The 57,671-nt window shown below is 56.1% G+C and carries 43 protein-coding genes; 18 read left to right on the top strand and 25 right to left on the bottom strand.

Features of this window, described 5'->3' with window-relative positions; all coding sequences use genetic code 11:
* Positions 1 to 531: 531 nt before the first annotated feature.
* Entirely contained in the window at positions 532 to 960 is a 429-nt protein-coding gene (locus tag JOE09_RS21975; protein WP_338049380.1) for a fimbrial protein, read from the top strand.
* A 345-nt stretch (positions 961 to 1,305) separates the two neighbouring features.
* Here JOE09_RS21975 and JOE09_RS21980 read toward each other — a convergent pair whose 3' ends face one another.
* The 3 genes from JOE09_RS21980 to JOE09_RS21990 all read right to left on the bottom strand — a co-directional run bounded on the left by JOE09_RS21980 (position 1,306) and on the right by JOE09_RS21990 (position 3,727).
* Positions 1,306 to 2,349 (bottom strand): fimbrial protein, encoded by a 1,044-nt coding sequence (locus JOE09_RS21980; protein WP_205067327.1) that lies wholly within the window; start codon positions 2,347 to 2,349, stop codon positions 1,306 to 1,308.
* 53 nt (positions 2,350 to 2,402) lie between these two features.
* Positions 2,403 to 3,146 (bottom strand): fimbria/pilus periplasmic chaperone, encoded by a 744-nt coding sequence (locus JOE09_RS21985; RefSeq protein ID WP_205067328.1) that lies wholly within the window; start codon positions 3,144 to 3,146, stop codon positions 2,403 to 2,405.
* An 89-nt stretch (positions 3,147 to 3,235) separates the two neighbouring features.
* Entirely contained in the window at positions 3,236 to 3,727 is a 492-nt protein-coding gene (locus tag JOE09_RS21990; RefSeq protein ID WP_205067329.1) for a fimbrial protein, read from the bottom strand.
* A 658-nt stretch (positions 3,728 to 4,385) separates the two neighbouring features.
* Here JOE09_RS21990 and JOE09_RS21995 point away from each other — a divergent pair.
* Positions 4,386 to 5,222, top strand: coding sequence for a MurR/RpiR family transcriptional regulator (locus tag JOE09_RS21995; RefSeq protein ID WP_105594105.1), 837 nt, complete (start codon positions 4,386 to 4,388; stop codon positions 5,220 to 5,222).
* A 43-nt stretch (positions 5,223 to 5,265) separates the two neighbouring features.
* On the opposite strand, the gene JOE09_RS22000 is transcribed toward JOE09_RS21995, so the two are convergent.
* A complete protein-coding gene (locus tag JOE09_RS22000; RefSeq protein WP_205067330.1) occupies positions 5,266 to 6,480 on the bottom strand; it encodes an MFS transporter in 1,215 nt (404 codons plus the stop codon).
* Between the two features lie 181 nt (positions 6,481 to 6,661).
* Here JOE09_RS22000 and JOE09_RS22005 point away from each other — a divergent pair, with 181 nt between their 5' ends.
* Positions 6,662 to 7,567: a helix-turn-helix transcriptional regulator gene (locus JOE09_RS22005; RefSeq protein ID WP_205067331.1), complete on the top strand. Its 906-nt coding sequence runs from the start codon at positions 6,662 to 6,664 to the stop codon at positions 7,565 to 7,567.
* A gap of 130 nt (positions 7,568 to 7,697) precedes the next feature.
* On the opposite strand, the gene iolB is transcribed toward JOE09_RS22005, so the two are convergent.
* Complete coding sequence (gene iolB, locus JOE09_RS22010; RefSeq protein ID WP_200560945.1) at positions 7,698 to 8,516, bottom strand: 5-deoxy-glucuronate isomerase; 819 nt, start codon at positions 8,514 to 8,516, stop codon at positions 7,698 to 7,700.
* A 65-nt stretch (positions 8,517 to 8,581) separates the two neighbouring features.
* Positions 8,582 to 10,087 (bottom strand): CoA-acylating methylmalonate-semialdehyde dehydrogenase, encoded by a 1,506-nt coding sequence (locus JOE09_RS22015; protein ID WP_200547161.1) that lies wholly within the window; start codon positions 10,085 to 10,087, stop codon positions 8,582 to 8,584.
* Positions 10,088 to 10,585: 498 nt separating this feature from the next.
* Here JOE09_RS22015 and JOE09_RS22020 point away from each other — a divergent pair, with 498 nt between their 5' ends.
* A complete protein-coding gene (locus JOE09_RS22020) occupies positions 10,586 to 11,401 on the top strand; it encodes a TIM barrel protein (protein WP_205067332.1) in 816 nt (271 codons plus the stop codon).
* Between the two features lie 105 nt (positions 11,402 to 11,506).
* Here JOE09_RS22020 and JOE09_RS22025 read toward each other — a convergent pair whose 3' ends face one another.
* Positions 11,507 to 12,700: an MFS transporter gene (locus JOE09_RS22025; protein ID WP_205067333.1), complete on the bottom strand. Its 1,194-nt coding sequence runs from the start codon at positions 12,698 to 12,700 to the stop codon at positions 11,507 to 11,509.
* 260 nt (positions 12,701 to 12,960) lie between these two features.
* Between JOE09_RS22025 and JOE09_RS22030 the strand changes: the two genes are divergently transcribed.
* The 4 genes from JOE09_RS22030 (at position 12,961) to JOE09_RS22045 (ending at position 17,457) form a co-directional block, all read left to right on the top strand.
* The gene (locus JOE09_RS22030; RefSeq protein ID WP_205067334.1) at positions 12,961 to 13,665 is read left to right on the top strand and encodes an ABC transporter ATP-binding protein; all 705 of its coding nucleotides are present in this window, start codon (positions 12,961 to 12,963) and stop codon (positions 13,663 to 13,665) included.
* Positions 13,662 to 14,636 (top strand): ABC transporter substrate-binding protein, encoded by a 975-nt coding sequence (locus JOE09_RS22035; RefSeq protein ID WP_200547165.1) that lies wholly within the window; start codon positions 13,662 to 13,664, stop codon positions 14,634 to 14,636. The genes JOE09_RS22030 and JOE09_RS22035 overlap by 4 nt, the downstream gene beginning before the upstream one ends.
* Before the next feature lie 47 nt (positions 14,637 to 14,683).
* A complete protein-coding gene (locus JOE09_RS22040; RefSeq protein WP_205067335.1) occupies positions 14,684 to 16,339 on the top strand; it encodes an ABC transporter permease in 1,656 nt (551 codons plus the stop codon).
* An 80-nt stretch (positions 16,340 to 16,419) separates the two neighbouring features.
* A complete protein-coding gene (locus JOE09_RS22045) occupies positions 16,420 to 17,457 on the top strand; it encodes an AI-2E family transporter (protein ID WP_105594114.1) in 1,038 nt (345 codons plus the stop codon).
* Here the strand turns inward: JOE09_RS22045 and JOE09_RS22050 are convergent, their stop codons facing one another.
* Positions 17,458 to 17,787, bottom strand: a complete 330-nt coding sequence (locus JOE09_RS22050) for a DHCW motif cupin fold protein (protein ID WP_200547168.1) — start codon at positions 17,785 to 17,787, stop codon at positions 17,458 to 17,460.
* Between the two features lie 319 nt (positions 17,788 to 18,106).
* Between JOE09_RS22050 and JOE09_RS22055 the strand changes: the two genes are divergently transcribed.
* The 5 genes from JOE09_RS22055 to JOE09_RS22075 all read left to right on the top strand — a co-directional run bounded on the left by JOE09_RS22055 (position 18,107) and on the right by JOE09_RS22075 (position 26,567).
* The gene (locus JOE09_RS22055; RefSeq protein ID WP_205067336.1) at positions 18,107 to 19,690 is read left to right on the top strand and encodes an EAL domain-containing protein; all 1,584 of its coding nucleotides are present in this window, start codon (positions 18,107 to 18,109) and stop codon (positions 19,688 to 19,690) included.
* Between the two features lie 318 nt (positions 19,691 to 20,008).
* Positions 20,009 to 21,514 (top strand): glycine betaine/L-proline transporter ProP, encoded by a 1,506-nt coding sequence (gene proP, locus JOE09_RS22060; RefSeq protein WP_200547170.1) that lies wholly within the window; start codon positions 20,009 to 20,011, stop codon positions 21,512 to 21,514.
* 277 nt (positions 21,515 to 21,791) lie between these two features.
* On the top strand, positions 21,792 to 22,808 hold the full coding sequence (ahr, locus tag JOE09_RS22065; RefSeq protein ID WP_205067337.1) for an NADPH-dependent aldehyde reductase Ahr: 1,017 nt from the start codon (positions 21,792 to 21,794) through the stop codon (positions 22,806 to 22,808).
* A 397-nt stretch (positions 22,809 to 23,205) separates the two neighbouring features.
* Positions 23,206 to 25,353, top strand: coding sequence for a ferric-rhodotorulic acid/ferric-coprogen receptor FhuE (gene fhuE / locus JOE09_RS22070; RefSeq protein WP_420830700.1), 2,148 nt, complete (start codon positions 23,206 to 23,208; stop codon positions 25,351 to 25,353).
* Between the two features lie 134 nt (positions 25,354 to 25,487).
* Positions 25,488 to 26,567 carry a sensor domain-containing diguanylate cyclase gene (locus tag JOE09_RS22075; RefSeq protein WP_205067339.1) on the top strand — a complete coding sequence of 360 codons (1,080 nt, stop codon included), beginning with the start codon at positions 25,488 to 25,490 and terminating at the stop codon, positions 26,565 to 26,567.
* 84 nt (positions 26,568 to 26,651) lie between these two features.
* Here the strand turns inward: JOE09_RS22075 and JOE09_RS22080 are convergent, their stop codons facing one another.
* On the bottom strand, positions 26,652 to 27,515 hold the full coding sequence (locus tag JOE09_RS22080; RefSeq protein ID WP_205067340.1) for a helix-turn-helix transcriptional regulator: 864 nt from the start codon (positions 27,513 to 27,515) through the stop codon (positions 26,652 to 26,654).
* 272 nt (positions 27,516 to 27,787) lie between these two features.
* The gene (pdxR, locus tag JOE09_RS22085; RefSeq protein WP_205067341.1) at positions 27,788 to 29,269 is read right to left on the bottom strand and encodes a MocR-like pyridoxine biosynthesis transcription factor PdxR; all 1,482 of its coding nucleotides are present in this window, start codon (positions 29,267 to 29,269) and stop codon (positions 27,788 to 27,790) included.
* Between the two features lie 133 nt (positions 29,270 to 29,402).
* Here pdxR and JOE09_RS22090 point away from each other — a divergent pair, with 133 nt between their 5' ends.
* Positions 29,403 to 30,035: an FMN-binding negative transcriptional regulator gene (locus tag JOE09_RS22090; protein WP_205067342.1), complete on the top strand. Its 633-nt coding sequence runs from the start codon at positions 29,403 to 29,405 to the stop codon at positions 30,033 to 30,035.
* Positions 30,036 to 30,075: 40 nt separating this feature from the next.
* On the opposite strand, the gene JOE09_RS22095 is transcribed toward JOE09_RS22090, so the two are convergent.
* The 8 genes from JOE09_RS22095 to JOE09_RS22130 form a co-directional block, all read right to left on the bottom strand.
* Complete coding sequence (locus JOE09_RS22095) at positions 30,076 to 30,663, bottom strand: TetR/AcrR family transcriptional regulator (protein ID WP_105594123.1); 588 nt, start codon at positions 30,661 to 30,663, stop codon at positions 30,076 to 30,078.
* 25 nt (positions 30,664 to 30,688) lie between these two features.
* Complete coding sequence (locus JOE09_RS22100) at positions 30,689 to 32,176, bottom strand: MFS transporter (protein ID WP_205067343.1); 1,488 nt, start codon at positions 32,174 to 32,176, stop codon at positions 30,689 to 30,691.
* Between the two features lie 142 nt (positions 32,177 to 32,318).
* Positions 32,319 to 33,320 (bottom strand): ABC transporter substrate-binding protein, encoded by a 1,002-nt coding sequence (locus JOE09_RS22105; RefSeq protein ID WP_420830701.1) that lies wholly within the window; start codon positions 33,318 to 33,320, stop codon positions 32,319 to 32,321.
* Positions 33,321 to 33,357: 37 nt separating this feature from the next.
* Positions 33,358 to 35,550: a TonB-dependent siderophore receptor gene (locus JOE09_RS22110; protein ID WP_200560978.1), complete on the bottom strand. Its 2,193-nt coding sequence runs from the start codon at positions 35,548 to 35,550 to the stop codon at positions 33,358 to 33,360.
* A gap of 160 nt (positions 35,551 to 35,710) precedes the next feature.
* Positions 35,711 to 38,104, bottom strand: a complete 2,394-nt coding sequence (locus tag JOE09_RS22115; RefSeq protein WP_205067345.1) for a membrane-bound PQQ-dependent dehydrogenase, glucose/quinate/shikimate family — start codon at positions 38,102 to 38,104, stop codon at positions 35,711 to 35,713.
* A gap of 1,667 nt (positions 38,105 to 39,771) precedes the next feature.
* Entirely contained in the window at positions 39,772 to 41,064 is a 1,293-nt protein-coding gene (locus JOE09_RS22120) for an NAD(P)/FAD-dependent oxidoreductase (protein ID WP_205067346.1), read from the bottom strand.
* Between the two features lie 27 nt (positions 41,065 to 41,091).
* Complete coding sequence (locus JOE09_RS22125) at positions 41,092 to 41,514, bottom strand: RidA family protein (RefSeq protein WP_205067347.1); 423 nt, start codon at positions 41,512 to 41,514, stop codon at positions 41,092 to 41,094.
* Positions 41,515 to 41,566: 52 nt separating this feature from the next.
* Complete coding sequence (locus JOE09_RS22130) at positions 41,567 to 42,706, bottom strand: ornithine cyclodeaminase family protein (protein WP_105594138.1); 1,140 nt, start codon at positions 42,704 to 42,706, stop codon at positions 41,567 to 41,569.
* A 169-nt stretch (positions 42,707 to 42,875) separates the two neighbouring features.
* Between JOE09_RS22130 and JOE09_RS22135 the strand changes: the two genes are divergently transcribed.
* Positions 42,876 to 43,709, top strand: coding sequence for an AraC family transcriptional regulator (locus tag JOE09_RS22135; RefSeq protein WP_205067348.1), 834 nt, complete (start codon positions 42,876 to 42,878; stop codon positions 43,707 to 43,709).
* Between the two features lie 192 nt (positions 43,710 to 43,901).
* Positions 43,902 to 45,293 carry an APC family permease gene (locus JOE09_RS22140; protein WP_205067349.1) on the top strand — a complete coding sequence of 464 codons (1,392 nt, stop codon included), beginning with the start codon at positions 43,902 to 43,904 and terminating at the stop codon, positions 45,291 to 45,293.
* Positions 45,294 to 46,037: 744 nt separating this feature from the next.
* On the opposite strand, the gene JOE09_RS22145 is transcribed toward JOE09_RS22140, so the two are convergent.
* From JOE09_RS22145 to JOE09_RS22160, 4 genes are all read right to left on the bottom strand, one after another.
* Positions 46,038 to 47,756: an ABC transporter ATP-binding protein gene (locus JOE09_RS22145; protein ID WP_205067350.1), complete on the bottom strand. Its 1,719-nt coding sequence runs from the start codon at positions 47,754 to 47,756 to the stop codon at positions 46,038 to 46,040.
* Between the two features lie 293 nt (positions 47,757 to 48,049).
* On the bottom strand, positions 48,050 to 48,829 hold the full coding sequence (locus JOE09_RS22150) for a TIM barrel protein (protein ID WP_205067351.1): 780 nt from the start codon (positions 48,827 to 48,829) through the stop codon (positions 48,050 to 48,052).
* 7 nt (positions 48,830 to 48,836) lie between these two features.
* Complete coding sequence (locus JOE09_RS22155; protein WP_205067352.1) at positions 48,837 to 49,853, bottom strand: Gfo/Idh/MocA family oxidoreductase; 1,017 nt, start codon at positions 49,851 to 49,853, stop codon at positions 48,837 to 48,839.
* 26 nt (positions 49,854 to 49,879) lie between these two features.
* Positions 49,880 to 51,343 carry a sugar porter family MFS transporter gene (locus JOE09_RS22160; protein WP_205067353.1) on the bottom strand — a complete coding sequence of 488 codons (1,464 nt, stop codon included), beginning with the start codon at positions 51,341 to 51,343 and terminating at the stop codon, positions 49,880 to 49,882.
* Between the two features lie 224 nt (positions 51,344 to 51,567).
* On the opposite strand from JOE09_RS22160, the gene JOE09_RS22165 reads away from it, so the two are divergent.
* Entirely contained in the window at positions 51,568 to 53,547 is a 1,980-nt protein-coding gene (locus tag JOE09_RS22165; RefSeq protein WP_205067354.1) for a sigma-54-dependent Fis family transcriptional regulator, read from the top strand.
* 18 nt (positions 53,548 to 53,565) lie between these two features.
* Here JOE09_RS22165 and JOE09_RS22170 read toward each other — a convergent pair whose 3' ends face one another.
* Both JOE09_RS22170 and JOE09_RS22175 read right to left on the bottom strand, forming a co-directional pair.
* Positions 53,566 to 54,201 carry a hypothetical protein gene (locus JOE09_RS22170; RefSeq protein WP_205067355.1) on the bottom strand — a complete coding sequence of 212 codons (636 nt, stop codon included), beginning with the start codon at positions 54,199 to 54,201 and terminating at the stop codon, positions 53,566 to 53,568.
* Between the two features lie 61 nt (positions 54,202 to 54,262).
* Entirely contained in the window at positions 54,263 to 55,447 is a 1,185-nt protein-coding gene (locus JOE09_RS22175; RefSeq protein WP_205067356.1) for an aminoacetone oxidase family FAD-binding enzyme, read from the bottom strand.
* 242 nt (positions 55,448 to 55,689) lie between these two features.
* Here JOE09_RS22175 and pitA point away from each other — a divergent pair, with 242 nt between their 5' ends.
* Positions 55,690 to 57,189 (top strand): inorganic phosphate transporter PitA, encoded by a 1,500-nt coding sequence (gene pitA / locus JOE09_RS22180; protein ID WP_205067357.1) that lies wholly within the window; start codon positions 55,690 to 55,692, stop codon positions 57,187 to 57,189.
* 82 nt (positions 57,190 to 57,271) lie between these two features.
* Here pitA and uspB read toward each other — a convergent pair whose 3' ends face one another.
* The gene (gene uspB / locus JOE09_RS22185; protein WP_200547192.1) at positions 57,272 to 57,607 is read right to left on the bottom strand and encodes a universal stress protein UspB; all 336 of its coding nucleotides are present in this window, start codon (positions 57,605 to 57,607) and stop codon (positions 57,272 to 57,274) included.
* Positions 57,608 to 57,671: the final 64 nt, after the last annotated feature.

The following is a 57,671-nucleotide window of genomic DNA, read 5'->3' on the forward strand; positions in this document are numbered from 1 at the left end:
GCACCCAGCACCCAGCACCCAGCACCCAGCACCCAGCACCCAGCACCCAGCACCCAGCACCCAGCACCCAGCACCCAGCACCCAGCACCCAGCACCCAGCACGTTTTTTATTCTATTCTTATTATTTAGCAAACCATTTCATCAATATTTAATATCGAAATTGATTTTTTAAGGAAAAGTATCTTTCTCGCTTAAACGATCACATTTATAATACCTGACAATATTTAATAAAAACCACAGTAATTTACCGCACATCAAAATATAAATTCTTTCATATTTGACTCTGCGCATAACTATACAATCAATGAACAGAGGTCGGATGAAAAAACACGACCCTTAATTTTCCATTGGGAAATTCATAATTTCAAATACTTCTTTTTATTAAATTACACTATCAGCAGACTTCGATTGATTAACGTTGAACGCTGGTTATTGATATAAAAAGTAGAGGGTCAAATGATGCAGATCATAAGTCATAAATTTTCAAGATCATTACGGCTTTTCACTTCTTTTTTAATCATGACAATCCCCGTGAGTATTGCTCAGGCTAGTCAGGTTAACGTTAGTGTGAAAATAGTAAAACCACCTTGTAAAATTAACAATAACCAGGTCATCTATGTAAATTTTGGCAATAGCGTAATCACTACAAAAATTGATGGTCGCTATAACAGAATACCAATTCAATACACCATAGATTGCAAATCCGCGACATCACCGAATTTGAAAATGACAATAAGCGGCAATGGTGCAGACTTTGACAAAAAGGTATTGGAAACCGACAACTATAATTTAGGTGTTGCACTATATAATGGCACTTCACAATTCATACTAAACAGCACGGTTAGTTTCAACCTTGCAAACAGTTTAAAATTAGAAGCGGTGCTGGTTAAGAGAAAGGATAGTGTGCTTAGAGGTGGGAAATTTAACGCATCAGCAACAATGGCTATTGAATACCAGTAATTTTCTAATCAAGAAGAAAAATGAAAAAATGTTATTACATTAATAGGAGTTCCAGGTTCCATAAAATGTGATAACTATAGCAATGTAAAAATGATTCTAAGTAACGGCAAAGACAATGAATCAGATGGACTGGATATGTACGATACAAAAATAAAATTCTATTTAGCAAATGGTAAAGCATCCAATAACTATCCTGTTCCAGGCGGCACTACAAAAAACTTTACCATTACTCTTGACCTCTATGAGACTGGCAACCAACCAATTTTCAGAAGTGCATATTTACTGATCCGTTCGGAATATAACTAAACACAGCATCAGGTGAATGTTACCATTCACCCTTTATTCTCACAATTGCCCAATAATGAGCACTGCAGAACCATTAAAATCTCCAGGAGCGGGTTTTTTACCACTTCCAACCACGGCGAAGCTGACATTATCGCTCCCCATCCCATTGACTAACATAGTCTGGAAGCCGTTATTTGGTGTTACGGGCTGATTATTATAGAGCATGACAATACCAATATCCGGATTTGAGGTTTTAATCGCATTACCAAAAGGTGCACTATCGGCGACAAGATTAACCTGAATGTTCTGAGTCAGCGTAGTATTACACTTGTACTGGAGCTGACGGTCATCCTGATAGCGTGATGACAGTGCCGACGTTGTTAACATGGAGCTTTCAATCAGTCCAAAATCAATATCTATCGTTTTCCCTTCGTTAATACTACATTCCACAGGAACAGGAATGATGGTTTGTTGCGTGATAAGCCTATATACCGGTATTGTAGATCGGCTACCATAATAGACATAGCGATATAAGTTGGCCAGTTCCATCCCCCCGGGAACAAAGAAGGCACCACCAATTAATGTCCGACGAAGTTTGAAATCAATCTTTCCACGGTTACCCTTTGTAGCTCTTTGCAACATGGTAACACCATCCCCCGTAGGCCCAATCAGTGCGGTTATACCCTTATCCACAAAAGGAGATGAGATTTCCACTCCCGAAAAATCGATAGTAATACGGAAATCAACATCATCGGTTAATTTATTATATCCCGGAAACTTGCCTGGAGTATTTATCCCAATATCCGATGCAAAATAAGTTGCACTGGTTGCTCCAGATTCACTGTAGCACCACCCCGGATATTCTTCTGGTTGTGTGGTGTATGAAATGGTCGCAGTTTCCCCTTCCTGATTAGTACTGAATGACGAAGCACTTAGTGCGATCATCAAATTGTTCATTGGATCGGCCCAGCATCCACCATCCGGCATTCCTGCAGGTCGCGAAGGAACGGCGTATGCCGTCGAGCTGGCCAGCATCACAAACGCCAATACCTTTATCGGAAGCCTGTTAGCGGAAATATCTTTTATTATCTTCATGATTACCATAGCGAATTTATTAAAATTAATATGAACGTTATTACGGAAAAAGTTCGCAGGTATTAACTACGTGGAACCCGATTGGAGATGACATTGCAGCGTTCTTTGCCACATTTAAAAGTAACTTCGGGGCGGCCGCCATAGTCGTTCAGGTAGGTAAATACCGGTGCATGGCCATAATGACTGATATTACCCGGCAACATTTCACTGCTACCCGGCGCCAGCATTAATGGCGTGAAATCAGCGATTTGTGATCCCTTTTGATGAATCTGTGCGTCCACCAACGTGATGTAATACGGGCTTGGATTGGCAATCTGCCAGCGATTATCTCGCCGGGTTAATATCAGCTGTGAGTGCCACGGGCTGGCAAGTTCCCGATTTTTCAATCCCACAGGGCGATAGAAGACCTTGATACGATTTTGCAACGCAACCTGGAGAGTATTGCCCCCCTTAACTCGGGGAGGAATTTCCCGCAGGTTTAAATAAAACAACGTTTCCCGGTCCTGGCGTAACAACCTCGCCGCAGTCAGCGCCTGAATTTTAATCTGCGAGTTTTCCCCAGGTTCTATACGCTGAATAGGAGGAAGTATCAGCAACGGTCCCTGTACACGTTTGCCAATTTCATCCTCTATCCACCCGTGCACCAGATAAGGAGCATGAGGGTTTTGATTAATCACCAACAGGCTTTGCGATAATTTATCGCCATCGAAAATGACCCGTGACTGTTGTATGGCAATCGCTGCATAAGACATTGATGGACATATACATGCCAGTAAAAAAACAATGCGAATTACTGATAAAAACATAACATATCCATCTTTTTTAATCTTAACCTAAATATTAATCTAAGATACTCAGTTAAATCTCAGTCACCTTAGATTGTTTTAGACAATACTTATTGAATGCTAACCAGTAAGGTTGCTGTCGCATTAAAATCACCGCTGGCTGTACTGTTTTTATCAAGAATCACAGGAGAGGCTGTCAATATCAGACTTTCTGCCGGGTCAGGTAAATTGAACCACGTATTTAACTCAATCAAATCATCATTGTTATAAAAAACAATCCCCATATCCTTCATGCTGGTGTCAAGAATATATTCAGAGAAATTTGATGAACCCGTGATTTGCATTTTTAATTTATCATTTGTATTCAAATCGGTACATTTCACACTAACATTCAGATTCTTCTTAATCTTTTCTCCATCGGCATTTTCCTTTAAAACATTTCCAAAGGGTACGATGATCTGATTATCATTGTTAATAGTACACGGGTTTTTATCAACAACGCGGCCTCTGAAATTAACAGCCGTCCCCCCCGTATCAGCAGCATAACAGGGTAGGCAAAGACCAAAAATAAACGCAATTGCAGTCATCTTCCATGCAAACATATATCTTCCATTTTTTATTATTTCAATCATGGAAAAATCAACCAGATGAAATTATTTCGTTAATAAGAACGATACTCTACTGATGAAACTTACTGGCAATAATATTTATTATCACTTGATATAAATAGTGAATTAATCCAATTGCACATTAAGTGTAACAAAACATTCTTTTTCGTTGAAATGCAAAATTCCCTGATTGCGAATTTCGATAATTTCCTTTCCTGATAAAATCAGAAAATAATACTTACAGCATAAAAAAACATAAATATAAAATTAGTGGTTGATAATATTGAAACTGTACATTAATGCTCAGGAGATCAAAGAGATAAAGGCCGTAAACGCGGTATCCGAACCCCCCCCTGGCCACAGCAGGAGTATCTTCAGGGAGATAACCGGATATTAACAGTGGCTTTGTCATCACCAATAAAGAACCTTTAAACAGGCACTAATACAGCATAAAATGCTGAAGCAGAGATTTTGTTACCTAGTTCTCGCGGTATCCTGCCTCTGAGTTTTGCCAGTTCGTTGCAATTTTGTGAACCAATTCCCAACCCTGATGAAATAAAAGGCGCTGCTTTCTTCATCAAGTGAAATTTTTTGTTCATCTGGTAGAATGGCGTTCAGAAGAACATCAATTTTGAGATTAGCGAGCCGCTTAATGACCAACAATCCAACACAGCTTTCACTGCTACAGGACGATATCCGTCGCCGTTATGACACCTTAAGCAAACGCCTGAAGCAGGTGGCTCGCTATATTCTGGATAACAGTAACAGTATCGCCTTCGACACCGTCGCTTCCATTGCACAGCAGGCAGACGTACCGCCCTCCACCTTAATTCGCTTCTCGAATGCCTTTGGCTTCAGCGGCTTCAATGAAATGAAGCAGGTGTTTCGCCAGCACCTGATGGAAGAAACGGTCAACTACACTGAACGTGCACGTCTGTTCCGCCAGACCGCGACAGATGAAACGCCAACCGCACCTGAAAATCCGGCTGAGATCCTGAATGTGTTCACCATGGTGAACTCTCAGGCGCTTCAGCAGCTGGCAATGCAGATTAACCCCGAGCAGCTGGAAAAAGCAGTCAAAATGCTCGATGAGGCCGATAACATCTATGTAATTGGCCTGCGCCGCTCGTTTAGCGTTGCCTCTTACCTGACCTATGCTCTGCGCCACCTTGAGCGCCGTGCATTTTTAATCGACGGTCTGGGTGGCATGTTTGCCGAACAGCTGAGCATGGTAAACCCAAAAGATGTGGTGATTGCCATCAGCTACTCACCTTACGCGCGTGAAGCGGTCGAACTGGTTGAGCTGGGAGCCAAACGCGGTGCCCATCAGATCGCCATTACCGACAGCCAGGTGAGTCCGCTGGCCGCCTTTAGCGACGTCTGCTTCGTGGTGCGCGAAGCGCAGGTTGACGGATTCCGCTCGCAGGTGGCTTCCCTGTGCCTGGCACAAACCCTGGCGGTATCACTGGCGCTGAATAACGCAAACTAACCGCGACTAACCGGCGCTCGCTCCCTGCAGCGCCGGTTAGCTGTCAAATTCGCTGATTCTTCCCGGCGGGCAGGCAAACCAGCAGTTCAAGCACCAGCAGCCCGGCCACCAGCAGCAGCGGCAGATCCCAGCTACCGACAAACTTCCACAGATAGCCCACCAGCAGCGGCCCCAATCCGGCGATCAAATAGCCGACGCTCTGTGCCATCGCGGAGAGCCGGGCGGCACTTTCACCACTGGCGCTGCGGACAACAAACAGATAAGTTCCCAGCCCCGGCCCGGCTCCCTGACCAAATCCCAGCAACAGTACCCACACCATCGCGCTATTCCCAGGGGCATACAGAATTCCGAGCGTGCCCACCAGGCAGCACAAAATGGTGAGGACCATAAATCCGCGCTGATCGCGTGCGCGCGCCGCCAGGAACGGCACCAGGAAGCCGCCAATCATCAGACTAAACTGCGAAGCGGAAAACAGCAGCGCAGCACTTTCAGGCGATGAGCCCCGACTGGTGAAAATGGTCGGCATCCACGCAAGGAAGACATACAGATTCAGCACCTGCAAGCCAAAAAATAGCGTCACCGACCACGCCACGCGTTGGCGATACAGATCGTTCCCCGCACCGTTGCGCCCCCCGGAAACCTGTCCCGCTGCAACGGAGTGACGCAGCTGCGGTAGCCAGATCAGCAGCGCCAACAGCGCCGGGATCGCCCACAGCCCCAGGGATTGATAAGCGGCCATCTCATCCGCCCCCAGCGATAGGAACAGTGGGAAAGCGCCACCGGCACCGATTACCGCCCCGACACCCAGCATCAGCGCATAAATTCCCATTACCGACCCCATCTGCTGCGGCAGAAAACGCTTACGCGCCAGCGCGGGCATAATGACGTTCATCACCGCAATACCCACACTGCCAATCGCCGTGCCCAGCAGGAGCATGGCCTCTCCTCCTCCGCGCATAGCACAACCGAGGCACAGCAAAACCAGCGCCACAAACAGCGCCCGCTCTTCCCCCATTCGCTGGCGCAGCTTCACACCGGTAATAGAGAAAACACTCAGCAGCACCAGTGGCAGCGTGGTCACCAGCAGCGTTGAGGTAAAACTCAGGTGCAGCGCCGACAGCAGCGGCCCCACCGTTGCAAAGATCAGCCGCATATTCAGCGACACCATGATGAAGCCCAGCCAAAGCAGCCAGAGCTGTCCTGGCCGCGCCATCGCGCCCCCGGCGAGGCGGCGATTGCCGTCCGATAATTCGTTCATTTCTCACTCCGAATTGGTGATTTCTATCCTCGCCCCGTTTGTGGCGCGATGCTGAGTCAGGCCGTGAATAGCCCGCGGGTCACTATAAGTTCTTAATGAGATTGTGTATCATTCGCTTCTTAGGCATAACGGAGCTTTGTTTAGGCAAGGCGGAGCCAACCCGCGGCAAGAAGAGGGCAAGATGAATTCAGCACCACGTTTCTGCTGGCAAAGACAGCCGAGCGCGCACGTTTCCTGCCGAGGGTTTGTCGATCGTTTACAGCTGGATGAAGGGCTGTCCATGGCCTACTGCCACTACCAACCCCGCAGGGAACTCCGCGAGCCGGGTATCGCAGAGCGGGATATACGTAGCCTGACTATTGCCATTGCGCTGGAAGGCAGCACCGTCACCCATGCCCGCGACGGCAGTCAGTATCATTTTCGTGCCGGTCACAGCACCGTTGCCCTGTTTTCCCGTAGCCACGGCGATCGCTTTTTCCCGGCGGGTCAGCAGGTGCGCCAGCTACGGCTGATTATCGATGAGCCGCTAATGGAACAGTATGCGCTGACCGGTCTGCTCAGCGGTCGGCAGAGAGATAATCAGGTCCACTCTTTATTCTCCGGCCAGCACGGCAGCAGTATTCAGCAGCTGGCCGAGCGGATTGTGGCACTCCATGGCAGCGCGTCCAGCGGTCTTGAAATACAGATTGCGGCGCTGACGCTGCTGGCGGAACAGGCCCGATTGCTCTCCCCTCCGCCAGTCAATTCCCGGGAACTAAACGGTGTGGCCCAGGACAGGCTGGTACGCGCACGCGAATTGCTGCAACAGCATTACGACCGTCCACTCACCGTTGCCTGGCTCTGTACTCAGGTCGGCACCAACGAATTCGCGCTAAAACAGGGGTTCCGGGCGCTGTTCAATACCACCCCGCACCGTATGCTGACGGAAATCCGCATGGCTCACGCCTGGGAGTTACTGGAAAGCGGACTGCACGTCTCCACCGTGGCGTGGAAGGTTGGCTACCAGCATCTTTCCAGCTTCAGCGCCGCCTTCCTGCGCTTTTATGGCCGCACGCCCACCTCGGTCAGCGGCAAACGGCAGCCATAAAAAAACGGGCAGCCCGTAGGTGGCCGCCCGTTTATTAGCTTGTTTTCAACATCAACCTTTTCCTTCGGGCTTCAGACTGCATCGCTACAGCCGGAATCCCTCCGGGGTACATCACTACAACTAAACCAACTTACTTCTTGCGCGGATACTCATCGCTGTTCACCCAGGCGTGATCTTTCTCCCAGGTAAATTTCCATAAACGTACCGGCCCAGCCATTACGTTCAAATAGTAGTTGTCGTAACCGGCGATGGTCGCTACCGGATGGTAGCCACGCGGCACGGTAACAACGTCGCGGTTATACACCGCCATGCACTCATCCAGCGAGCGATCGTCGGTATAGACGCGCTGCAGGGCGAAGCCACGCTCCGGATCGAAACGGTGATAATACGTCTCTTCCAGATAGGTTTCGTCTTCTGAATCTTCCTGGTCGTGCTTGTGGCTCGGGTAGGAGCTGGTATCACCTTCGTTGGTGTACACTTCCACCACCAGCAGGCTGTCGGCAGGCTTGTTGTCCGGCAGAATGTTATGCACCAGACGCTTGTTGTGGCCTTTACCGCGCTGCTCCACGCCCACATCTTCAGGCGCGATCAGACGTGCCGGCAGATTGCCCTGGCTTGGTGAATTACACACCGCCAGTTCCAGATCGGACTCGGCCACCACTTCAATTTGTTCGTTGTGCGGCACGTAGACGGAATACGGCGGCGTGCGCTCAAACGGCGACATACGCTTACCGATATTCGGGAACTCTGCCTGACGGGTTTTCACCGAAGCCAGACCCGCAACCAGCACCAGACACAGCTCTTTATCACCGCTTTCAAGCGTGAGGGTCTGCCCTTTCTTCAGCAGATAGGCATCGAAGCCAACATAACGCCAGCCGGCACTTTCCGGGGTGACGTTCTGAATACGGCCCTGTGCATCGGGCTGTTTTGCTTTATTTAATAATGACATGCTGCTTTGTCCTTTGCCCGCGCCGCCGCAAACTGCCCGGCGGCGCGGATTGTTGGTGAAAAGGATTAGCCCAATGTAGGCATGCTGAACTCAGACACGGTTTTCTGACCGCTCGGCCAGCGAACGGTTGCAGTCTTCATGCGGGTGTAGAAACGCACGCCGTCCGGACCATGCACGTTCAGTGCGCCAAAGACAGAACGTTTCCAGCCGCCGAAGCTGTGGAAGGCCATCGGTACCGGAACCGGTACGTTAACGCCAACCATGCCCGCCTGCACTTCACGTACGAAGTCGCGGCCGGTGTGGCCATTGCTGGTGAAGATGGCGCTGCCGTTACCGAATTCATGGCTGTTAACCAGGTCCAGTGCGGTTTTGTAGTCAGGTGCGCGCACGATGCTCAGAACCGGCCCGAAGATCTCTTCACGCCAGATCACCATGTCGGTGGTGACGTTATCGAACAGAGTACCGCCAACGTAGTAACCGTCCGGGTTGCCTTCAACCTGAATTCCACGGCCGTCAACAACCAGCTTCGCGCCTTCCGCTTCGCCTTTGTCGATGTAGCCCAGCACTTTCTTCTGGTGCGCAGCAGAAACCACCGGCCCCATTTCGTTTTCGTCTTTACCTTTGTGAATGCCAGGACCCACGCGCAGGGCTTTCACCAGCGGAGTCAGTGCGGCAATCAGTTTGTCAGCGGTGTCGTCGCCCACGGCAACGACTACCGGCAGCGCCATGCAGCGCTCGCCTGCAGAACCAAACGCGCCGCCCATGATGGCGTTCACGGTGGCATCCAGATCGGCATCCGGCATCACGATAGCGTGGTTTTTCGCCGCGCCGAACGCCTGCACGCGCTTACCGTGTGCGCTGGCGGTGGTGTAGATGTGTTCGGCAACGCCGGAAGAACCCACGAAGCTCACTGCCTGAACGCGCGGATCTTTGTACAGCTGCTCGGCGTTTTCGTTAGAGCTGTGGATCACGTTGAACACGCCATCCGGCAGGCCCGCTTCGGTCAGCAGTTCAGCCATACGGACAGACGCTGACGGGTCCAGAGCCGGTGGCTTCAGAACGAAGGTGTTACCGCAGGCCAGCGCGATTGGGAACATCCACAGTGGCACCATCGCCGGGAAGTTGAACGGGGTGATACCCGCCACCACGCCCAGCGGCTGCATCAGTGAGTAGCTGTCAACGCCAGTACCGACGTCCGCTGAGTTCTCACCTTTGATCAGGTGTGGGATACCACAGGCGAACTCAACGACTTCCAGACCACGGGTCAGTTCACCCAGTGCATCTGACCAGACTTTACCGTGCTCGCTCACGATCAGCGCGGCCAGTTCGTCACGATGCTGTTCCATCAGGGTTTTAAAGTTGAACAGGATACGGGCGCGGCGCAGTGGAGAAGTGCGTGACCAGCTATCGAAAGCGTTGTGGGCTACTTCAATGGCGTGTGCCACTTCGTCGCTGGTGCTCTGCGTCAGTTCACGGATGACTTTGCCGGTCGCCGGATCGTAAACCGGGATGGTTTCGTTGCTGGCGCTCAGGGAAGTTTTACCGCCAATAAAGTTTCCTACGATAGTCATGTTCTGGCCTCTTTGATGTGATAGTTCCCATGCAGGCAGTCTGAATCACAACGCTACCTGGCCGGGCAAAACTCTAATGCGTGGGATGACAGTATAATATTGGAATAAATTTTTCAAATATTTCACTTTAGAAAATTCGGTTTTAGCGGCATGGATCGCATTTTTCACGGTCAGGCTCTGCCGGGTAAATGGTCCTGCCTGCTGGCATCGCTAAAAAGCCCCCAGCTCAGGCCACATGCGGAACAGTGGTTTTACCACGTAACGATAACGCCCCCGGAATTGTTCGCGCTTTTCGTGACGATTTCTCCGTGTTTTTGCTGGTGTTTTTTTATGCACGGTGAAATTTTGAGAGGCGGATCTAAAAATTTAAATTTCATTATTCACTAATTATGAAATAAATGTTTTCTTATGCGTACTTTTACTGCACCATGCGGATCGGGTAAGACTGGCCCTGTGGTGGAGTTTTTTTTATTACCCTACTGAAACAGGAGCCATCACATGGCTATCGATCCAACCCGCATTTGCATTAACCGTAAAATTGCCCCTGCCCTGAGCATTGAAGCCTTTTTCCAGCTGGTACAAAAGCTGGGTCTGAACAAGGTTGAGCTGCGTAATGATATGAAGGGTGGCAGCGTGACTGACGATCTCAGTCACCAGCAGGTGAAAGACCTGGCTGAAAAGTACGGCATGGAAATCGTTACGATTAACGCCGTCTACCCGTTTAACCAGATCAGTGACGATCTGCTGGCGCGTGCTGAAGGGCTGCTGAAGGATGCGCAGGGGATTGGAGCGAAAGCGCTGGTGATGTGCCCGCTGAACGACGGTACGCCGGTTTCAGCCGAAGATACCGTTAACGCACTGCGTACGCTGGCACCGCTGTTTGAACGCTACGGCGTTAAAGGACTGGTTGAGCCGCTGGGCTTCCCGATCAGTTCACTGCGTTCCGCAGGCCAGGCGTTAGCGCTGATCGACCAGGCAGACGTGCCGTTTACCCTGGTGCTGGATACCTTCCACCACCATCTGTATGAAGGCGCGGAGCAGGACTTCGCCGCCGGTCTGGATGTCAATCGCATCGGGCTGGTGCATCTGTCAGGCGTGGAAGACGATCGTGAAATCAGCAAGCTGACCGACGAAGAGCGCATCATGCTGAGCGAAGGCGACCTGCTGAAGAGCGTGTCGCAGGTTCAGCGCCTGGAGAAGCTGGGTTACAAAGGCATCTACGCCTTCGAACCGTTCGCTTCCAGCATGGACAACTGGACCGCTGCGGACATCGAGCGCGAAATTCGCCAGAGCATCGCGCTGCTGCAGGGCTAAACATCCCGTGGCCGGGTTTATCCGGCTGTAACGGAAAATCCGGCAAATCTGCCGGATTTAACTTCTTATCTGTGTCACTTAGCGGCCTTCCAGGGCCGCATTTTTTTATGCGCTCGTCACCCGTTTTAACCGGAGCGTCGCCAGTATCGCCAGGCACACCAGCACGCTGCTGAGCAGATAAATCACCGGCACGCCGGCATAGCTCATAATCAATCCCGCCAGCGGGCCGGTTATCCCCAGCGCCAGATCCATAAAGGCGGTATAGGTCGCCAGCGCGCTACCCTGATTCTGCGGCGGCACCACTTTCACCGCCACCACGCCAATCGCCGGAAACACCAGCGAGAAGCCGGCACCGGTCAGCAGCGCACCCACTTTCGCCATCCACGGCTCCCACGAGCCCCAGACCATCAGCAGCCCAAACGCCTCAACCGCGAAACAGACCAGCGCCACGTTCAGTCCGCCAAAGCGGTTGATGGCATTGGGGAACAGCATACGCGTACCAACAAACGCCACGCTGAACAGCGTCAGGGCGAAGGCCGCACCCTGCCAGCCCTTATCCTGATAAAACAGGGTAATAAAGGTGGCGATCACCCCGAAACCCACCGAGCCCATCGCCAGGATCAGGCCATAGCCCCAGATACGTCCAAGCACCGCGCGAAACGGCAGCGGTTTTCCCTTGCTGGTTTTTACCGCAGGCCGGGGGAACGCCAGCACAATCGCCACCAGCGCGATGGCGATCACTATCGCCGCCAGCAGCAGCAGGCCGCCCCACATATAGATTGCCACGCCCAGCGGCGCACCGATCGCCATCGCGCCGTAGGTGAAAATCCCGTTCCATGAAATCACCCGGCCAATGTGCAGCGATCCCACCACACCCACGCCCCACAGCGTGGCCCCCGTTCCGGCAAAGCTCTGCCCCACGCCCAGCACCACGCGCCCGAGGCATAACAGCAGCAAACTCACGAGAGGAATGGCGCTGCTCAGTGCCGCCAGCGCGTAGCAGATGCCGCAAATCAGCGCGCCGAACAGGCCAAAGATCACCACTTTCTTCGGTCCCCAGAGATCGGCAAAACGCCCGGCATGAGGGCGGCTAAGCAGCGTGGCGAAATATTGCAGACTAATCACCAGACCGGCCCAGAAGGCGCTGTAACCCATCACGTCATGGACGTAGCCGGGCAGCACCGCCAGCGGCAGCCCGATGGTCAGATAGCTGGCAAAGTTGAAAATAACAACGGAGATAATGCGCAGATTTAAGCGCAGGCCGGATTGCGCGGCGTCGCCTGCTGACGGGTCTGACATGGAAATTACGGCTCGCAAAGCAAAAAAGTCGAGGCCTCACTATACCTGAACCGTTAGCGTCCTACGGATATTTATTCGCCGCAGCGGGCGCGAATACCGCCATATTTTCGTCACAAAGCCTCTCTATACTCCGCCCCACAGAGTCCCAAAGAGGATAACAATATGGTCTTTACTCCCCTGAACTTCCTTCAGGTGAGCACATGCTACCGGCCCTGGCCGGCGGCTGGTCAGGCACGCCCGCGCAATAACGGAGTGTCGCCATGACCCGCTCACCCGTCGCCGTTACGCTGAAAGGCATTGGTTATGCCTTTGGCGAACACCGCGTACTCAATCACATCGATCTGGATATCGAACCCGGCTCTATCGTGGCCCTGCTCGGCCCTTCCGGCTGCGGCAAAAGCACCCTGCTAAAAATTCTTGCCGGGCTGCTGGAGCCGCAGCAGGGCACGCTGCAGTTTGGCGAACGTCTGATTGCCGATCCCGGTAAAAGCACGCCGCCCGAACAGCGCGATATTGGCATGGTTTTCCAGGATTACGCCCTGTGGCCGCATATGACGGTGGCGCAGAACGTGGCGTTTCCCCTGCTGATGCGGCGCGTCTCCTCTCAGGAACGTCAGCAGCGGGTGATGCAGGCGCTACAGCGCGTCGGACTCGGCGATTTCGCCGCACGCAAGCCGTCCGATCTGTCGGGGGGTCAGCAGCAGCGTGTCGCATTGGCACGCGCGATTATCGCTGAACCCAAAATCCTGCTGTTCGATGAACCGCTATCCAATCTTGATACCGATCTGCGCGAGTCGCTGTGTCTGGAGATGGCCACGCTGCTGCGCCAGCTCGGCACCACCGCGGTGTACGTCACCCACGACCGGCGCGAGGCGGAGATCCTGGCGGATCGCATCGTCTGGCTGGCCGCGGGCTCCGTTTCTGCTATTCAAACCGTTACTTCACTCTCTGGGGAACCCGCATGACATTGTTTAATCCGATGAAGACAGGAGCTATTTTCGCCATGTTGTTGACTTCTGGCATGATGATCGCCGACGCACAGGCACTGACCGTTTATACCGCCGGGCCGGGATCGCTGGCAAAAGGCCTGGCCGCAGGCTTTGAAAAACAGACCGGTGTAAAAGTAAATATTTTCCAGGCCACCACCGGTAAGGTGATGGCACGACTGGAGGCCGAGCAGGCTAATCCGCAGGCGGACGTGCTGATTTCCGCCTCATGGGATACCGCCGAAGAGCTACAGCAGCGCGGCTGGCTGCTGCCGTACCAAAGCCCGAACGCGGAAAAAGTCCCGGCTGAGTTCAAAACCGCCGACTATGTGGCGCAGGGGATCTCCGCACTGGGGATCGTCTGGAACACCAAGAGCGGCACCCCGGAGCCAAAAGAGTGGCAGGATCTGACCGCAGAAGCCTTTAAAGGTAAGGTGACCACGCCGGACCCGTCCCTGTCAGGTGCCTCTCTCGATCTGCTGATTGGCCTGCAAAACAGCATGGGCGATCGTGCATGGCAGCTGTTCAGCAAGCTGAAGGATAACGGCATGGTGATTGCCGGCCCTAACGCCCAGGCGCTGACGCCGGTGCTACAGGGTGCGAAAGCCGCCGTGTTTGGCGCGGTGGACTATGTTTCCTACGGCAGCATCCAGGACGGCGAAGCGATCAAAGTGATCTTCCCGGCCAGCGGTACGGTGGTGGCTCCACGCCCGATGATGATCCTGAAAAGCAGCCAGAATGCGGCGGATGCCAAAGCCTTTGTCGACTACGTGCTGTCTGAAGAAGGCCAGCAGAAAGTGGCCGATGCCTGGCTGATGCCTGCCCGTTCAGACGTCGGTGCCAAACGCCCGCTGCTGAGCGACCTGAAAATCCTTCCGGCACAGAGCAGCGGCAGTGCCGATCGCGGCAGCGTGTTAAAACGTTTCGCCGACCTGTTTAAACAACCTTAATCCCTACCCGGTGGCACCCTCAGCGGTGCCACCCTCCAGGATCGCCCATGAATTCTCGTCTGATGCCGCTGCTCACGGTGGCGCTGCTGGTGGTGCTGGTTGCGCTGCCGCTGCTGTTTATTCTGTTACAAGCGCTGTTCCCGCATCTGGCCCAGGGTTCGCTGGCCGGGGCGTTCAGCCCGATTCCGGCCCTGCTGCGTGACCCGCAGCTGCCTGCCCTGCTAAGCGGTACGCTTAAAATTGGCCTGACGGTGGCGCTGCTCAGTGCGCTGGTCGGCATTCCTCTTGGCACCCTGCGCGGGCTGTTCGATCTGCCGCTGGCGCGCCTGTGGGATCTGGTCATGCTGATCCCGTTCCTCACGCCGCCCTACATTGCCGCACTCAGCTGGATGCTGGCGCTACAGCACAACGGCTATCTGTATCAACTGATCGGCTTCGATCTCAACGATCTGCTGTTCAGCCAGAACGGCATTGCGCTGGTCATGACCCTGAATATCTTCCCGGTGGTCTATTTTGCCGTGTCGCGCAGCCTGCTCGCCAGCGGACAGCATCTGGCAATCGTGGCGCGGGTTCACGGCGCCAGCGCGCTGCGGGCCTTCTGGCACATTACATTACCGATGATGCTGCCCGCGCTGGCGGCCGGAGTACTGCTTTCATTTACTCTGGCAATTGAGGAGTACGGCGTTCCGGCTGCGCTCGGCTCCCGCGCTGGGGTGGTCATGCTGACGGTCGGCATCGAAGAGCGCCTGGCGGACTGGCCTATCGATCTGCCCGGTTCCTCGCTGCTGTCGATGCTGCTGGTGCTGGTGGCGCTGGCGGCTTACACCCTGCAGCGCAAGCTGGTGGGTAATAAAGAAGTCACCAGCATTACCGGCAAGCCCGCCCTGAACAAAGGCGCGCAGCTGGGCCACTGGCGCTGGCCCGCGATGGTGCTGTTCAGCCTGGTGGCCTTCGTTGTGGTGATCATGCCGATGTCTTCGATGCTGCTCAGCGCCCTGCTTTCCACCCTTTCCGGCGGTATCCGGCTGGAGAACTTCACGCTGCGCCACTTCAGTGCGCTGTTTGCCCAGCACGGTGACGCGCTGGACGCGCTCTCCACCAGCCTCGGACTGGCCTTTGCCGCCGCGCTGATTACCGGCGTACTGGGTTTTCTTGCCGCCTGGCTGGTGGTGGTGCGCAAAATCCGCGGGGCGGTCTTTATCGACGGGCTGTCGCTGCTGCCCGCCGTGCTGCCCGGGGTGGTGGTCGGCGTCGGGTTAATTCTGCTGTGGAACCAGCCGTTCTGGCCGGTAACGCCGTATAACAGCTGGCCGATCCTGCTGCTCTCCTACTGCTGCCTGCTGCTGCCGTGGCCGGTGCGCTACGTGGGCAGCGCGCTGAAGCAGCTGGGCGGCAATCTGGAACCGGCGGCGCGGGTACACGGCGCCAGCCAGTTCCAGGCGCTGCGCTACATCGTGCTGCCGCTGGTGTTCCCCAGCCTGCTGGCGGCGATGCTGATGGTGTTTGCTATCGGCTCGCGCGAGCTGGTGACCTCGCTGCTGCTGGCTCCGGCGGGTATGCAGACGGTATCGGTGTTTATCTGGCGGCAGTTCGAACAGGGTTCCGTCGGCCAGGGCATGGCGATGGCGACCATTGCGATTACCACCGGGCTGACGCTGATGCTCAGTGCGCTGGCGCTGATGCAGCGCCGGGAGCGTTCTTAGCAGGCGATCATTCTTAAAAACGGCGGACTCACTGCCGCAGCCGCTACACTTGCTCCAGAGCGGTTAACAACGGAGGCGCCATGAGTCCACTGCCACAGGAGAAAATCGGGCAGAACATCCTGCTAAAACTGGCCACCCTGGTGGTTATCCTCGCCGGACTGAAGCTTTCGGCGGAGATCGTGGTGCCCTTCCTGCTGGCGCTGTTCCTCGCTATCGTACTGAATCCGCTGGTGACTGCACTGATGCGGCGGGGGCTGCGGCGCGGCATGGCCATCAGCCTGGTAGTGGTGGTGATCCTGCTGATCATCGCCATGCTGGTGGGAATGATCGCCAGCTCGGCGGATGAGTTCAGCGCAATCTATCCGCAGCTCCAGTCACAGGCAGAGCAGAAGCTTGCGGTGTTACAACACGCCGCCGCGCGTTTTCACATTCGGCTTTCCAGCGAATCGCTGATGCAGCGGCTCGATCCCGGTGCGATGGTCAACGTGGCCACCAGCATGTTTACGCAGATTTCCGGCGCGATGACCCAGCTGGTGCTGGTGGTGATGACGGTGGTGTTTATGCTGTTTGAGGTCCATCACCTGCCCTACAAGCTGCGTAACGCGCTGGTGAATCCACAAATCCGCATTGCCGGCCTTCACCGGGCGCTGAAGGGCGTCACGCATTACCTGGCCTTAAAAACGCTGATTGGCCTGATTACGGGATTCGCCGTCTGGCTGGTACTGCTGGCGCTGGGGGTGAAGTTCGCCCTGCTGTGGGGAGTAGTGGCCTTCCTGCTTAACTATATTCCCAACATCGGCCCGGTGATTGCCGGTATCCCGCCGGTATTGCAGGCGCTGCTGCTGAACACGCCGCTGGATGCCGGGCTGGTAGCCGCGCTGTTTATCGCCATTCATATGCTGTGCGGCAATATGCTGGAGCCACGGCTGATGGGGCGCGGACTGGGGCTGTCGAGCCTGGTGGTATTTCTGTCTTTGATTTTCTGGGGCTGGCTGCTTGGGCCGGTGGGAATGCTGCTCTCCGTGCCGCTGACCAGCGTCTGCAAGATTCTGATGGAAACGACGCCGGGCGGCAGCAAGCTGGCGATACTGCTGGGCAATGGCCGCCCGGTCAAATAATCAGTCGACGATAAACAGCTGTGCGCCGTGCTCGGTCCAGGAGCGGTGTGCTTCCGCATTATCGGCAACCTGATAGCTCATTCCCGCGCGCAGGGTAAAGACGCGGCCATCGTCAAGCTCGGTATGCAGCTCGCCGGACAGGCACAGCAGAATATGCCCTTTACTGCACCAGTGATCGGCCAGATAGCCGGGGGTATAGTCCACCCGACGCACGCGCACGTCGCCAAACTGCTGCGTGCGCCACTGCGCGCTGCCGGTTTCCCCCGGATGTTCCGTTGCCTCAATCGTCGACCAGTCCGTTATGCCGAAAGGAATATCGCTTAATTTCATTGCCAGACCCCACGTGGTTAAACATTGAAATTACCCGGTTTATTCAAACATGCACACCGATTTCAGTCGAAAAAAATCCACCAGAGGGCAATTTTCGACGCGAAAGGTCGATTTCAACAATAATTGGCCCGTCGCCGGTCGCTTAAAATGCATCATAAGAAATCCAGGCATTGACTAAGTGTTTAAGGCGAATTTTTCTACTTAAATCAGCCGCTGCCGCTGCGCATCAACATAAAGTTGCTGCCATAATACTCACTTGCCTCATTCACCTTTTCTGCTGCTGTTGTTTTACCGCCGCCAGACACCACGGGAGAACACTTTGCTCGCGACTGAAAAACCCAGGCACGACCTACGCTGGCTGGTTGCCGCAGGACTGATACCGATCCTGCTTTGCCTGTTGTTCACGCTGCTGGAAGCGGGGCAAATGGTGAAGCGGCAGCTTACCGTCACCAGTTCAATGCTGATGTCCCAGGCAGAAAATATCAGCGACAGAGCGCGGGTGATGACCGCCTCTTTACAGTCATATAAAAATCATCGCTGCGCGGATATTAAAGATGAGCTGCAGGAGTATGGCTCGATGCATCCTTATTTTCGCTCAGTGGGCCTTGTTCAGGACGATAACGTCATCTGCTCATCCACCTTTGGCGAGCGCCAGGATTCAATAGAAGATATTATTCGCCGCCCGCTGCCTGCCGATCACAAAGGCCTGTGGAGCCTCTCCGTTGCCGGTACCAGCGGGGTCAATAATCGCCCTGCCGTGCTGTTTATGCATGAAGACCGTGACGGATTCGCCAGCTACGCGCTGGTCGACGGGCAGTATTTTATTGATTTTATCTGGGCAGCAGGCATGCGCCACGATTACGACATTTCGATGAAATTTGGCGACGGATTTGCCATGTTTAGCGGCGTTCCCGCCACCCGCCAGAGCGATAAAAAATGGGGGAATCACACGCTGAATACCCACTCCGATCGCTATGCGATTACCCTCAGCGTTACCTCTTCCCGCAGCGAGCTGCTTTATAACTGGCAGCAGGTGCTGTTCAGCCTGATGCCGATGGCGCTGATCCTTTCCCTGCTGTTTGTGGCGCTGACCAGCAACTGGCTGAAACGCAAAGGCTCGTTCCGCGATGAAATCCGCCGCGGCATCGAACGCAACGAATTTTCCGTTCACTACCAGCCGGTCTTTAATCTGCAAACGCAGAAATTTAGCGGCGCTGAGGCGCTGATGCGCTGGCAGCGCCCTGACGGGCACTGGGTGCGGCCGGATGTGTTTATTTCCGCCGCCGAGTCCGAAGGCATGATTGTGCCGCTGACCCGCTACCTGTTGCAAAGGGTGATTCAGGACAGCGCGCAGTGGCAGCTGGAACCGGGTTTTCATCTCAGCGTGAATCTGGCCGCAGAACATTTGCAGCATGATGAGTTCATGTCGGATATTCGGGCCTTTGCCGCCGGGATGGATCATCTCAAACCGACAATCACCCTCGAACTGACCGAGCGCAGCCTGATCGGCGAAGATCGGATGGTTTCCCAGCGACTGGCCGAACTGCGCCGTGAAGGAATCATTATTGCCATTGATGATTTTGGTACCGGCCACTGCGCACTCTCTTACCTGCAAACCTTCCCGCTGGATTACCTGAAGATCGACCGTGGATTTGTTAACACCATAGAATCCGTGGACGGCGAAACCCCGGTGCTGGATGCGATTATTTCCCTGGCCGATAAGCTGGCGTTAAAGGTGGTGGCGGAAGGGGTGGAGAACGAAATGCAGCTGCGCTATCTGCAAAACCACGGCGTCTCGTTGATCCAGGGCTACTACTTCGCCCGCCCGATGGAAAGCGCGGCCCTGTCAGAGTGGCTGCAGGAGCACAACGCTAGCGGGTGCCAGGATACCCGCGCCGTTTAACCCCCCACGTGCTGGAATATTCACCAGGTCGGGCGTGAATTAAGGCGCTCGATCGACCACCATTTCCCCTGGCTTCTGTACATCCTGCTTCCATCAATTTCTGATTTTTTTTCCCGAAAAAATGCGACATCGCGCAGAGGTTCTATAATAAACGGTGGTGAAGTGCGTGATTTGGCCGTGTGAGTGCGCCATTGAAGCCCGCCGCCGACGCATTTTGCCGCTGGATTTTTCCCACATTATCGCTCCGCCAGCTCGTCTGGCCCGCTCGATGATGTTGGAATTTTGGGATTAAAAACAGAAAATTACAGGGTGCTTTATATGATTTCACGTAGGAAGCGTGTCAAACCAATTGGTTTAAAAGACGTCACTATCATCGATGACAGTAGATTACGCAAAGCAATTACCGCGGCCTCACTGGGCAACGCCATGGAATGGTTCGATTTCGGCGTTTACGGCTTCGTAGCCTATGCCCTTGGTCAGGTATTTTTCCCCGGCGCCGATCCCGGCGTGCAGATGATCGCCGCGCTGGCGACGTTCTCCGTACCCTTCCTGATTCGCCCGCTTGGCGGATTGTTCTTTGGGGCTCTGGGCGATAAATACGGTCGCCAGAAAATCCTTTCCATCACCATTATCATCATGTCGGTCAGTACCTTCTGTATTGGCCTGATCCCTTCCCATGCCTCTATCGGCATCTGGGCACCGATTCTACTGCTGCTGTGTAAAATGGCTCAGGGCTTCTCGGTGGGCGGTGAATATACCGGCGCATCGATCTTCGTTGCCGAATACTCCCCGGACCGCAAACGCGGCTTTATGGGCAGCTGGCTGGACTTCGGTTCTATCGCCGGTTTCGTGCTGGGTGCGGGCCTGGTGGTACTGATTTCAACCGTAGTCGGTGAGGAGAAATTCCTCGACTGGGGCTGGCGTATTCCGTTCTTCGTTGCCCTGCCGCTGGGCATCATCGGTCTGTATCTGCGCCACGCGCTGGAAGAAACCCCGGCGTTCCAGCAGCACGTCGATAAGCTTGAGCAGGGCGACCGTGAAGGCCTGGCCGACGGTCCGAAAATCTCCTTTAAAGAGATTGCTACCAAACACTGGCGCAGCCTGCTGTCCTGCGTCGGGCTGGTGATTGCCACCAACGTCACCTACTACATGCTACTGACCTATATGCCGAGCTACCTGTCGCATAACCTGCACTACTCGGAAGATCATGGGGTGATGATTATTATCGCCATCATGCTGGGTATGCTGTTTGTGCAGCCGGTGATGGGGCTGATGAGCGATAAATTTGGCCGTCGTCCGTTTGTCATTATCGGCAGTATCGCGCTGCTGGTGCTGGCGGTTCCCTGCTTTATGCTGATTAACAGCGGCGTGATGGGGCTGATTTTTGCCGGTCTGCTGCTGCTGGCGGTGATCCTCAACAGCTTCACCGGCGTGATGGCATCGACTCTGCCCGCCATGTTCCCGACCCACATCCGCTACAGTGCCTTAGCCAGCGCCTTTAACATTTCGGTGCTGATTGCGGGCCTGACGCCAACGCTGGCCGCCTGGCTGGTTGAAGCGACCAGCAATCTGTACATGCCGGCTTACTACCTGATGGTGGTCGCGCTGGTGGGTCTGGTGACCGGTCTGACGATGAAGGAGACGGCGAACATGCCGTTGCGCGGTGCCACTCCGGCTGCGTCGGACATTACCGAGGCGAAAGAAATCCTGCAGGAGCATCACGACAACATCGAGCAGAAGATCGAAGACATCAACGAGCAGATTGCCGAACTGGAAGCGAAGCGTACGCACTTGATTAATCAGCATCCGCGGATTAACGAGTAATCATTCAGGGCCGGGAATACCCGGCCCTTTTGCTATGTACCGATAACCGCCACTCAGCATCTTGTTGCCCGGCTTTCGTATTTCCAACCCGCTAAGTTTTCTACTCTGGCCCGGACCGCAATTTATGCGGGCCAGACAGTGTGAAATATCGCGCTGTTGCCCATTTTCCCCGCAGTCAGTTGTTCAGATAAACCTTACGTGCGGCGCAGACACCATTTTGACTCACTAAACGGCTACACTTGCCCTTCGACCGAAAACTGAATCTGAGGTAAGAAACATGAAAATCAAAAGCTATGCGGCACTGGCAGCAGGACAGGCTCTGGAACTGTATGAGTACGAAGCCGGTGCGCTGGGCGCAGAGGAAGTGGAAGTCGAGGTGGAATACTGCGGCGTCTGCCATTCTGACCTGTCGATGATCGATAACGAGTGGGGCATCTCGCAGTTCCCGACTATCGCCGGACATGAAGTGATCGGCCGCGTGGCGGCACTCGGCGAAGCGGCAAAAACCAAAGGCCTGAAAATCGGCCAGCGCGTGGGTATTGGCTGGACGGCCAAAAGCTGCCAGCACTGCGATGCCTGTATTAACGGCGAGCAGGTCAACTGCCAGCAGGGCAGCACGCCAACCATTCTGAACCACGGCGGCTTTGCCGAGAAACTGCGTGCCGACTGGCAGTGGGTGATCCCGCTGCCGGAGAACCTGGATGCAGCCAGCGCCGGTCCACTGCTGTGCGGCGGCATCACGGTCTTTAAGCCGCTGCTGATGAGCAACATCACCGCCACCAGCCGGGTCGGGGTAATCGGCATCGGCGGTCTGGGCCATATTGCGATTAAAATTCTGCGTGCGATGGGTGCCGAAGTGGTGGCGTTCAGCTCCACGCCGGCCAAAAAGCAGTCGATCCTCGACATGGGTGCGGACGAAGTGGTGAACAGCCGCGATCCTGAAGCGCTGAAGGCGCTGGCGGGCCGTTTCGATCTGATTATCAGCACCGTGGCCGTTGACCTCGACTGGCAGCCCTACTTCAATGCGCTGGCGCCGCAGGGCAAGTTCCACACGGTGGGCGCGGTCATGAAGCCGTTCCAGGTCAGCGCGTTTGACCTGATTATGGGCGATAAGGCGATCACCGGTTCTTCTACCGGTTCTCCGGGCCAGCTGCGTTCGCTGCTGAAGCTGGCCTCGCGCCGCGATATCGCCCCGAAAGTGGAGTTCTTCCCCATGTCGAAAATCAACGAGGCGCTGGACCACGTGCGCGCCGGTAAAGCCGATTTCCGCGTGGTGCTGAAAGCCGACTTCTGACCCCCGCGTCACGGTTGGCCGCAGGCCACGCTGCCGCAGTGAGCCAACCCGTCATCCCCCTTCTTTAGCCACCTCCCGCAGGTGGCTTTTTCATTTCAGCGCTTTGGCAATTGTTAAGATTTCGTCATTCCGGAACTTACCGAAACTTTAATTGTCCTTCGCGCCTGATAATCGTTTACAGCTACAACGCTAATACATATAGTTCTCATTCTCTTTTTTAATAAAGATGAAAACTGCGGCGCGGATTGGGCCGTAAAAGCGCCTCACCGGTTAATACAGGGATAAATTAACACGCCAGAATCACCTGACATTTATTGGGATTTTAAAGCGCGCGGTGCGGAAAAAGCGTCAATAAATCACTGATAAATGAGGCTCGATTTTGTCTTCTTCGCGTACCCTGCCGCATCACCGTACAGCAGCATCCTCTGCCCGGTCCCTGTTTAAACCGACCCTGGCCGCCCTGCTGGTGCTCTCCGCACTTCAGCCCGTATTTGCCGCCGAGACCAGTGAAAACACCCTGACCGTAGAAGCAAAAGCGGGGGACAGCGCAGCATCACCTACCGCTGACACCGACTACAGCGTTCCGGTCACCACCGCCGGGACCAAAATGCCGCTGGCGCTGCGCGATATCCCGCAGTCCGCAACCATTGTCAGCAAACAGCGTATGCAGGATCAGGCGCTGCAAAGCGTCGGCGACGTGCTGACCAATACCACCGGTATTTCTGCATTTAATATCGACTCCAACCGCTCTTCTTACTGGTCACGCGGCTATCTGATCAATAACTACCTGTTCGATGGCATCCCAACCGTGGTGGATGATATCTGGGACTTCGGCGATAACGCCTCCGACACCGCCATTTACGACCGTATTGAGGTGATTCGGGGCGCCAACAGCCTGAGCACCGGTTCCGGCTACCCGTCGGCCTCCGTTAACATGGTGCGCAAGCACGCCGACAGCAAAGAGCTGACCGGCAGCCTGTCTGCGGAAACCGGCAGCTGGGACAAACAGCGCTATGTTGGCGATGTCACCGTACCGCTGAACGAAGAAGGTACCGTCCGTGCTCGCGCCATCGGCGGCTATCAGGAAAACGATAGCTGGCTGGACCGCTACCACAACCGTAAGCGCTTCCTGAGCACTATCGTGGATGCCGATCTGACCGATTCCACCACCCTCTCACTCGGCTGGGACTTCCAGCAGACTGAAACCCGCGACCCGAGCTGGGGCGGGCTGCCGACCTGGTACAGCAACGGCGAGCGCACCCATTACGACCGCAGCTTTAACGCCGCGCCGGACTGGTCCTACACCGACAAACAGAGCAACAAAGTCTACGCTAACCTGACGCAGAGGTTTGATAACGGCTGGCAGGCGCAGGTTAACGGCAGCCACAGCAAAACCACCTTCGACAGCAAGCTGATGTACCCGTACGGCTATCCGGATCAGCAAACCGGTCAGGGTGCCTACCTCTTCAGCGGCTGGAACAAAGGCACGCGTAAAGTTGACTCGGTTGATGTGTATGCCAACGGGCCATTTGAACTGCTTGGCCGCAGCCACGAGCTGATGGTCGGCGGCAGCTACAGCCGCCAGAAGAACTACTTCATGAACACGTTCTTTGACGGCATGACCTACAATGGCGACTACAACAACTGGGATGGCAACACGCCTCAGGGTGACTGGAACGACTGGACGGTGGAAGATGACGATACCATCCGTCAGAAATCTGCCTACACCGCCGCACGCTTCTCGCTGGCCGATCCGCTGTCGCTGCTGGTTGGCGCGCGCTATACCCAGTGGAGCGCACGTGGAACCTCCGGGGATAAAGACAGCAAAAAGATCGCGCCTTATGCCGGTCTGACTTACGACATTAACGACACCTATTCGGCCTACGCCAGCTACACCACCATCTTCCAGCCGCAAAGCTCGCGCGACGCCAGCGCCAGCTACCTCGACCCGGTAACCGGTAAGAGTTATGAGGCCGGCCTGAAGGGTGACTGGGCGAACAGCCGCCTGACCGCCACCCTGTCCGTGTTCCGCACCGAGCAGAATAACCTCGGCGTGAATACCTACGGCTTTATTACCGGCACCACCGAGTACGCCTATCAGGCGGTGGATTCCGTCAGCCGCGGCGTCGAGTTCGAAGTCAACGGCGCGCTGACCGACAACTGGCAGATGACCTTCGGCGCATCGCGCTATATCGCCGAGCAGCGTGACGGCACGGCGGTAAAACCTGAACTGCCGCGCACCACCGCCAAGCTGTTTACCAGCTATCGCCTGCCGATGCTGCAGGACCTGACCGTGGGCGGCGGCGTGAACTGGCAAAACCACACCTGGCAGGATAACGTCGCCGGGCCGCTGGGTTCAACGCAGGTCGAGCAGGGCAGCTACACGCTGGTCAATCTGTTCAGCCGCTACCAGGTGACCAAACAGCTTTCCGTACAGGCCAATATCAACAACCTGTTCGATAAAGAGTACTACGACTATCTGGGCACCTACGCCGTTTACGGTGCGCCACGCAACTTCTCCGTGTCGGCGAACTACAGCTTCTGATGCGGTAAAACCTTGCCTTTTGATGCCAGTCCGCTTCGGCGGCTGGCATTTCTCATTCCGACAAGCAAAAAAACGATCCGCATTATTGGTTTCCCGATACACTGCACCATGGACCGGATAAACACTGCTTATTCATGCACTATAATTCACCCGATCACAGCCATCTGAAATTGCGCTCAACGCGCTTTATCCGCCGCATGTTTGCCATGCGTCAGCTGGGTACATTTCTCTGTTTTAACCCGATCATCTCGGTGCTGCTGGAACTACAAAAAGGCAACGCCTTTTACGTTCTGCTGTTTATCAACGCCTTTATCTGGCCCTGGGTGGCCTACCGCGTGGCGATGTCCTCCGCCGATCCGACCGCCAGCGAGCGGCGTAATCTGACCATCGATGCGGCCCTTGGCGGCTTCTGGGTGGCGATGATGGGCATCAGCCCAATGCCGTCGCTGATCATCATGGCCGTGCTGGCCTCGGATCGTTACGCCGTTGGCGGCTGGCTACAGCTGCAATCGGCGATGCGGGCATTTTTACTGATCTTTATCCCGATGTGGATGCTGAACGGCATGCCGTGGCAGACCAGCTTTAGTACCCGTACAGTCTGGTTAACGCTGCCGCTGGCCGCTGGCTATATGTTCGTGCTTAGCGCCGTTTCATATAAATTAACCCTGACGCTGCGGCGTAAAAATCGCGAACTTGAACGCATCTCACTGATGGACCCCAGCCTGGGCATCCCCAACCGCCGCCTGTTCGATCGCCGGTTGGAAAGTGAATATTTACGCACCCGGCGCGGTGAATGCCGTGCCTGGCTGCTGCTGCTTGATGTCGATAACTTCAAAACCGTGAACGACACCTTCGGTCATGAGGCGGGGGATTTCCTGCTGGCGGAAATTTCCGCCCTGCTGCGCAACGAGGCGGGCGAGCAGGATATTCCGGCACGCTTTGGCGGTGATGAGCTGGGGGTTATCGTCCACGATGCGGATGAAGTGGGCATACTCGCGCTGGCCGAAACCCTGCAGCAGAAAATTACCCGGCTGCGGCTACCGGCCTCGGCGGATTTTCACTGTTCGATCAGTATCGGCATTGCCGCCGCCAGTGAGGCGGAGAGCCTGCAACAGTGGTTGAGCCGCGCCGACCTGGCCCTGTACAGCGTGAAGCGAGCGGGCAGAAACGGCGTTCAGCTGTGGCGACCCGCGCCGGAGAACCCGACGGCATAAAAAAAGGTCCGGCCCCCCCTTACAGAAGCCGGACCCGATATCCTTACGGATAAAACGTCATGGGATTTTTGCGACGCTCAGGAATCACCCCTCTTCCTTGAGCCATAATTTTTTGTACTTTATCGGGGGGATGCCGACTATCTGCTTAAAAACCCGATGGAAATTGGTCACGTTTTCAAAACCCACCTGCGTGGCAATCTGCGCGATACTGTCATTCGAGCTGAGCAACAGCGATTGCGCTTCACCAATGCGGCGGCGAATCAGGTACTGCTTGGGTGAATATCCCGAATAGGCCTTGAAGCTGTGGATCAGATAAAAGCGATTGATATTCAGATCGCGCGCAATCGACTGTAGCGTCAGTTCCTGATTGTAGTGCGCATCAATAAACGTTTTTATTCGCTTGCCTAATACCTTATTTTCACTGGTCGGGTCCGCCGCGGATTCCTGCCAGACTTTTTTACAGGAAACCAGCAGCGCTTCGACCGCACTGTTGACGATCGCCAGCGTCCTCTGCTCTTTGCGGCTCACCTGCAGCCAGAGCAGCTCAAAAATACACAGCAGCTCATCGTAGCGGTCGCCGCTGGGGAGCACGCCCGGCTGCTTGCGATCTTCCAGCTGGTTGAGTTTCAAGCCGTCAATATGCAGCCCGTCCAGACCGCAGCAGTAGATCAGTGCATCTTCGCTGACGTGCGGGCGTTCTTCATGGGTGATCCCGGCATTAAAGATCAGGATGTCACCCTCTTTCACCAGGTAATGGACCCCGTCAATGCTGTAATCACCGCTGCCGCGCGCCATAAACATGATTTCCAGGCGTTCATCATGCTTATGCATCACGCGAGGAATACCGGATTCCTCGCCGCCAATCTTGCACACAAACAGCAGGCGTGGAAGGCGCCACGCAGCGGTGCAGAGCCGATCGCTTTCACTCTCTTTCAAAAAAACCAGCATCGTTACCTCACCAGGCGGAGTGGAGCTTCAGATATCATCTGCCGTGGCTGCCAGCGAAGTCCCAATCTTTTACTGATTGAGTCAGTATTACCGCCGGGCGGCCCGCAAACAATCACAATGGTTGTTTTAGTGATCAATATAAGAGCATGTAATTATTGAACAAAATTATCTGTACCGGCAATTTATCGCGAAAGTTGCTTTTTTTAAGTCGCCGATAGCGAAAATCAGAGCGGCTTCGCAACCCGCCGCCTGTACTCTGCCGGAGCGGCAGGCTATCCGGCCTCCGCAATAATAGCGGCTGCCAGCCAGCGTACCGCCTGCTCCATTGCATCCCCAGTGAATCCCCCCAGACCGAGGATCAGCCCGGGACGACGGCTGGCATCAGCATACATATGCGAAATGGCCCGCACCGAAACGCCCGATGCCAGCGCCCGCCTGACGACCTGACGATCGTCCAGATCCTGCCGCAGCCACAGCAGCAGGTGCATCCCCTGATCGCCGGGCTGCACCGACGCCAGATCCGCCGGAATGAATCGCGCGATCGCCGCGATCAGCACGCTACGCTTTTCGGCATACACACTGCGGATGCGGCGAATGTGCCGATCCAGATGCCCCTCCCGCATAAAGTGGGCCAGCACATACTGGTCAGCGTTTGGGGGATGGCGATCCATCAGCATTCGTGCTCCACGCCAGGCGTCCACCATGCCTTCCGGCACGACGGCATACCCCAGGCGCAGCGAGGGAAACAGGATTTTGCTAAAAGTCCCCAGGTAGATAACCTGCTCCGGAGCCAGCCCCTGTAGGGCAGGAAAAGGATGGCCGCCGTAGCGCAGCTCGCTATCGTAATCATCCTCAACGATCCAGGCCCGGTGCTCTTTCGCCCAGTTAATCAACATGCTGCGGCGGGCCATAGACAGCGGCATGCCCAGCGGATACTGGTGCGAGGGCGTCACAAATACCGCACGGGCTTCCGCACAGCGTGCAATCCCCTCTGCGACATCCAGCCCGGCATCATCGACCGGCACTCTGACCATCTGCTGCTGACGACCATGGCACTCAAAAATAGAGGTAATGCCGGGATAAGCCGGATCCTCAACCCAGGCTTTATCTTCCTCCTCCAGCAGAACCTGTGTCGCCAGATACAACCCCTGCTGAGTACCGGAGGTGATAATGACCTGTCCGGCATGACAGCGTACCGAACGGGATTTTCTGACGTATTCGGCGATAGCCTCACGCAGTTCAGGTGCGCCAGCGGGCTCGCCATAGCCGGAAGGTGCACCGGGGCCTCGAGCCCGTATGCGATTGCCAATTCGCCGCCAGATATCGTCAGGCAGCGTGTCACCGGCAGGAACCGACACCGCAAACGGCACGGCCGGCATCGGTGAGATTTGCCCGGCGGCACGCGCGAAGCGCTGCGCTCTGGCAGAAAGCGGAGGGGGTGCCGAATCCCGCTGCCGATCGGTCGGCGATTTATCCGGCAGGGTGAGATCGCTCGCTACCCGGGTGCCAGCCCCGCGCTCTGCCTGAAAAAATCCCTCAGCAGTCAGCTGTTCATACGCAAGGGTCACCGTGCCCCGGGATAGCCCCAGTGCGGCGGCCAGTACGCGCGTGGAAGGCAGACGATCGCCCGCCTTAAGTTCCCCTCGCTGAATCGCCCTCTTCAACGCCCGAGCCAGCTGCTGGCTGAGCGGCCCCGACTGGCGATCTAACTCGCCAATAGAGGGAATTTCCACTACTGCTACGGTTCTGGACATGATTGTGGCCTGGTGATTTTGCGTGATACTGGCCCTTAATTGCAGGCCACTATTGGCGTAATTTAGCACGACCTTCTGCGGCAGGTCAGTATCCCGCCCGCCCGTTCTCTTTCATGTTTACCAGGAGTGAACCATGTACCCTTCTTCTTTTTTCAGCGAAAAACGGCCTGAGGTGCTCCATAGTCTGATCGCGGAGTATCCGCTGGGGATGCTGGTCAGCGCTCAGCAACGGCTTGAAGTACTGCATATCCCTTTTGAGTTTCAGCCGCGCGAGGGCGATATGGGCAGCCTGTATGCCCATATCGCCCGCGCCAATCCGCTGTGGCAAAGGGTGGCAGCGGATAGCGACGTGCTGGTGGTGTTTCGCGGCGCGGAGTCCTACATCTCCCCCAACTGGTATCCCTCAAAGCAGGAAACGCACCGTGAAGTCCCCACCTGGAACTATCAGGCGGTGCACGTCCGTGGACGCATCTCATTCCGTGACGATGAGGATTTTTTACGCCAGATGATTGCCAGCCTGACCCGGAAACAGGAGTCGGCGATGCCGCAGCCGTGGCAGCTTTCCGACGCGCCGGAAAACTTCCTCAGCGCGATGCTGAAAGCGGTCGTGGGAATTGAGATCCGCATCAGCGAAATTGACGGGCTGATGAAACTGGGGCAGAACAAGAAAGCCGCCGACCGGGAAGGTGCCGTAGCGGCACTCTACGATCGCGGCCAGCAGGAGATTGCCGGGGCGATGCGGGCGGCGGGCAGGGAAAAACGCTAAACCAGCCCGCTGCGGGTCAATGCGGAGCAGCGGCGCAGAGCTACTCTGCTGGCGTCAGCAGCGCGAGCGCGATAAAGGCTTCAATATCTTCCGTCGCCTGCTGGCGTGCGCTGGCGGAAGGTTCAACGATCAGCAGGTCGCTGTAGCCGTTGATCATCGCGCCCAGCTGGCGGGCTGTACGGAGCGGATCGGCGCTGCTGAACACGCCTTCCGCAATACCGGCGTTAATAATGCCGTCCAGCAGCAGCTGCCATTTATCCACCATCTGCCGGGCAAGCGCTGCCCAGGTTTCATCGTGAATGGCCAGTTGCCACAGCGAACCGTAAAGCTGCCAGACCGCGTCCTGCACATCGGGCAGATAGGTTTGCATCAGCATCCGCAGCTGTTCCCTGGCGGGCTGGCCGACGATCCTCGCTTTCAGATTATCCAAATCGGCCTGCAAAAAAACGGTCAGCGCTTCCAGGCACAGCGCCTGCCAGTCACGAAAGTAGTGATAGATATGACTGCGGGAGAGGCCAAGATGCTCTGTCAGCTCGCGCGTGGTCACTTTTTCCACGCCTTTCTCAATAAACAATTCAATCGCGCCGCTCAGGATTCTGGCTCGTAGTTCTTCCGCAGTTTCTTTCATCTGTTATTCCGTGTGACCTCTGTATTTACTTAACGCAGTGAACCGGCCGCAAAACCCGCCGCAGAACCAGCAAAGTCAGCACCAGCAGCGCAGCGGCGCTGCCCAGCACGGCAAGGAAGGCGCGATCGAAAGCACCGTAGGCCAGGCCCGTCAGCTGAGCTGCACGCTCCGCCCCCATTCCGGCGGCAATGCGTAATGCTTCGTCAATGCTATCATAAGCCGCCTCCCCGCTGACCAGCCCTTCCGGCAGAACCAGCCCGTAACTGTAAACCGCCGTCATCATCCCGCCCAGCAGCGTCACGCCCAGCACGCCACCCAGTTCCCAGGAAACATCTTCAATCGCCGCCACCATCCCGGCTTTTTCTTCCGGGGTGTTGAGCATGATGGAGGTAGATGCAGCGGTAAACATCGCACCCAGGCCGCATCCGGTGACAAACAGGGCCAGCATCTGCCATATCAACGCGCTGCTAAATAATCCCAGCAGGCAGATGATCCCCAGCGCGCTGAGCGTAAAGCTGAACATAATCACCGCCCGCTCACCGAAGCGCGGCAGCAGCACACCCGCCAACGGAGCCGCCAGTACCGACGCCACCGGCAGCGGCAGCAGCATCAACGCGGACATCAGCGGCGACAGCCCCAGCACCAGTTGAAGGCGCTGGGTCAGTACCAGTTCCACGCCGGTCAGCGCAATCCCGGAAACGATAGCAATCATCACCCCACCGGAAAAGCCGCCGTTACGAAACAGCGAAAAATCGATCATCGGCTGCGCAGCACGCTGCTGGCGACGAACGAACAGCGTCAGGAACAGTGCGCCGACGGCGGCAGAGGCCACAACAGAAAACAGCGATGCGTTGATATTGCTCAGTTCTTTCAGAGCAAACACCGCACCAACCAGACCGAACATGATTTGCAGCGATCCCACCAGATCGAAAGGCCGCTGGCGGTTGCCGCCGCTGTGTGGGATTAGCCAACAGGCGAAAGGCAGCACCACCATGACCACCGGCACGTTGATCAAAAAGACCGATCCCCACCAGAAGTATTCCAGCAGCAGCCCGCCCAGAACCGGCCCCAGCGCCGCCGCACCGGATGCCACCGCGGCCCAGATGCCAATGGCCAGCGCCCGCTCGCGTTCATCGACAAATACATGGCGCACAATCGCCAGCGTGGCGGGCATCATCATTGCCGCGCCCACGGCCAGGAACACGCGGGAAGCAATCAGCAGCCCGGCGGTAGATGAAAACGCCGCACACCAGGAAGCGAGTGCAAACAGCGGCAGGCCGGTGATAAACAGCCGTTTGTGGCCCAGGCGATCGCTGAGCATCCCTGCCCCCGGCAGCAGACCGGCCACCACCAGCGGATAGGCGTTGATAATCCATAATTTTTCCGCCGCCGTGCCGTTCAGCTCCTGCATGATGCGCGGCAGCGCGGTGTACAGCACCGTCATATCAATGACGATCAAAAATAGTGTACTGGTGACGATCGCCAGCACCAGCCAGCGGTTATTAACGTGCATTGGAAACCCTCTCTGAGCGGCGTTGGTCGTCAGTCCGCACGCCGCATTGCAATTTTGAGCGGTTGCTCAAGAGCGGGAAATTACTTGAGCAACCGCTCAAAATCAAGAGAAGTTTTTACGGCAGCGGCTAATGATCTGGCTATCAGACCGGATTCAGAATTGCCGTCACCTGGTCGGGGGTCAGCGAGATACCGAAGAAGTCATGATAAAAATCAAACACTTCCTTATTCATATCAATATCGGTAAAACGCGCAGGATAGAGCGTTTTCGCCAGCCACAGAATTTGCAGCGCGGCTTCGCTGGTTTCCCGGCACCACCAGAACATGTCCTGCGGGTTGGTATACACCCGATGCTGCTGCACCGCCGCCACGCCCTGCCAGGCCGGGGAGTGCATGATCTCTTCCGCATCGCGGTGATTCATCGCCACAATCACCTGTGGATTCGCGGCAACCACCTGCTCCAGCGACACTTCACCGTTGCTGTTTTTGCGCTGCCCGAACCACGGTTCCGCCACGTTGCGCGCACCGGCCAAATCCATCCAGTCCTGATTAAGCGAAGGCCGACCGCTGCTGGTCAGCGGGCTGCCCATGCTGTGATACAGCGAGACGCGTTCGCTCGGCGGCAAATCCTTCAGGCGTTCACGGATCAGCGCCACGTTGCGGTCGAAATACGTCTGGTAGCGCACATCCACCGCTACCGCATCCGGCCCCAGCGCCTGCGCGGTCCGGGTAACCCGTTCGCGCAGCGCAGCCATTGAGTTCGACTTGAGCATCAGCGTATTAATACCCGCCGCCGTCAGCGCTTCCGGCTGGGCCAGCCGCATGCTTTCAGGCACAATCAGCAGCTGGGCATCGAGCGCAATGATCTGTTCAGCGCTGATTTCGTGGCCGTTGTTGGCGCTGATAATCGGCACCTTTGCCAGTCCCGGATAGCTTTGCAGCAGCAGCGGGATACGCTTCGCCACCACCGAGGTCCCTACCAGGTTCTGGCTGTAGCCGAGCATGGCAATCGTCGCCGTTTGCGCGGGCCAGGGCGTGGCTACGCGGATCGTGGTGTGCCCGGCTGGCTCCGCCGCAGCGACGGCGGCAGGCAGCATCATGATGGCCAGCAGCCTGAGCGCCCGCCGTTGAAGTCGTGAAATCATCATTATCTGGCGCACCCGCAGGCGCGCCCCTCGGTTATCAGAAGTCAAACGTCACCGACGCGCGAACCTCGCGGGCGGTACCGGCAAAGGCGCTGGCGGAGCTGCCGCTGCCGTCGGTATCGCCAGGGAAGATGGAGGCCCAGTAGCGCTCATTAGTGACGTTATTCACCATCAGACGCAGCGTGGCCGGAACATTGCTGATGCGGGTGCTGTAGCGCGTGCCCAGATCCAGCGTGGTATAGCTCCCGGCCCAGGTGCTGTTGGTGTTATTGGCGGCGCGTTTGCCGGTGTAGTGCAGATTCGCGCTGTAAACCAGTTCCGGCATGGAAGGCAGGTTGTATTCCACCAGCAGGTTAGACTGCACCTTCGGCACGCCCACCACCCGCTTGTTGCTGGTATCTTCAGAAACGGTATTTTTCAGTTTCGGATCGAGGAAGGTCACGCCGCTGTAAACGTTCAGCCCCTGCCACAGATTGCCGCTGGCGGTCAGCTCCAGCCCTTTATTCAGCTGGTCGCCCTGCTCTTTGTAAACCATATCGTCGGGGTCAACGTAGGCAAACGGACGCTTCAGACGGAACAGCGCCGCGCCCAGGTTCATGCCGTTCACGTCGGCCTTCAGGCCGATTTCATACTGCTCGCTGCGGTACGGATCGAGGGTCGTGCCTTCGTTTTTCACGCCCTGGCCGGTCGGTGCGGTGCCGCCCTGCTCCAGCGAGTCGGCGTAGCTGATATAGGCCATCACCGACGGGGTGATTTTGTACATCAGCGCCAGGTTCGGACTGAGTCCGTCTTCATTCACCTGGTCGGTTTTGGCCGCCTGGTTATTGTAGCTGCGGGTTTCCAGCCAGCTCTGGCTCAGGTAGGCCATCGCCGACCAGCGCGGGTTAAAGGTCAGCGTATCGCCGATAGTCACGCTCTGCTGGCTGGTCACGCTGGTGCGATAGCGCGCACCGCTGTTGATGATCCGCCCGTCGCCCGGTTCCTGCATTGCCGACGGATCGTAGTAGTTGCTGGTGCCCAGGCTGTAGCGCTGGCTGCTGCCCTTCGCCGAGTAGATCGACCAGACGTAGCCGCTGGTGGCAAAGGCAAGATCGTGGCCGATGCTGCCGGTATCGACGTGACCGTTCAGCGTCAACATATTGCTCAGTACGCGGAAGCGGCCTGCGGCGGCGGAATCGGTCACCGAACGGCTGATGGTTCCACTGTTGCTGGTCAGGGTGTTCGACACGGTACGCATCGCGCGGTCGGCCTGCTGATAGCCCACACCGGCGGTCATCGACCAGCTGTTATCGAAGTAGTGGATCAGATGGCTGCTGATGGTGTCGGTGGTCAGATCGTTACCGGTGGTTGGCAGCGTGTAATTCTTGTTATTCGGGTTCGGGGCTTTTGGCAGGTCGATGCCGGTGCCGTAGCTGAAGCCGCTGACGTAGCCTTTTTGCAGAAACTCATAGTGGCTGGCGTCCAGCTGTAACTGCGTACCCGGGCTGATATTCCAGTCCAGCGCCAGCGACACCAGCTTGCGGCGCAGGGTGCTGTCGTCGACGTTGCCCTCCCCCTCTTCATCCAGCAGATTCAGGCGATAGCCGAACTTATTCTCATCGTCAAAATGACCGCCAAGGTCGATATGTCCGCTCCAGGCGTTGCGGCTCTGATAGCCCAGGGTCACGCGGCGCAGGGTCTGCTCCGTCGGGCGTTTGGCGACAAAGTTAAACTGCCCGGCCGGGCTGGCGGGGCCGTAAAGCGCACCGGTCAGGCTGTTCAGCACATCCAGCCGCTCCAGCATTTCCACCGGGAACGCGGTGGTGGAAACAATATTCAGGCCATCAAGACGACTGTTGGACACCACGCTGCCCTGCATACCGCGGCTTTGCGGGCGGCCAACGTCCATCCCACCGCGCGCCTGCATCTGAGTGCTGGGTGAATACTTCAGCAGCTCGCTGACGCTTTTTGCCTGCTGGTTATCAATCATTTCATGAGTGACGGTGGTGGTGGAATACGGCGTATCCAGCCGGTCTTTACTGCCCAGCGGACCCAGATCGGTCTCGGCGGTGGTGAAACCGGCTCCGGCCTTACTTTCATCGGTCAAATCGCGGGGGGCGCTGGCGGTGACGAGGATTTGCTGTTCTTTGCTGGGCTTTTCAGTACTGGCAGAGGACGCGGTTGATACCGAATTTTGGGCGGCGAAGCCCGGCAGCGCGACAAAAATCGCGCCGAGAAATATGTTTTTCATTAAGGAGTTAGCTGTCGTTATATAAAATACTATATTACGATCGATAAGACGGCTATTTAGTGATCGCGATCACGTTTTGGCACCCCATCGCCTCAGGGGTTAAGCGGATAAAAAAAATGCCGCACGGGAGTGCGGCATCGAATGACTCATTCAGTACAGCTTACTTTTGGCTATCAGGCAGTGCGAAGGCAATCAGATAATCGCCCAGTTCCGCCGCGTGCGCAGCGCCACCCGCGGAAATCACCACATACTGTTTGCCGGTCTGCGGTGACTTGTACACCAGCGGAGACGCCGTCGCGCCAACCGGCAGACGGTATTTCCAAATCTCTTCGCCGGTTTTGCTGTTGAAGGCGCGCATATAGTTATCCTGGGTGCCCGCAAAGAACACGACGCCACCGGCCGTGGCGGTTGGCCCGCCCAGCGTCGGCATGCCGATTGGCATCGGCAGATGGGTTTTCATCCCCAGCGGACCGGTGTCCTCAACGGTGCCGACCGGAACCTGCCAGACCAGTTTTTTAGTATTCAGGTCAATCGCGCTCAGTGTACCGAACGGCGGATTCTGGCAGGGAACGCCCAGCGACGACATAAAGAAGTCCGATTTCAGACCGACGTAAGGTTTGGCCAGCATCGAGCGGATCGGCGAGCCTTTATAGGTTTTGGCCTGCTCTTCCGTCTTCAGCGCCATCACTTTGCCCATGCGGATGTCGTTAACGTACATCATGCCGTTACGTTCATCGATGGAGATGCCGCCCCAGTTCATCCCGCCCAGTGTGCCGGGGAACTGAATATAGTCGGATTCTGCCGACGGGGTGTAGATGCCGTTGTAGCGCGCGGACTTGAAGGTGATACGGCACTCAAGCTGGTCAAATGGCGTGATCCCCCACATTTCGCTTTCTTTCAGCGTCGACAGGCCCAGGCTTGGCATATTTGTCGAGAACGGCTGGGTCGGCGACATATGATCATCCTGCCCGGTCGGTGTGGTGGTTACCGGCAGTTCTTCCACTTTACTGGCCGGTTTGCCTGTCCGACGGTCCAGCACGAAGATCTGGCCCATTTTGGTGGTCTGAATCAGAACAGGGACGCTTTCGCCTTCCTCATTCTTCATCTCGTACATCACCGGCTGCGACGGCACGTCATAGTCCCAGACGTCGTGGTGGACGGTCTGGAAGATCCATTTCGTCTTACCGGTGGTGGCATCAACGGCGACCACGGCGGAAGAGAACTTCTCGGCCGACGGCGTGCGCTTGCCACCCCAATAGTCAGGCGGCCCCATACCGGTCGGCAGGTAAACCATATTCAGGTCGCGATCGTAGGTCGCAGGCGCCCAGACGTTTGGCGTGCCGCCGGTGTGATTCACCGCATCAGGTGCATCTTCCTCGGCATTCCACGACCAGACCAGCGCACCGTTACGCACGTCATATGCGCGCACGACACCCGAGGCGTCGTTATCCGAGTGATCGTGTATCCAGGTACCAAACACGGTCAGGTGGCCCATGATCACCGGTGTACCGCTTGGGTGATAAGCCTGGCCGTTCTCGGTTGGCGTCATGCCTGCACGCAGATCGACGGTGCCTGCATTGCCGAAGCCTGTGCACGCCTGGCCGGTTTGTGCATCCAGCGCCAGCATACGTGCATCAATGGTGGTAGCGATGATGCGACGGCGGCACTCGGCCGGTGCCTGCGCTTTCTCTTCGCTGGACAGCGACGTATCTTTGTCGAGATCGTAATAACCGACGCTGCGGCAGGTGACGTGCGAGGTGGCCGCGGCTTTGGGATCGACCTTCCAGATCGGCTTACCGGTATCGGCATCCACGGCGGCGACGACGTTCTGCGGCGTACAGGTATAGAGTACGTTGCCGATCTGCAGTGGGGTATTTTCGTCAACCCCGGCCACTTTACCTTCGAGAATACGGCCGGTGCGGTACGTCCATGCCACCTGCAGTTTATTCACATTTTCCGGGGTGATCTGATCGACGGCCGCAAAGCGGGTGCCGCTGGCATTGCGGGAAAGATGATCCCAGTCCTGATCTGCCTGTGCTTTATAGTCCCCTTCAAGCGCAGCGGGCTGGGTGGCAACCGCAGCGGGATTGTAGATCTTACCGTGTGGCACAAAGGCACCGGCCAGCACACCGAGCAGGCAGACGAATACGCCCCAGCCGCTCAGGTGCGCCGCGCGTTTGCGCGAACTGATTTCCTTCGCCAGCGCGGGGAATACCCACAGGCTGAGCATCAGGATAATTGCCGGAACCACCAGACGGGCCATCAGCGGCCAGTAAGCCACGCCGCCGACCTCAATTAAGGCCCAGATTGCCGTCGCCACGAAAATAACGATCGACAGCGTCAGTCCAGGGCGCTTTTTCAGCACCAATAAAACCAGCAGAAGCAGATAGGCAATGCCAGCGATGATATAGTACAGAGACCCACCCAGCGCGGCGAGTTTCCATCCACCAATCAGAAAATAAATCCCGGTGACGGCGGTAAGCAATCCAAATACCAGAACCAGTATTGGGAAAAACTTATTCACGCGCCCCCCTGAATCACCTGTAGATGACATTAGAAGAATCCCTTTTTAATTATTAAAATAATAGAACCACTCTGACCGACACGAATGTGCCGGTCCGCAAGTGAAAGCCATAGACATGGTAAATAAATACCATAATTTCAAAGATACATTTCAAACCAGTGAGATGCACGAAAATATAATCCTTACTAAATGCAGGAGAATGTTTTATTAGATATATTTCACAGATAAAAATAAAGATAACCATAGAGAAATACAGAGGGTAAATAACGTCCTGTTAGCAACACTCTCCGTTATTACTTCGCAAAAACCCGGTGAAACAGTAAATTAAAAATGAAATGACGAAACAGCACAGTTTGATTAAATATAAAACTGATAGTTTCTTTAAATAATCATCTGCCGTTATAGAAGACTTATGGAATTATATTAAAACCCCTCAGAACGTCCGTATTACTCTCTGTATAATGCCGATTGGATTATTGGGATGCGTGGGGGATGCTGGTTTGTATCGTCTGGTGGCTGAGTGGCTGCGCGGACGGGGGGCGGTTGCTTTGTATCGTCTGGTGCCTGGGTGACTGCGTGGACGGGGGGCGGCTGCTTTACATTGTCTGGTGCCTGCGTGGCTGCGCGGACGGGGGGCGGCTGCTTTACATTGTCTGGTGCCTGCGTGGCTGCGCGGACGGGGGTCGGCCCCGGCTGGCGGTCCTCGCGCCGCTTCGCGGTGCCCTCACTTCGTTCGTCAGCCTGTCGGACCGGCTCAGACGGCACATCCGTGTGCCGACCGAGCCTTGCGCCCGCGTCCTGCGGGCACATCCTGGCTTCCTCTCTCCGTTCAGCGCTGCGGATTGCCCGTCGTGGCCGCCCCCCGTCCGCGCCGTGACTGTTGAGCTGTCTTCAGATCAGAAAGCGTCTGTTTTGTGAAATCGTGTCTTCAGACCGAAATTGGTGTTGTGCCTGGCTGTGGAGCCACGCTGATACCCTTTCTTCATTCAGCGTTTTAGATTGCACGCCGTGGCGGCGGTTCGTCCGGGCTATAACTCATGAAACGTATTTAGAGCAGAACATATCCGCTAAATTCTCGTACTGAACCTCGTAACCCGAACTGTTTTCGAAGCAGCGACAAAAATCCCATGAAGGTGCACAGCCTCTGCCGGGGATACCGGGCAATCCGCAGCGCTGAGGTGGAAGCAGCTGGCCAGGAGACACCGACAGGACGTCGGTGTCAGGCGGAGTAGGGTCAGGGAAGACCCGTCTTCGCCGGTCCGCCCGGCCGGATGCTGTAACCGAAGGCATCACGCAGCGCGTGACGCGAGGACCGACCGGGAGCCCCGGCAGAGGCTGGGAACCCGGAACCGTATTTACCCGCGACTAAGTTTGCCAAGCCACCCAGCCGGATGCTGAAACCGAAGGCATCGCGCAGCGCGTGACGCGAGGACCGACCGGTAGCACCGGCAGAGGCTGGGAACCCGGAACCGTTTTATCCGCGACTAAATTAGCCAAGCCACCCGGCCGGATGCTGAAACCGAAGGCATCACGCAGCGCGTGACGCGAGGACCGCCCGGTATCCCCGGCAGAGACTGTGAACCGTGCACGATCTTACCGCAATCCCGGCAGAGGCTGGGAACTCGACTCGGTTTTATACGCGACATCTACAGAGGCTGGGAACCCGACTCGGTTTTATCCGCGCCCCGTCAGCCCCCTCAAAAGCGATCGAACCGGTACGGCGCAGGATCGATCAGCGGCGCATCCCCACACACCAGATCCGCTGCCAGCTGCCCTGCCGCCGGTGAAGTGCCGAAACCGTGCCCGGAAAAACCAGTCGCCAGCGTCAGACCGGGCAGCTTCGCCACCGGGCCAATAACCGGATTCGAATCCGGCGTCACATCGATAGTTCCGGCCCACGCTTCGGCAATTTCCGCCTGCGAAAACACCGGCCACGCCGCCCTGAGGTTGGTTAACGCCTCCTGATTCAGCCCCGCATTCACCGGCGGGTCCATCGTCCGTACCCGCTCGAACGGCGACCGGCTGCTGGCCTGCCAGCGCCGCGCCAGCATCAGATCGCGGACAAACGGCGTGCCGATTTTAATCCGCAGAAAATCCCGCTGTGCGCGAAGCTGCGGCAGATAGCGCGTTCCCAACAGAAAATGGTCCAGCGTCAGCGAAGCATCCAGCGCACCGCGCTGAGTAACAATAAAACCGCCGTCGATATGCTTACGGAAGGAGAAATCCGGCGCGCCAACGGCAATATCCGTCGGCCCGTCCATCGGCTTCGTACGCAGTACCGAACACACCAGCGGCAGCACCGGCAGCGAAATACCCAGATTGCCCAGCAGACGCCTCGACCAGATACCGCCAGCCAGCAGTACCTGCTCGCAGCGGATTTCCCCACGTTCGGTCACCACACCGCTGACCCTGCCCGCTGTCATACTCAGTGTACGCACCGCGCAGTGCTCAACAATCACCGCCCCTTTGGCCATCGCCGCGCGGGCAATGGCGCTGGAGGCCAGCGTCGGCTCTGCCCGCCCGTCGGAGGGGGTGAAAATCCCTCCGGTCCACTGGCTGCTGCCGCCAGGCACCCGGGCGGCGATCTGTTGCGCGCTCAGCAGATGGGAATCCAGATGCAGAGAACTGACCGATTTCAGCCAGCCTTCGTACATCGCCATCTGTGCCTCCGTGCGGGCGGCAAACATAATGCCTGCCTGACGATAGCCGACATCACTGCCGACCCGCGCAGGCATCTCCGCCCACAGCCGATCGGCGGCCTGCGCCAGCGGAATATCCTCGGCCAGGCGGCTGGTTTTCCGCACCCAGCCGAGGTTACGGGAGGACTGTTCGCCAGCTATGCGGCCTTTTTCCAGTACCACCACCGGAATATTTCGTTCCGCCAGCGTCAGCGCCGCCGTCAGGCCAACTATGCCGCCGCCAATAATGACCACCGTGGTTTGCGGCGGGAAGTTCGCGGACGTTTGTACCGGCGTTATCGCAGGAGCCATCGCCATCACCTTCTTATGCTGAGTGAATTACTGAGAAACGTTAAGCTTTTCAACGCTGGCCGTAGAGGCTCCACGGTAAGCAGTAACCTCCAGCTCCACTTTGTACACCGTGGAACCCAGCGGCGGGCAGGTGGCCGTTAAAGCAGGGTCGATACCACGGAATTTCTCGCCGACGATAGCCATCACCGTATGGATATCGGCAGGGTCCTGAATAAAGAGGCGTGAACAAATCACGTCGGCCAGCGAGGCATCAACCGCCGCCAGCGCCTGCTCAACATTGGCAAACACCTGCTGCGTCTGTTCGGCAATGTCCTCGGGGATCTCTTTGGTCTGCGGGTTGCGCCCGGCAGTATTGGAAACGTAGATCCAGTTATCGACCGCCACCACGCGCGAGTAGCTGGCTTTTTCTTCGAAGATCGATCCGGTTTTTACTTTGATGATTCTGGTCATGTTGTTCTTCCATTCAGGTAAACGTATCAGGGTGAGCAGCGTGCAGACAGGCTCAGCTCAGCGCCGGGCTGTCCCACAGGTTCAGCTTGACGCCGATGTTGTTAGCCAGCGCATTGCGGTAAACCACCGTGCCCCAGGCCACGTCTTCGACCGGCATACCGCCGACCGACATAATGATAATTTCGTCATCGTTCAGGCGGCCCGGCGCGTCCCCGGCGATGATTTTGCCGATGTCTTCCAGCTGTTCCGGGGCCAATTGTCCGGCGGCCAGCATGTCCATAAAGCGCACGCCGATAACGGGAATGGTGTGGTGGGCAGGTTTGGGCACTTCCTCGAACCAGGCGTGATACAGGCCGGTGTTATCCAGCACCTTGCGCACGTCGGCCCGTTCCATCCCTTCGTCGATATTGCACAGCGCGGGCATCGCCAGGAATGCGCCGGGCTTCACCCACTCGCGCTTGACGATCGGATAGGTCGCCGGATCGCCCACCTCGCCGGAGCTACAGTAGGTAACGATATCGGAGCCGCGCACCACCTCTTCGAGGGTATCGACCACCTGCACGGTGGCGATCTGCGGCCAGGTGGCGGTGACCCAGGAGATGAAATTGTCCAGGCTACGCTGCCCGCGGCCTTTCACTTTGATGGTGTCGATCTGCGGGCAGACGGCAAGAAACGCGGCAACGGCGGTTTTGCCCATTACGCCCGGCCCCAGCAGACCAATCACTCGGGAATCTTTACGCGCCAGATGGCGCGCGCCGACCCCCGGCACCGCACCGGTACGGTAGGCGGACAGCAGGTTGGCGGACATATGCGCCAGCGGTGCACCGGTGTCGGCATCGTTAAGGGTGAACATCAGGATCGAGCGCGGTAACCCCTTCTGCCGGTTGGCAATATTCGAGCCGTACCACTTCACCCCAGCGGTGCAAAAGCTGCCGCCGAGGTAGGCGGGCATCGCCATCAGACGGCGGTCAGCCGTCGGCTTCGGCATGGTGGGAAACGGCGAGTTTTCTGGGAAGGTGACCATCGCACCGTGGGAATCGTTATTGGCGCCGGCCATACGATAGTCGCCCTGATACAGCAGGCCAAACATCTCCTCCATCGTATCCACACAGCTGGCCATATCGGTCACTCCGGCGCGGATCATGTCCTGCTCGGAAAGGTAGAGAAAATCAATTCTGGTGTTGTCGGTCATCTCGGTCGCCTCTGGAAAACGGGTGATAGCGCAGGAATTGCGTTTATCAATATCGTGCGGTTGCCTGGGCTGTATTGAATATTTGCGACACGCGCCGAAACGCGCCAAAACGGAAGTGGCACCCTGATTGCATTGACTGAGCATCATCATTGCTATGCAGGAACCGCCTATGTCACACGATCTTGTCTGCGGCCAGAGCGCCGTCATCCAGCCGGAACAGCCGTGGTTTGTGCTTAGTGCGGCACATCAGTACTCGCTGATGGCCTCCCGCCATCCGGCGATTGCTCACTTCTACAGTTTTGACGTGGCGCACTCCGCCAGCCTGACGCTGGCAATCCCGGACGGCTGCGTGGATATCGTTTTTGACTGTGATGCGCTAAAACCGGTGGCGCGGGTGTGCGGCACCACGCTGGAGGCCCGCAGCGCGGAGCTAATCCGCGATCATCGCTACTTCGGCGTACGCTTTGCGCCGGGGGTAATCCCTGATTTTCTGGATCTGGTGGCGGAGGAGTTAACCGATCGCGAGTTTAACTTTCTGGACGTGGTGCCGGATGCCCGGCTGGCCTGCGAGCAGATCCTGCGCCATTCGCAGTTCTCGCGGCAGATAGATCTGTTTAATCAGCACTTTACCTCGCGACTGGTGCGCAAAACGTCCGCCGTGACCGGGCTGAGTATTCAGACCATCCTGCGGCAGAAAGGCAATATTCGCATTGAGCAGCTGGAGTCACTGACCGGCTACACCTGCCGGACGATTCAGCGCCAGTTCAGGCAGGATACCGGGATGTCGCCGAAAACCTTCGGCCGCATTATGCGCTGCCAGGCAGCGTTGAACAGTCTGCATCAGCAGGGCGCGGTGTCATTTTCCGACCTCGCGCTGGACCTTGGATTTAGCGATCAATCGCACTTTCTGCGCGAGTTCAAAAAGCTGGTCAGCACCACGCCGCTGGACTATCAGCGCCGCACGCTGCACGAGTCCTACAACGGTCGTATTCGCCATCACTGAACCCCGGTCGTTAGCGCAAGGTTAGCGACCCGTTAGCAGAAAGTAGCACTGAAATGGTGCAGCTGTTGCACCGCCGTGCTGTCCGATTTTTTCTATCGCCGCCCTCACCGCTGAGAAATGATGCATATCCGTTTCCTGCTCAGAAAGCTCACTTCTCTGGGTTCGATTTCACTCTGCAATAAGGCGCTGGCGATGAGTAACTCAAGCGGTTTACGAAAAAATACCCTCGGACTTTCTTCCCTGGTGTTCTTTGTTGTGGCGGCGGCCTCCCCCCTTACCGGGGTAGTCGGCGGGCTGCCGGTGGCGATTTTCACCGGAAACGGCGGCGGTATTCCGGTGGTTTATATTATCGCCTGCCTGATCCTGATGCTGTTTTCCGTTGGCTACCTGACCATGAGCCGCTACGTCACCGATGCAGGGGCGTTCTACACCTATATCTCAAAGGGGCTGGGTGAAAGCTGGGGCGCATCGGCTTCCATGCTGGCGCTGCTGGCCTATTTCTCGGTGCAGACGGCCATTATGGCGATGCTCGGTTTCTTCAGCAGTCTGTTCCTTGAGCAGCATCTGGCGGCCCATATTCCCTGGTGGGCGCTGAGCATGCTGTTTGCGGTCATCGCCTGGGTGCTGGGCATTAAGCGGGTTGAGGTCGGTGGCAAGCTGCTGGGGGTGCTGATGCTGGCCGAGGTGGCGATTGTGCTGCTGACCGACGTGATGATCCTGTTGAAAAAGAGCGGCCCGCTGAATTTCAGTTCGTTTGAGCCGTCGGTGTTTATGCACGGTAATCTCGGCATCGCCTTTGTATTTTCCATCGCCGCGTTTATTGGTTTTGAGTCCACGGCAATCTATGCCGAGGAGTGCCGGGAGCCGAAGAAAACCATTCCACGCGCCACAATCTGTGCGCTGGTCATTATTACCGCCTTCTTCTGTTTCACCAGCTGGTCGTTTGTGCAGGTTTACGGCTTTGAGCAGATTGCGGCGATCGCCAGTAAAGATCCCGGCAACTTCGTGTTTGATATTACCCGGCAGTACGTCGGCCAGTGGGCGGTTGAAACCATGTCGGTGCTGCTGATTACCAGTCTGTTTGCCGCCACGCTGGCCTTCCACAACAATATTTCGCGCTATATCTACAGCATCAGCCGCGACGGGTTGATCTGGAAGGAGCTGTCGGAGACGCATCCGACCAACGGGACGCCGCACAAGGCCAGTCATATGCACAGCGTAATCTTACTGCTGCTGCTGGCGGGGATGGGCAGTACCAATATGGACCCGATGGTGCATATTTTTGCTTTCGGTTCGGCAATTGCCACGCTGGCGATTCTGATGTTGCAGGTGGGGGTTTCGGCGGCGGTTGTCGTGTTTTTCCGTTATCGCGTTGAGCATGATAACAGTGCCTGGCAGGTGTTTTGGGCTCCGCTGCTGGCGATTATTTTTATGCTGATAACGATTGTGTTGGTGATTGATAATCTGCAGTTGATTAGCGGCAGTGATTCAGCGCTGATTAAGTTTATTCCGTGGTTTATTGCAGCCTGTGCCTGCGCCGGTTATGTGATGTCGGGGAGGCGTCGGGCGGTGCGGGCGGAATGAGTGTTCAGGCTGGGGTCGCGGGTAAGTACGGTGCCGGGTTCCCAGCCTCTGCCGGGATTGCGGCAAGATTGTGTAGGGTTCCCAGCCTCTGCCGGGGATACCGGTCGGTCCTCGCGTCACGCGCTGCGTGATGCCTTCGGTTACAGCATCCGGCCGGGCGGACCGGCGAAGACGGGTCTTCCCTGACCCGACTCCGCCTGACACCGACGTCCTGTCGGTGTCTCCTGGCCAGCTGCTTCCACCTCAGCGCTGCGGATTGCCCGGTATCCCCGGCAGAGGCTGTGCACCTTCATGGTATTGAAGTCGCTGCTTAATGATCAGTTCAGTCGAAAGCACTCAACATGAATATTGAGCCGGAATGTAGCGAAAGGCAGCAGCAGGCTTTGTTATTGCAAATTTATGTACAGGCTCGTTTTGCTCTGAAAGCAACTCAACAGTCACGGCGTGGACGGGTCGCGGCTACGACGGGCAATCCGCAGCGCTGAACGGAGAGAGGAAGCCAGGATAAGCCCGCAGGACGCGGGCGCAAGGCTCGGTCGGCACACGGATGTGCCGTCTGAGCCGGTCCGACAGGCTGACGAACAAAGTGAAGGCACCGCGAAGCGGCGCGAGGACCGCCAGTCGTAGCCGCGACCCGTCCGCGCAACCACCGCAGTCACCACAGTCACCACAGTCACCACAGTCACCACAAGTATCAGACAACAAACTGGAGGCATACACACCCACCTCCAAACCGCTAAAAAACTACGCCCTTGTCAGCTGCGCATCATACAAATGCGCATAACGCCCGCGGCGCTCCAGAAGCTGCTTATGACTGCCCTGCTCCACAATCCCACTATCGTCCACCACAATAATCCGATCGGCATTCTGAATCGTCGTCAAACGGTGGGCAATAATCAGCGACGTACGCCCCACCGACAGCTCGGACAGCGACTGCTGAATCGCCTGCTCCGTCGCTGTATCCAGCGCCGACGTCGCCTCATCCAGAATCAGAATCGGTGGATTCTTCAGGAACACGCGGGCAATCGAAATACGCTGCTTCTGACCGCCGGAAAGCTTCACGCCGCGCTCGCCTACAATCGTATCCAGACCGTCCGGCAAACTGTTGATCAAATCCGCCAGACGCGCGCGGGTCGCCGCCTGCCAGATTTCCTCTTCCGTCGCGTGCAAACGACCATAGGCGATATTCTCGCGAATCGAACCGCCAAACAGGAACACGTCCTGCTGCACAATCCCGATCTGACCGCGCAGCGACTGCTGAGTCATATCGCGAATATCCAGACCGTCGACCCGAATAGCCCCCTCCTGCACGTCGTAAAAACGCGGCAGCAGCGAGCACAGCGTGGTTTTACCCGCACCGCTCGGCCCGACAAACGCCACCGTTTCACCGGCGCGGATAGTCAGATTCAAATCCTTCAGCACCGTTGAACCCGCGCTGTAGCCAAAGGTAACGTTATCGAACTCGATATCGCCCTTCAGCGCGCTGACCACGCGTGCATCCGGCTTATCGGTAATATCCGGTGCGGTGTCCAGCAGCTGGGTGAAGCGGCGGAAACCGGCAATCCCTTTCGGATAGCTCTCCATCACCGACGAAATCTTCTGCACCGGGCGGAAGAACACTTCCACCAGCAGCAGGAAACCGATAAACCCGCCGTAGCTCAGCTCACCCTTCAGCACGTACCACGTGCCCGCCACCATAATCACCAGCTGAACCAGACGGGTGCTGAGATAGCTCAGCGTCATGCTGGCGGTCATAATGCGGTAGGCCTGCAGCTTGGTGGTTTTGTAGTTCACGTTATCGCGGGCAAACAGCTTCTCTTCCTGATGCTCGTTGGCAAACGCCTTCACCACGCGCACACCGCCGATGCTCTCTTCGATGCGGGCGTTGAAATCACCGATCTGACCAAACAGCTTGCGCCAGGTGTTGGTCATCTGGCTGCCGTGTCGGCTGACCAGCCAGGTCATCGACGGCACGATAATAATGGTCATCAGCGCCAGCGGCATATGCACCGTCGCCATCAGAATAAAGGCACCAATAAAGGTCATCACCGCAATAAACAGATCTTCCGGGCCGTGGTGGGCGATTTCCCCCACTTCTTCCAGATCTTTGGTGACGTGGGTAATAATGTGGCCGGTTTTCACGTTGTCGTAATAGCCCAGCGACAGCTTCTGCAAATGCTGGAACGCCTGCTGGCGCATATCGGTTTCAATCCCGACGCCCAGCGCGTGCCCCCAGTAGTTCACCACCGCCATCAGCCCGGTATTAATCAGGTAGATCGCCAGCAGCGCCACCGAGGCAACAATAATCATCACCCAGTCCTGGGCAGGCAGCAGCTTGTCAATAAAGGCGCGAACCGCCATCGGGAAGGAAAGCTCCAGCAGCCCGGCAAGAATGGCACAGCCAAAATCGAGCAGAAAAAGCTTCTTGTAAGGTACGTAATAACTAAAAAAACGCCTAAGCATAACTCCCTCAATATTAACTATAATTTTTTAATGCCGGACGGCGGGTGCGGTAATTTTCGGCGGGATTATAACATCAAGCAGAATACAGTTCGTGGTTAATTAAGTCTTAAAAAATACATGGGTATTACGCGGAAGTATTCCCGCGTAATTCTTCACAAATATATTTTTTCACCCTTAAATAACCGCCCGGTTAAAGGCGGTCATTCAAATGTCGATTATACCTCCGGGATAACGAGATTCGCGGATTGCAAGCCGTGCTTCTTCCACACCGCTGAAAGCGGTGCTGGGGATTATCAGGCAGTCAGTGCATCGCGGAAGGCGATTAACGCTGCCTCAGAGTCACCCGATGCCCAGCCTTCCAGCGCTACGGTCCCCTGATACACGATGTCATCCAGGGCGCGGGCAATCGCCTTGTAGTTAATTTCCCCGGTTCCCGGTTCTTTACGGCCCGGTACATCCGCCACCTGCACTTCACCAATATATTTATTGCAGCGGCGGATAAGCTCCACCAGGTTACCTTCCCCTATCTGCGCATGATAAATATCAAGGTTCATCTTCAGATACGGGCTGTTCACCGCGATCACCAGCGCCAGCGTATCTTCCGCTTTAGCGAACGGCGTACCGGGATGGTCGACGGCGGTATTCAGATTTTCCAGCGTGAAAACTTTTCCCGCCCGCTCACCCAGCGCTGCCAGCTTGCTCAGCGTATCCCTGGCGCGCAGCCACATTTCCCCGGTAACAATACTCACCGGATCGACCGGCAGGCCGACGTTGTTCAGTCCGGTGCCGTGCAAATTAAGCGACGGGCAATTCAGGCGCTCGGCCACTTCCAGCGAGGCTTGAGCGCTGCTCAGCAGGTTTTCAATTTCAACCTCATCCGTCAGGTTGCCAGAGATATAGCCGGTCATTGAGGTAAAGCGCGCACCGGTGGCAATCAGCGCCTCGATATCCTTCTGCGTCCAGTCCCAAATTTCCACCCCAAATCCCATCGCGTGAATACGTTTCACGCGTTCGATAAACGGTAGATCGAGAAATACCATTTCAGCACAGACGGAAAGACGATATTGACTCATACGGACCTCAAAGTTTAATCGGTTTGGATTGTTGAACAGATGCGATACAGGCCAGAGCAATCTCCAGCGCGTTTCGGGCATCTTCACCGGTCGCGCGTGGCGCTTCGCCGCTGACAATACTGTGAACAAATTCTTTCATCTCGGCCACATAGGCCTCGGTCAGCAGGTCCGTATCGCGGCGGGAAGTTTCAATCTCAATTCCTTCTGCACCGTAGTAAATCGCGTTGTTGACATTAATGTTGCCCAGCTGGAACATCCCTTTACTGCCGTATACTTCGCCGCGGACGTCATAGCCATAGGCCGCGCAGAAATTAGCCTCAGCAATGGCAATCGCGCCATTGTCGAAGCGGATGGTGACAACGGAAGTATCCAGGAAGCCCTGGTCTTTGAAGTCTGGCCGCACCAGCGCTTCGCCGATAGCGTAAACTTCTACCGGCTTCGCACCCGGGTTGCAGTGCAGCAGCGTGTCGAAGTCGTGGATCAGCGTTTCCAAATAAATGGTCCACAGGGGAATGCGGGCCGGATCGGCTCCAAACGGGCCAGGATCGCGGGTCAGGGAACGCAGCAGCTGCGGCGTACCAATTTTACCCGCTTTAATCTGTTCGATCGCGTGAGCGAATCCGCCAACGAAACGACGGTTGAAGCCAACCTGCAGCACGACGCCCGCTTCACGCGCGGCAGCAATGGCGCTATCGGCTTCCTCCAGCGTTACCGCCATCGGTTTTTCACAAAAGACGTGCTTTCCGGCGCGAGCGGCGGCGCTCACCAACTCAGCATGGGTGCGGGCAGGGGAAACAATAGCCACTGCGTCAATGTCGGCATCGTCAAACAGCGCCTGAGGATCTGTATAAGCCTTCTCCACCCCCAGCTGGTCCGCCAGCTTTTGAGCGCTGCCGGGAACCGGGTCGACTACCGCCGCCAGAACGGCACCCGGAATGCGCTGTGCGAATGATGTGGCATGGAAGGACCCCATACGCCCTGCGCCGATCAACCCAACGCGAATTACTTTCTTAGAATCAGACATTTTTAACTCCTGTGTAGGGATAGTCATTATTTGGTGTTAGAAACCGTCTCGGCGGCAGATATCTGCTGGCGGGCTTCTGCCGAGAAACGGCGGGATTTCGATAGCATGAGCGGTTCGATATGTTCCAGAGATGCGCCCCGGGTTTCCGGCAGGAAGCGGCCAACGAACCAAAAGGCAACCAGGCTAAACACCGCACAAATCAGTAACGGAAAGGCCCCGTTAAAATGCGCCATCAGCACCGGACTACGGTTCATCATTGGGAAGCTCTGAGTCACAATAAAATTCGATACCCACAGCGAGCAGAAAGCAAAGCCCATCGCCACGGCACGGATACGGTTAGGGAAGATTTCAGAAATCAGTAGCCAGGCGCCCAGGCTCCATGACAGACCGAATACCAGCACGAATGACACCAGGCCCAGTACCGGTACGTAGCCCTTCATACCCGACATAAAGGTCCATGCGGTGAACAACAGGCTAAGCGCACAGCCAAGGGAGCCCCAGCGCAGCAGAGGAATACGGCCAACGCGGTCCACCGCCATCAGGGCGACCGATACGCCAACCAACAGAGCCAGTCCTAAGAAGATGCTCTGGAACAGCGAGTCCTGAGTACTGCCGGTGACGTTCTGCAGCAGCGAGGGAGCAAAATAGAGCAAGATATTAATTCCGGATACCTGCTGCAGCACGGCAATAGCGCAGCCAACCAGCAGAATATAAGCGGCCTTTTTGTCCTTAAATATGCGGGGTTTTTTACCGGTGCCCTGCTGTAAATGCTGGTTATCCTGCTCAATCGACTGGAGGATATCGTGCAGCAGGTTCTTCGCATGTTCCGGGTTAGAAAGGCGGGTAAGGATCGCCAGCGATTTCTCTTTTTTGCCACGCATGGCATACCAGCGCGGAGATTCCGGCATAAAGAAGGCCAGCAGCAGAAACATCACGCAGGGTACCAGACCGGAAGCCAGCATCCAGCGCCAGCCCATAGTGACGATCCAATCGTGAGCCATTCCTTTAGCAATCAGATAGTTAACAATATAGACCACCAACTGGCCGCCCACCATCAGCATTTGCTGCATACCCAGCATGCGGCCACGTAAATCTTTTGGCGATACTTCGGCGATATACAATGGCGTAACTGCCGACGCCATCCCCACAGCCAGCCCGCCAATCATGCGGTACACCACGAACCAGAACAGATCCGGTGCCAGGGCAGCACCAATTGCAGAAATGGTAAACAGGACGGCGGTAATCACCAGGGTGCTTTTACGGCCAATACGATCGCATATATAGCCCACGCCCCAGGCGCCGATCACGCAGCCCAGAATCACGTTAGAAACAGCCCAACCGCTCTCCGCCGGCGTCAGTGAGAGGTGCTCGGTTAGCGGATCGATCACCCCGGAAATCACCGAAGCGTCGTAACCCAGAATCACCCCGCTGAGCGAGGCGATGGCACAGATAAACAATATGTAAGGCACATTGTGTTTGCGTAAGGACATCAGGTTTTCTCCAGACAGTTTTTTGTTATTAGTCTTGTGAGGTAAGACAAATCACTAATAGCAAAGCCTGTGCCAGATTTTTATCTGTTGAAAATCAATGAATTATAAATAATAACTTATTAACATAATGCTCACATTCAAGACATGTATATCGAACATGTTCATTTATGGAACATGTTCATGCTAGAGTCACTCCACTCTGGCCCAATAAAAAAGATGATAAAATGAGCTTTATTCCGACTCACTTTGGCGATGAAGAGTGGGAGTTGATTGCCCGAAATTCACGGCACGATCGACTTACGCCTGAAGACCCAGATGCGCATGCCGCCTGGCGCGGATTTATCGCCGGCAACGAACCGCCACTTCGCACCACGATTCTGGAGTCCTGGAAGCGCTGCCGCGCTGATGGGATGGATACGGAAACCTTTAACTACAGTCTCTGCAATCCTCATCATCTGGCGGAAATACTACAAAGCAACGCGGAGCTGATCGCCACCGCACGCGACGTGATGAAAAATCTGCTGGCCTATAATCCGGATGGTCACATTAATCTGACGGATATCAACGGCATCACGCTCTGCTTTTGCGGTCAGGATCTGACCCCGGTTGGCAGCATCCTCACCGAAGAGTTACTTGGCACCAACTGCACCGGGCGCTGCCTGAATGAGAAACGAGTGGTTTACGTGCTGAGCGGAGAAAACTATAAGCAGGCCCTGCGCGAGCGCGGTAAACACTGCGCGGCGGCGCCGGTCAGGGACGCCAGCGGCACGATGATTGGCGTGCTGACGCTGACGGCTAATCGCCACGCCTTCCATTACCATACTCTCGGCACGGTTCAGGCGGCGGCAGAGGCCATTGGCCAGCATCTCACCCTGCGCCGCTTGCTAAATGAGCAGCGCACAATCCTGGAGTCAATGAACGAAGGCGTCATTGTGACCAGCCCAAACGGCACCATCCGGGAACTGAATCGCTATGCCCGGCAGGTTCTGGGCCTGGATGAAAGCGTCCGTTTTTCGCATTTCGATCGGGTTCTGAAACCGGAAGGGACCCTTCTGGCAGATTTTGATACTCGCAAGGATCTGAATGTCACTTTTTGCCCGGACGTTAAAAAGCGCATCGCTTGCCTGATTTCCGTAGTGAAAACCCCGGATGGCGACCGGGTGATTACGCTGCGCGAACATCGCCGCATCCGGGACATTACCCGCCAGATGATGGGCAACAGCGCCAGCTATACCTTCGAGATGATCCTCGGCAACTCCTCAGTGCTTTCCGACGTGATCCACAAGGCGAGAAACGCCGCCCGGAGCGACAGCACCGTCTTGCTGACCGGTGAAAGTGGCACGGGAAAAGAGCTGTTCGCCCAGTCGATCCACAACAGCAGCGACCGCTACAGCGGACCGTTCCTGGCACTGAACTGCGGTGCCATCCCACGCGATTTGGTACAAAGCGAACTGTTTGGTTATGAGGACGGGGCATTTACCGGCTCGCGACGCGGCGGCTCTGCCGGAAAATTTGAGCTGGCTGACGGCGGTACGCTGTTTCTTGATGAAATTGGCGATATGCCACTTGAAGCGCAAACCAGCCTGCTGCGGGTATTGCAGGAGAACGAAGTGATGCGTATCGGCGGTAAGCGCCCGGTCAAAGTGAACATACGTATTATTGCTGCCACTCATCGTGACCTGAAGCATGATATTGCCACGGGCGCATTCCGTCAGGATCTCTACTTCCGCCTGAATATCATCAACCTCAACGTTCCACCGCTGCGGGATCGCCCGCAGGACATCCCGCTATTGCTCGCCCACTTCAGCGAACATATTTGCCGGGGGCTAAAACGTCAGAACGTCCATTTTTCTACTGCAGCCCTTGCACAGTTGACGGCCTATCCCTGGCCCGGCAACGTGCGGGAACTGGAAAATCTGGTTGAGCGGGTGCTGAACAGTAATGAGGGTGAGACCATTGATGCCGATGATTTACCCGAAGAAATGCGGATGATGGAGCGAAAATCCGCGCGCGCGTCGGTGCCCGATTTACGCGGAATGACGCTGGAAGAGGGAGAAAAAAGTCTGATCCTGCAGGCGCTGGAGATGCATCGCGGCAACCTGCGCCAGTCCGCGCTGGCGCTTAATCTATCGCGCGGCAGCCTGTATAAAAAAATTGATAAATACGGCATCGATCCGAACGCATGGCGGGGTAAACCAGAATGACGGCACAGAAAGGCGACATTACGCCTCTCTTACCCGCAAAGGCCGGAAGAGATAATCATACAGCGCCGAGAACTGGGTGAACCTTTTGACTAGCGCCTCGGTCACGGTGCGGTGAAGGTCATCCTGTAAAAAACCCAGCGTCGTAGCGTAGTTTTTCGGATGGAAGAAGGCTTTGTCGTACACCATCACCGTGCCTTCCCAGGTCAGGACGGAGTGCCCGTCCGGCTGCGGCAGGCTCTGGAAGTTGGCTTTATGATATGACTTGCCGTGCATGCCCAGATAGGTGGTGCGCGAGTCGTACTCTTTTTTATTCACCAGGCGGCAAAATTCATAGGGGGAATCGTACTGCGGCAGCGAGAAATCCGGCCCCAGAAGATTGCTCTCCCCCGACATGCCTTCAATCGTCACCGTCACATTGATCTTATCAAACAGGAAATCGAAGTTGCTCGATTTGGCAAATTCGATGTGGATCCTGAAATTCTCAGATTTAACGGCCCAGCAGTTCAGAAAGCCCGCCAGCAGCACGTTAAAAACCTGCCACTCGCTCATCTTCTTTTCACCGGCCAGGCTGCGGAACCGGCTGACGATCAGCTTTGATTTCGGGTGCATGAATAAGGTGTAAAGTGGATCGCTGGAGCTTAACACTTCCATCATTCAGCCCTTCATCTCAAAATCGCCATAACAGCCGAGCACCTTAGCATTTTCCCTTAAAACATCACAGCGCCTGTGCACAAGCCCAGGCGGAGCTCCACGCCCACTGGAAGTTATAACCGCCCAGCCAGCCGGTCACGTCCACCACTTCGCCAATAAAGTACAGCCCCGGCACGTCGCGGGCTTCCATGGTTTTCGAGGAAAGCTGTGTGGTGTCCACGCCGCCCAAGGTGACTTCGGCGGTGCGATAGCCTTCGGTGCCGTTCGGCTGCACGCGCCACTGATGCAGGGTGGTCGCCAGTTCGCCCTGCTGGCGGCTGTTGAGCTGCTTCAGGGTGCATTCCGGCACATGGCCCAGCAATTGCAGGCACTCGACCAGCCGCTTAGGCAGCAGTTTCGCCAGGGTATTTTTAAGGCTCTGATTCGGGTGCTGATTACGCTCTTCATTAATAAACGCATCGATATCCTGCTGCGGCGACAGATCGATGGTGACAAACTCACCCGGCTGCCAGTAGCTGGAAAGCTGGAGCACCGCCGGGCCGGACAGGCCGCGGTGGGTAAACAGCAGCGCTTCTTTAAACACCGTGCCGTCTTCCGCCGTCATCACCGACGGCACCGACACGCCGGAGAGCGTCTGTAGCTGTTCCAGCAGTGGCTTGTGCAGGGTGAACGGCACCAGTCCGGCGCGGGTCGGGAACACCTTCAGCCCGAACTGTTCGGCAATTTTATAGCCAAACGGCGATGCGCCCAGCCCCGGCATCGACAGACCGCCGCTGGCAATCACCAGCTTTGCCGCCTGCACCTCAGCGCCGTTGAGCTGCAGCGTATAGCCCGAATCGCCACGCACCACGGACATCACTTCGCTGCGCAGCCGCAGCGTAACGTTCCCCACCTCGCACTCTTTCAGCAGCAGATCGACAATCTGCTGAGCAGAATCATCGCAGAACAGCTGGCCGAGGGTTTTCTCATGCCAGGCAATGCCGTGGCGGTTCACCATATCGATAAAATCCCACTGCGTATAACGCGCCAGTGCGGATTTACAAAAGTGAGGGTTGTGCGACAGGTAGGCCGCCGGTTCGGTATACAGATTGGTGAAGTTGCAGCGGCCACCGCCGGACATCAGGATTTTACGCCCGGCCTTTTTGCCATTATCAATCAGCAGTACGCGCAGCCCTTTCTGGCCCGCCTGCGCCGCACAAAACAGGCCCGCAGCCCCTGCGCCAATTACGATAACGTCATATTTTTCCACTGCTCACCCCGGCACTGCCCGACAAAAACGCTGATTGTAGAGAGTTGGCGGGAGGGATACCAGCATCAGGGGAAACCTCAGCGGAAACAATTTGTAACTTAATGATTTACCATAGTTTTCTTAGGGTATTGTCACTATAGTGACACATTAATGTCAAAAAAAGTCTATATTTCACTTTCCCCCAGTGCGGTTTGTCGCTGATAATGCGCCGCGTTCATGTCCTCCAAAATGGCGTAACGCTTATGCTACATCTATTTGCTGGTCTTGATTTTCATACCGGCTTGTTACTGGTTCTGGCTTTGTTGTTTGTATTGATTTATGAAGCGATTAACGGCTTCCACGATACAGCCAACGCGGTCGCAACCGTGATCTACACTCGTGCAATGCGTTCGCAGTTAGCGGTCGTCATGGCAGGGGTGTTCAACTTCTTTGGTGTACTGTTGGGCGGCCTGAGCGTAGCTTATGCCATTGTCCATCTGTTACCCACCGATCTGTTATTGAACGTTGGATCGGCTCACGGGCTGGCGATGGTCTTTTCCATGCTGCTTGCCGCCATTATATGGAACCTCGGAACCTGGTATTTTGGGTTACCGGCTTCCAGCTCCCACACCCTGATTGGTGCCATTATCGGTATCGGCCTGACCAACGCGTTGCTGACCGGAACCTCGGTGGTTGATGCGCTGAACGTGCCGAAAATGATTGGCATCTTTATGTCATTGATTATCTCGCCGATTGTTGGCCTGGTTGTTGCTGGCGGACTGGTGTTCCTGCTGCGCCGTTACTGGAGCGGGAACAAAAAGCGTATGCGTGTCCACATGACGCCAGCGGAACGTGAAAAGATCGATGGCAAGAAAAAGCCGCCGTTCTGGACCCGTATCGCTCTGATCGTTTCCGCGATTGGCGTTAGCTATTCACACGGTGCAAATGACGGCCAGAAAGGCATTGGTCTGATTATGCTGGTGCTGATTGGCGTGGCGCCGGCAGGCTTCGTGGTCAATATGAATTCCACCGGTTATGACATCACCCGTACGCGTGATGCCGTTAACCATCTGGAGCAGTATTACCAGCAGCATGCCGCTTCGCTGACGCACATCATTCAGATGTCGCCACCGGCGATCCCGTCGCCGGAAGAAGTGCCGTCCGGTCCTCAGGAGTTCCACTGTGATGCCGCGCGCGCACTGCCGGTTATCCAGCGTGCTCAGGGGCTGCTGAACGACCTGTCCAGCTACGATTCACTGACCGTTGAGCAGCGCAGCCATCTGCGCCGCATGCTGATGTGTATCTCGGATACGGCGGAAAAAGCAGCCAAGCTGCCGGAAACCAGCGCGGAAGATAAACGCTTCCTGACCAAGCTGAAAGGCGATCTGCTGAATACCATCGAGTATGCCCCGGTATGGATTATCGTGGCGGTGGCACTGGCTCTGTCGTTAGGTACGATGGTTGGCTGGCGTCGCGTGGCGACCACTATCGGTGAAAAAATCGGTAAGAAAGGCATGACTTACGCTCAGGGAATGTCGGCGCAGATGACGGCGGCGGTCTCGATTGGCGTGGCAAGTTATACCGGCATGCCGGTTTCAACCACTCACGTTCTCTCCTCCTCGGTGGCGGGTACGATGCTGGTTGACGGCGGTGGCGTTCAGGGCCGCACCATTAAGAATATCCTGCTGGCGTGGGTCTTTACTCTGCCGGTATCGATTGTTCTTTCCGGTGTGCTGTACTGGATTGCGCTGAAGCTGATTTAAGCCAGCGCGGCGGGGTTGCCCGTCACGCAAAAAGTGTAGAAAGCGGACTTCGGTCCGCTTTTTTTATGCCTGTACGCCGCGCTTAATGCCAGATAGCCAGGCCAATCAGGCTGATAACCACCAGCCCGCAGAGGGAACTGGTCAGGATAAACTGGCCGCGCACGCGCCGACAGCGGCGGATAAACTCATCGTCGTGATGATCGAGATAGCGCTGGGCCCAGATGTAGTACACCAGCCGAACCTGCTTGCCCGGCTGCCCGTGCGAGGTAAAAAATCCCGCACCATCGACGTACTGATACAGCAAAGGATCGCAACCGCGTAACACCACAAGCAAAGCGCGCAGCGAAGAGAAATAGCGCGCCATATTCACCACACAAACGACACAAAGAGCCCAGAAAAGCGCGATGGTGCTGATCATGATCCCCTCCCGGCCATTCACCACAGAAAACGAAAAGCGGGCAAGCCGCTGCGCCCTGCGATGG

It is taken from the genome of Pantoea coffeiphila, assembly GCF_016909495.1.
Classification (GTDB): domain Bacteria; phylum Pseudomonadota; class Gammaproteobacteria; order Enterobacterales; family Enterobacteriaceae; genus Erwinia; species Erwinia coffeiphila.

Bases quoted from the DNA above. Each gene is read 5' to 3' on its own strand.
- JOE09_RS22110 (WP_200560978.1), bottom strand. From the start codon at position 35,550: ATGAAAAACATATTTCTCGGCGCGATTTTTGTCGCGCTGCCGGGCTTC.
- JOE09_RS21985 (WP_205067328.1), bottom strand. From the start codon at position 3,146: ATGTTTTTATCAGTAATTCGCATTGTTTTTTTACTGGCATGTATATGT.
- JOE09_RS22080 (WP_205067340.1), bottom strand. From the start codon at position 27,515: ATGCTGGTTTTTTTGAAAGAGAGTGAAAGCGATCGGCTCTGCACCGCT.
- JOE09_RS22090 (WP_205067342.1), top strand. From the start codon at position 29,403: ATGTACCCTTCTTCTTTTTTCAGCGAAAAACGGCCTGAGGTGCTCCAT.
- JOE09_RS22025 (WP_205067333.1), bottom strand. From the start codon at position 12,700: ATGTCAGACCCGTCAGCAGGCGACGCCGCGCAATCCGGCCTGCGCTTA.
- JOE09_RS22125 (WP_205067347.1), bottom strand. From the start codon at position 41,514: ATGACCAGAATCATCAAAGTAAAAACCGGATCGATCTTCGAAGAAAAA.
- JOE09_RS22035 (WP_200547165.1), top strand. From the start codon at position 13,662: ATGACATTGTTTAATCCGATGAAGACAGGAGCTATTTTCGCCATGTTG.
- JOE09_RS22170 (WP_205067355.1), bottom strand. From the start codon at position 54,201: ATGATGGAAGTGTTAAGCTCCAGCGATCCACTTTACACCTTATTCATG.
- JOE09_RS22140 (WP_205067349.1), top strand. From the start codon at position 43,902: ATGAGTAACTCAAGCGGTTTACGAAAAAATACCCTCGGACTTTCTTCC.
- JOE09_RS22115 (WP_205067345.1), bottom strand. From the start codon at position 38,104: ATGTCATCTACAGGTGATTCAGGGGGGCGCGTGAATAAGTTTTTCCCA.
- JOE09_RS22155 (WP_205067352.1), bottom strand. From the start codon at position 49,853: ATGTCTGATTCTAAGAAAGTAATTCGCGTTGGGTTGATCGGCGCAGGG.
- pitA (WP_205067357.1), top strand. From the start codon at position 55,690: ATGCTACATCTATTTGCTGGTCTTGATTTTCATACCGGCTTGTTACTG.
- uspB (WP_200547192.1), bottom strand. From the start codon at position 57,607: ATGATCAGCACCATCGCGCTTTTCTGGGCTCTTTGTGTCGTTTGTGTG.
- JOE09_RS22165 (WP_205067354.1), top strand. From the start codon at position 51,568: ATGAGCTTTATTCCGACTCACTTTGGCGATGAAGAGTGGGAGTTGATT.
- JOE09_RS22100 (WP_205067343.1), bottom strand. From the start codon at position 32,176: ATGCACGTTAATAACCGCTGGCTGGTGCTGGCGATCGTCACCAGTACA.
- JOE09_RS22005 (WP_205067331.1), top strand. From the start codon at position 6,662: ATGAATTCAGCACCACGTTTCTGCTGGCAAAGACAGCCGAGCGCGCAC.
- JOE09_RS22145 (WP_205067350.1), bottom strand. From the start codon at position 47,756: ATGCTTAGGCGTTTTTTTAGTTATTACGTACCTTACAAGAAGCTTTTT.
- JOE09_RS22160 (WP_205067353.1), bottom strand. From the start codon at position 51,343: ATGTCCTTACGCAAACACAATGTGCCTTACATATTGTTTATCTGTGCC.
- iolB (WP_200560945.1), bottom strand. From the start codon at position 8,516: ATGTCATTATTAAATAAAGCAAAACAGCCCGATGCACAGGGCCGTATT.
- JOE09_RS22120 (WP_205067346.1), bottom strand. From the start codon at position 41,064: ATGGCTCCTGCGATAACGCCGGTACAAACGTCCGCGAACTTCCCGCCG.
- JOE09_RS22130 (WP_105594138.1), bottom strand. From the start codon at position 42,706: ATGACCGACAACACCAGAATTGATTTTCTCTACCTTTCCGAGCAGGAC.
- pdxR (WP_205067341.1), bottom strand. From the start codon at position 29,269: ATGTCCAGAACCGTAGCAGTAGTGGAAATTCCCTCTATTGGCGAGTTA.
- JOE09_RS21995 (WP_105594105.1), top strand. From the start codon at position 4,386: ATGACCAACAATCCAACACAGCTTTCACTGCTACAGGACGATATCCGT.
- JOE09_RS22015 (WP_200547161.1), bottom strand. From the start codon at position 10,087: ATGACTATCGTAGGAAACTTTATTGGCGGTAAAACTTCCCTGAGCGCC.
- JOE09_RS21980 (WP_205067327.1), bottom strand. From the start codon at position 2,349: ATGGTAATCATGAAGATAATAAAAGATATTTCCGCTAACAGGCTTCCG.
- JOE09_RS22075 (WP_205067339.1), top strand. From the start codon at position 25,488: ATGCACTATAATTCACCCGATCACAGCCATCTGAAATTGCGCTCAACG.
- JOE09_RS22040 (WP_205067335.1), top strand. From the start codon at position 14,684: ATGAATTCTCGTCTGATGCCGCTGCTCACGGTGGCGCTGCTGGTGGTG.
- JOE09_RS21990 (WP_205067329.1), bottom strand. From the start codon at position 3,727: ATGTTTGCATGGAAGATGACTGCAATTGCGTTTATTTTTGGTCTTTGC.
- JOE09_RS22000 (WP_205067330.1), bottom strand. From the start codon at position 6,480: ATGAACGAATTATCGGACGGCAATCGCCGCCTCGCCGGGGGCGCGATG.
- proP (WP_200547170.1), top strand. From the start codon at position 20,009: ATGATTTCACGTAGGAAGCGTGTCAAACCAATTGGTTTAAAAGACGTC.
- JOE09_RS22020 (WP_205067332.1), top strand. From the start codon at position 10,586: ATGGCTATCGATCCAACCCGCATTTGCATTAACCGTAAAATTGCCCCT.
- JOE09_RS22030 (WP_205067334.1), top strand. From the start codon at position 12,961: ATGACCCGCTCACCCGTCGCCGTTACGCTGAAAGGCATTGGTTATGCC.
- ahr (WP_205067337.1), top strand. From the start codon at position 21,792: ATGAAAATCAAAAGCTATGCGGCACTGGCAGCAGGACAGGCTCTGGAA.
- JOE09_RS22050 (WP_200547168.1), bottom strand. From the start codon at position 17,787: ATGAAATTAAGCGATATTCCTTTCGGCATAACGGACTGGTCGACGATT.
- JOE09_RS22105 (WP_420830701.1), bottom strand. From the start codon at position 33,320: ATGATTTCACGACTTCAACGGCGGGCGCTCAGGCTGCTGGCCATCATG.
- JOE09_RS22135 (WP_205067348.1), top strand. From the start codon at position 42,876: ATGTCACACGATCTTGTCTGCGGCCAGAGCGCCGTCATCCAGCCGGAA.
- JOE09_RS22045 (WP_105594114.1), top strand. From the start codon at position 16,420: ATGAGTCCACTGCCACAGGAGAAAATCGGGCAGAACATCCTGCTAAAA.
- JOE09_RS22150 (WP_205067351.1), bottom strand. From the start codon at position 48,829: ATGAGTCAATATCGTCTTTCCGTCTGTGCTGAAATGGTATTTCTCGAT.
- JOE09_RS22095 (WP_105594123.1), bottom strand. From the start codon at position 30,663: ATGAAAGAAACTGCGGAAGAACTACGAGCCAGAATCCTGAGCGGCGCG.